This window comes from Streptomyces purpureus (assembly GCF_014648195.1).
Taxonomy (GTDB): Bacteria; Actinomycetota; Actinomycetes; order Streptomycetales; family Streptomycetaceae; genus Streptomyces; species Streptomyces purpureus.
In genome coordinates this window covers 34,084-78,728 of record NZ_BMQQ01000027.1, presented here as the reverse complement: position 1 = coordinate 78,728, position 44,645 = coordinate 34,084, and the positions used below count along the sequence as shown (strand labels likewise).

Genomic DNA, 44,645 nt, shown 5'->3' with positions numbered 1-44,645 from the left:
CGGGGACAGGATTTGAACCTGCGACCTCTGGGTTATGAGCCCAGCGAGCTACCGAGCTGCTCCACCCCGCGTCGGTAAACACAACCCTACGCCATCTCGGGGGGTGCTCTTCACCATTTACGGTTTCCCGGACACGCGGGGGTCACTCAGCAGCCGCAGTCGTCGGAGTCGACGGGGGCGGTCAGCGGGTCGGTGTCGGGGGTCCGGGTGCCCTCCCAGGTCTCGTACGCGAAGCCCTCGCGCGCCCAGTACTCGAAGCCGCCGAGCATCTCCTTGACCTGGTAGCCGAGCTGGGCGAGGGCGAGCGCGGCACGGGTGGCGCCGTTGCAGCCGGGGCCCCAGCAGTACGTCACCACGGGCACGGACCTGTCCAGGAGCTGCTCGGCCTGCTCGGGGATGAGGGCAGTCGGCAGGTGGACGGCGCCCGGGATGTGACCCTGGTCCCACGCGGCGGTGGAGCGCGAGTCCAGGACGACGAAGCCGGGGTCCCCGCCGGCGGCGAGCGCCGAGGCCACGTCCGAGACGTCGGCGTGGAAGGCGAGGCTGGCCGAGAAGTAGGCGGCGGCCGCGTCCGGGGAGGCCGGGGGCACGCGCAGGACGGGGTTCTGGGTGAGCTGCGTGGTCGTCATGGCAGAAAATCTACGGTTGTCGATCACGCCGCTGAAGTGCGGATTCCCGGTTCTTGGGGCCATCGGCCGGGGAATCCGGGGCGTTCGCGGGCCCCCGGCGGGAATCTCACGGACGCCCGTCAGATGCCCGATTCGGGGGCGTCAGACCGGTGAGGGCACGACGAGGGAGCGGGCGATTCGGGGGGGCTCGCGCTGCTCGTCGTACTGGAGTCGCCGGAGCCCACCGAGCGGCTGGCGTTCGTCCTGCACGACATGTTCGCCCCGCCGTTCGAGGAGATCGCCCCGATCGTGGGCCGCACGCCGGCCGAGGCGCGGCCGCTGGCGACCCGGGCCCGGCGCCGTGTGCGGGCGCCGAAAATATCTCCGAGGAGGACCGATGAGTTCGACGCGCGCGGACGGTCCACCTTTCGACCGTCCTCACCCCATCGACGAGACAGGGCACCGCACATGACCGACACGGTGAAAGGCCCGGCCAGCTACTTCCCCTCCATCGAGAAGAAGTACGGCCGCCCGGTCGCCGAGTGGCAGGACCTCATCCGCTCCTCGCCCCTCACCAAGCACATGGAGCTGGTCGCCTGGCTCAAGACCGAACACGGCCTGGGCCATGGCCACGCCAACGCCCTGGTCGCCCACACCCTCGCCGGGCGGAAGGACACCTGAGCATGACTCAGCCCCAGGCGGGGGAACTGCTCCCGCCTGGGGCTGAGGGGTGTAGGCCGTGTGGGACTCGAACCCACAACCAACGGATTAAAAGTCCGCTGCTCTGCCAATTGAGCTAACGGCCCTCGGCGCTTCATCCCCGAGCATAGCCCGACGGGGCCGGTGAGCCGATCGGGTATCGGATCATCGGCCCCGTCGTCGTACTCGAACGCCCCTAGAAGACGCCCTTCATGCCGCCGAAGCCGCTGCCGATCTGTACGGCCGCGCCGAAGGAGCCCTTGCCGTCGCCGCTCATCCGGTGGAGGCGGCCGGACGTGTCACGGGCCACCAGGTCCGGCTTGCCGTCGGCGGTGAGATCACCGGCGCCGACGATCGCGTTGTACGAGCCGCCCCAGCGAGAGAAGATCTTCACCGCGGTCTTCACGCCGTTCTTACGGCCGTCGTAGCGGTAGGTCACCCCGGTCGTCTTACGGCCGATCAGGTCGCCCAGACCGTCGCCGTTGAGGTCGCCCACGCCCACGATGTGGCTGAAGCCACCCCAGCCGGTGCCGATCTCCACCCCGCTCGCGACCGTGCCGTTGGTCCGCGCGGTGAAGAGGTACAGGTCACCGTTCTTACGGCCGACGAGATCGGTCATGCCGTCGCCGCTCAGGTCACCGGGCGCGGTCAGCACGTCGAAGCCGGCGAAGCCGGTGCCGGCCTTGGTGTACGGCGCGGTCGGCGTGAGCGCCTTGCCGCAGCCCGGCTTGTAGGTGCGCAGTTCCCCGCCGGGCATCCGTACGAGCACGTCGTTGCACCGGTCGCCGTTCATGTCACCGACCGGGACGGCCGTGACGCCGGCGGGCCAGCCGGCGCCGACGGTCTTGCCGGAGACACCTCCGGCGGCCGTGCCGTGCCAGAAGTCGAGCGAACCGGTGCCGCTGAGGGCGAGCAGGTCCGGGACGGCGTCCGGGAGGGAGCCCGTACCGGCGTAGTCCCGCGCCACCGGCGCGGCGCCGCGCAGCTGCATCCGTCCGGAGGCCGTCAGCTCCGCGCCCTGGCCGTCGGCGGGCCGCGCCGTCAGGGCCCAGGTGTACGCGCCGTCGGCGGCGAACCGCCCCGCCGCGTCCTTCCCGTCCCATGAGGCGCCCAGCGCGCCGCGGGTCTCGCCGCCGGTGAGCGTACGGACGGTCTTGCCGGTCACCGCGTGCTTGAGGGTGAGCTGCCAGGACGCGGCCGGCTTGGAGAGCCACCAACGCGGCGCCCAGGCGCCCGTCTTGACGTTCGCGGTGGCCGGGACCTCCGCGTCGGCCGAGGTGAGCGGTGAAGCCGGTACGCCGGAGGGGACGACGTGGACCGCGTCCTCGGCGTCCACGTACGCCACCGCACCGCCGGAGCGGTCCACGGTCCAGCCCTGGCCCTTCGCGGCCACGCGCGGTGTGCCGATCTTCCGGGTCCCGGTCGTGCCGCGTACGTCGGTGGTGGAGAGCACGCCGTCCTTCTGCCAGGCGACGTAACCGTCGCCGAGCAGGGCGCCCTCGTGCTTCGGCAGGGTCACCGACTTCTTGGTGACCGTGTCGTACACCCCGGAGCCCTCCGCGCCGCAGTCCCAGTACAGCGCCGTGCCGAGGGCCTGGATGTCGTTGAGCCCGCAGTCGGCGATCTTGACCGTGCCGCCGGACTTGCCCGTACGGACGTCGCGGCTGCTCACGCTGCCCAAGCCGTCGGCCTTGGTCCACAGCGTGCTGCCGTCGAGCGCGAAGGGGGGTCTCGGTGCCCTGGGAGAAGAGCTCCTCGCCCGTGGGGGCGTCGAAGACCTCGGGGGTGAGGTCGTACCGGTGCCAGGCGGCGACATGGCGGCCTGACACGCGCACGTCGTCCTTCGCGGCGTCCCGGAAGTACACCGGCTTCGTCCAGCGGGAGGTGCCGTCGTTCGCGAAGTGGGTCAGCTGCCCCTGCTTGTCCCGCAGGAACCAGCCCTCGCTGCTGGAGCGGACCTCGGCGTCCGGGGCGACCGCGAACCGGTCGGTGCGCTTGCCGGCCTTCAGGGGCCCCGCGGCGGTGAGGTCGACGCTGCGCAACCGGTTGGCGGTGCCGCCGTCGGTGGGGACCCGCTCGACCGTGCTCAGCCGTCCGTGGTCGAGCGCGAGCCCCGTGACCGCGGTACGGATCAAGGGCGCGTCGGCGACCTTCGTGACGTCGAGCCCGCCGCCCGTGCCGGGCCGGACCGCGTAGACGCCCTGGCCGGTGCCCTCGCCGGTGTCGGCGCGGCCGATCAGCAACGTGCCGTCGGCCTTGAAGGTCGGCATGGCGGTGGCCCGCTCGAAGAGGACCTTCTCGGCCCCGCCACCCACCGGCACGGCGACGACGCGCCAGGCGAGGGCCAAGTACTGCACGACCTCGTCGCCCGTCGAGATGCGCCGGGCGACCAGGACCTGGTCGCCGACGGTCCCGAGCAGCTGTGCGCGGTTGGTCTGGGGGATCGTGAGCTCGTGGAGGGGCTTCTGAAGGTCCGTCACGTTCCAGACCTTGACCCGGCCGTCCTCGTACCACTGCGTGACCCGGCCACCGCCCATTTCGGTGCGGTAGGCGACGTCGTCCAGCTGGGTGCCCCGCCGGGCGTTCCCGGGGGTGAGGTGCTCCACGAGCGTCAGATCGCCGTACCTGACGGTGAGGAGCAACCCGTCCTTGTCCCCGGCCAGGACGCTCACGAAGTCGGCTTCCATCCGGATCCTCTGGTCCTGGACCTGGCCGTCCTTCCAGGTCAGCAGGTGGATCGCGGCGACCTCGGCGCCGGAGCGCTCCTCCGTCACCACCACGTCACCGAAGGCGGTGTAGAAGTCCTGCTCGACGGGCAGGGCGAAGGTCCGCTCCTCGCCGGTCTTCATGTGCCGCTGGACGACCTTCCTGCCTTCGGGCAGGACGATCCAGTCCGTGTACGTTCCCCACGGGGCCTTCACGCCCTCCGGCAGGACCACGGGCCGACTGGTCCCGTCGGCGTACGAGGTCCAGCGGAAGCCGCTGTCGGCCCAGCCGGCCAGAAAGCCCGACTCGCCGGCGCCGCTCGACTGCAGCACGGTCGTGTTCGGGTCCGGCGTCTGCTCCGACGGGATGGTCAGTGTCCCCGGCGGAACCTCGGCGGCGAAGGCCTGGCCCGAGGTGAGTGGTGCGAGTCCGGCCGTGATGCCGACGACGGTGGCCGCGGCGACCGCACTCCGTACCAACGCATGGCGTCTCAAAGTCAGTTTCTCCCCAAAAACCGATCGAAGGCGCGGAAGAAGGACGCCGGCCCCCCCGGCCTGAAGCGCCCCGCGCACATGAGTTCGACCCTAACAAGGGGAAATCGATCTACGCGGCCACTTTTGACGCGTTCAAGACGCGTCAAAACACCGAAGGCCCGCGCCACACCGGTCAGGTGTGAGGCGGGCCTTCGGCCTCAGCTCAGTTCAGTTCAAGCTCAGCAGTCGAGCTCGATCAGCCGTTGCGCTTCCAGCGCGGCTTGTCGTCGCGGCGGCCGCCGCCGAACGAGCCGGAGCCGGAGCCGGAGGAGCCACGGTGGTCGTCGCGGCGGAAGCCACCGGACGGGCGGTCGTCACGACGGAAGCCACCCGAGGGGCGGTCGTCACGACGGTCACGGTTGAACGGACGGTCGCTGCCACGGTGGCCGCCGGACGGGCGGTCGTCGCGGCGGAAACCACCGGAGGGGCGGTCGTCGCGACGGAAGCCACCACGGTCGTCACGGTCGTCGCGACGGAAACCACCCGACGGACGGTCGTCACGACGGAAGCCACCCGAGGGGCGCTCGTCACGACGGTCACGGTTGAACGAAGGACGGTCGTTGTCCCGGCGGAAGCCACCCGACGGACGGTCGTCGCGACGGAAGCCACCACGGTCGTCACGGTCGTCGCGACGGAAACCACCGGACGGACGGTCGTCGCGACGGAAGCCACCCGAGGGGCGCTCGTCACGACGGTCGCGGTTGAACGAAGGACGGTCGTTGTCCCGGCGGAAGCCACCCGACGGACGGTCGTCACGACGGAAGCCACCACGGTCACCACGGTCGCCACCGCGGTCGTCACGACGGTCGTCGCGGCGGTCACGGCGCTCGAAGTTGCCCCGGTCGTCGCGGCGCTCGAACGCCGGACGCTCCTGGCGCTCCTCGACCACCGGCGCGGCAGCGGCGGCGACCTCGGCCTCGGCGGCCTCCGTCACCTCGGCGACCGCGGCCTGCGGGTCCTCGCCGCGCTCACGGGCGGCGCGGGCCACCAGACGGTCGGCCTCCTCGCGCAGCTCGGCCGCGCGGCGCTGGACGCGCTCCAGCTGGCGGGTGAGGTCCACGACCTCACGCTCGGCCTGCTTGGCGGCGTTGTTGGCGGAGTCGGCCTGGACCTCGGTCAGCGAACGGGCGCCGGTGATCTCGGCGACCTCCGGGTCGAACGCCCCGGCGCCGCCCACGATGTGGCGCGAGGCGTCGACGCCCGCGTCCTCCATCAGACGGAAGATCTGGCGGCGCTGGTGCGGCAGCGCCAGCGAGACGACCACACCGGAGCGGCCGGCGCGGGCGGTACGGCCCGAGCGGTGCAGGTAGTCCTTGTGGTCACCGGCCGGGTCCACGTTCAGGACCAGGTCGATGCCGTCGACGTGGATGCCACGGGCGGCGACGTCGGTGGCGACCAGCGCGTTGACGTAGCCCTCCTTGAAGTCGGCCAGGACGCGGGTACGGGCACCCTGCGTCATGCCGCCGTGCAGCGCGTCCGCCTTCACGCCCGCCTCGACGAGCTGCTCGGCGATGCGGTCGGCACCCAGCTGGGTACGGACGAAGATGATCGTGCGGCCCTTGCGCGCGGCGATGGCGGCGGTGACCGGGGCCTTGTCCTTCGGCTTCACGACGAGGACGTGGTGGGTCATGGTCGTGACGGCACCGGCGGACGGGTCCACCTCGTGGGTGACCGGGTTCACCAGGTAGCGCTTGACCAGGGTGTCGATCTCGTTCTCCAGCGTGGCGGAGAAGAGCAGACGCTGGCCGCCCTCGGGGACCTGGTCCAGGAGCTCGGTGACCTCGGGCAGGAAGCCCAGATCGGCCATCTGGTCGGCCTCGTCGAGGACCGCGACCTTGACCTGCTCCAGGGAGCAGGCGCCGCGGTTGATGATGTCGCGCAGCCGGCCCGGGGTGGCGACGAGGATGTCGACACCGCGCTCCAGCGCGTAGATCTGGTTGCCCATGGACGTACCGCCGCAGACGACCTTCATCTTCAGGCCGAGCACGTCGCCGTAGGGCTGGAGGGCGTCCGCGACCTGCATCGCGAGCTCACGGGTCGGGGTGAGGATGACGCCGCGGGGCTTCTTCTTCTCGGTGTGGCCGCCGGCCAGCGTGGCCAGCAGCGGCAGACCGAAGGAGAGGGTCTTTCCGGAGCCGGTACGGCCACGGCCCAGGATGTCCTTGCCGGCCAGGGCGTCCGGGATGGTCGCCGCCTGGATCGGGAAGGGGGTGGTCACACCGTTCTGCGCGAGCTTGCGCACGATGCCCTCGGGCAGACCCAGGTCGCCGAAGGTGATCGTCGGCTCGGCGGCCTCGGTCTCGGCGGCCTCGGCCTCGACAGCCGCCTCGATGACGGTCTCGACGGCGTCGGAGACGAGCTCGTCGTTCTCGGGCAGGACGGTGTGGTCAGAACTGAAAATGGACATGCGAAATGCGAAACCTTCCGGAGTCTCGGCACGCGCCCGTCAACTCCGTGTTTCGCACTACGACCGCCTCAATGCGGTCAGCCACGGCAAGGGAGAGAACGCGCCACGCGGCGCTCTTCTGTGGCTTTTCCACCAAGAGGGCCGGGCAAATGGGATCAAACGATCTACCACCATACGCACCCTCCCCCACCCAAGGCAAACCGAGCTCCGTCACACCGGTCCGACCTGCGGCGATGCCTCCGGCTCCATACGCGTCTCCTCCCCGTCCGCCGCCTTCATCGCCCCCATGTGGGTCTCCGCCGCCGGGGACGCGGAGGGCGGGTCGGACGGCTTCGGAGGCTCCGGCGTCGGGCTCGGCGGCGGCTCCTCCACCGGCGGGGTGGGCTCGGGCGGAGTCGGCTCCTCCTCCGGCGGCACCGGGTCGCCGTCACCGCTCGGCTCCGGCGGCCGGGGCTGCGGCGAGGGATCGCCGCCCGGCCGGCCGGGGGCGGCGGGCTTCCCCGACGGCGCCACCGAGGCCCCGGGGGCCGCCGAGGGCTTGCCGCTCTCGCCCGGCTCGGCGGCCTCGTCCTCGGGCGCGCCGGACTCGCCCGACGTACCCACCGGCTCGTGTCCCGTACGGCCATGAGCCCCGCCGGACCGCTCGGAGCCGGCCTCCGGGTCGACCGCTTCCCCCCGCCGGTCGGCAGACGTGGACGGCGAGGGCTTGCCGGCGTCGTCGCTCACGCTCATGCAGCCGCTCAGGCTGCCGGCGGAGGCCGCGACCGCGAGCGCGGTGACGGCCCATCTGACGGGTGCGGGCAGGGCGGACAACTGGCGCACGAGGGGCACCTCCGGGGGCGCGGAAAGGCGGGCAAGGGACGGGCTCCCCCTGCCCAACTCCCGGCGCACCGCAAGGGACACGCCCACGCGCCCCACCGACCGCGCCACCACGCGCCCCACCGACCGCGCCACCGCGCGCCCCGCCGCGCGCCGTCCCTGAAGCCCGCCCCAGGTCAGCCCCCGGCGTCAGCCCACGGCCGCGCCGCTCACCCGTACCCGAGGGCGTGCAAACGCTCGTCGTCGATACCGAAGTGATGGGCGATCTCGTGGACCACCGTGATCTCCGTCTCGGCCACGACGTCCTCGCGGGACTCGCACATCCGCAGCGTCGGCCCCCGGTAGATCGTGATCCGGTCCGGCAGCACCCCCGCGTACCACTCACCGCGATCCGTCAGCGGAGTCCCCTCGTAGAGCCCGAGCAGCTCAGGATCCTCCGCGGTGGGTTCGTCCTCCACGAACACCGCGACGTTGTCCATCAGCCGTGTCAGCTCCGGCGGGATCCGGTCCAACGCCTCGGCGACCAGCTCCTCGAACTCCTCGCGTGTCATCTCCAGCACCCCACCATTGTCACGCAGTTCACACCGGCCCACAGAGAGACGCGGAGGGACACGGAGGGGCATGTCCGTCGCCGTGACCGGGCATACGGGACCAATGGTCCGAGATCTCTCCCTCGCCGCCCGTGAACGACCCCTGCGCCGCGCGCTCGCCCTCGCCGCCGTCGCCGTCCTCGGCGCCTGGCTCGGCCTGCTCGTCGTCGGCAGCATCACCGGCCTCGGGGGCATCCGTACCCCCGTCGGCCCCGTGGACACCCGGATGGCCCTGGAGCCCTCCCTCAACGGCGGCACCCGAATCGACGTTCCTCCGCTGGGCGCCCTCGACCTCGCCTCGCATACCGCGCCCCTGCGCCTGGACGTGGCCGTCGACCGCCTCGACCCGGTCCGCTCCCGCGCCCTGGTCGAGCGCCCCGAACGCATCTCGGGCCTCCAGGAGGAGATCGCCGAAGACGTCACCACCGGCGCCCGCGACCTGGCCGTGCGCTCAGGCGTCGCCGTCCTCACCGGCGCGACCGCCCTCGGCCTCGTCGTCTTCCGCACCCCCCGCCGCGCCCTCGCCTGCGGCGGCCTCGCCCTCGCCCTGCTGGCCACCTGCGGCATCAGCGCGTACGCCACCTGGAACCCGAAGTCCGTCCTGGAGCCGAAGTTCTCCGGCCTGCTCAGCAGCGCCCCCTCAGTGGTCGGCAACGCCCGCTCGATCGTCACCGAATTCGACGTCTACCAGAAGGAGTTGGCACGCCTGGTCACCAACGTCACCCGGCTCTACGACGCCACCTCCACGCTCCCCACCTACCAGCCGGACCCCGGCACGATGCGCGTCCTGCACGTCTCCGACATCCACCTGAACCCCGCGGCCTGGCACATCATCAGCTCCCTCGTGGAGCAGTACGACATCGACGTGATCATCGACTCCGGCGACACCATGGACCACGGCAGCGCCGCCGAGAACGCCTTCCTGGACGCCATCCCCGACCTGGGCGCGCCCTACGTCTGGGTGCGGGGCAACCACGACTCGCGCACCACCCAGAGCTACCTGTCCCGGCTGAAGAACACCCACGTCCTCGACGACGGCCGGGCCGTCACCGTCGGCGGGCTGCGGATCGCGGGCATCGGCGATCCGCAGTTCACCCCGGACCGCTCGGTCCTCGCCCCGGGCGACGACGCCGAGCGCCGCGCCGGCAGCCGGCTCGCCGCCGCCCTGCGCGCCCAGCAGCGGGCCGGCACCCCCGTCGACATCGCCGTCGCCCACAACCCCGTCGCCGCCCGCCAGACCGACGGCGCGGTGCCCCTGGCCCTGGCCGGACATGTGCACCGGCGGGAGTTCTCCGTCCTGCCCGGCGGCACCAGCCTCAAGATCGAGGGCTCGACCGGCGGCGGCGGGCTGCGCGCCGTGCAGAACGAGACCCCGGAGAAGGTGCACGCCTCGGTCCTCTACCTCGACCGGACCAACCGCCGCCTCCAGGCCTGGGACGAGATCACACTCGGCGGTCTGGGCCTGACGACGGCCGAGGTCAGCCGCCATCTGCCAGGTCCGTGAACCCGCCCGGGGGCCGGTCCGGGACGGGTCCGCGGCCCCCGCCCGGAAACCGTTTTGGCGATAGCCCCCGGCATCCCATATGCTTCTCACGTCCCCGACGCGCTGCAAAGCGCCCAGGTGGGCCCTTAGCCCTCATCGTCTAGTGGCCCAGGACGCCGCCCTTTCAAGGCGGTAGCACGGGTTCGAATCCCGTTGGGGGCACGCTTTACCGTGTGCGAGACTCGTCTCGCACTACGCTTGGTCCTGTGGAGCAGTTTGGAGTGCTCGCCACCCTGTCAAGGTGGAGGCCGCGGGTTCAAATCCCGTCAGGACCGCTGTGGTCACGCGAGTGATCGCGTGGCTGGGTAGCTCAGTTGGTACGAGCGATCGCCTGAAAAGCGATAGGTCGCCGGTTCGACCCCGGCCCCAGCCACCACCCGAAGGCCCCGTCCGATGGACGGGGCCTTCGTCGTTCCCCTACGCCCGCTCCCGGCGGCGCCACCCGCGCACGCCCAGTACGAGCGAGACGACCGCGACCACGGCCATCAGCAGCGCCCAGTCCGGTACGGCCCGGCCGAGGCCGGAGACCCGCTGCTCGACGGCGAACGAGTCGTCCACGGAGAGCAGCCCCGGCAGGGCCGTCGTCCCGTCGAAGACCAGGAAGAGCGTGCCGAGCGCGAGGAAGAACAGCCCGGACATCAGCGAGGTGGTGTGCAGCTCGAAGCGGCCCAGCCGCACGGCCCGCCCGCGCAGCCACCGCCGGCGCCCCAGGTCGTACCGCTCCCACAGCAGCGCGAGCAGGAAGAGCGGCACGGCCATGCCCAGGGCGTAGACCGCGAGGAGCAGCCCGCCGTACGCAGGGGAGCCGCCGAGCGCGGCCACGGTGAGGACACTGCCGAGGATCGGGCCCGCGCAGAACCCGGCCAGGCCGTAGACCAGCCCCAGGGCGTAGACGGACAGGGCACTCGTCGGGCGGATGCGGCCGCTCGCCTCGGCGATTCGGCGGGAGGCGAAGCCGATGCCAAGGATCTGGAGCACCCCGAGAACGATGATCATCCAGCCGCCGAGGGCGACCAGCAGTTCCCGGTGCCCGTAGAAGAGCCGCCCCGCGAAGGATCCGGCGGCGCCGAGCGGGACGAGGGTGGTGGCGAGACCGGCGTAGAAGATGCCGGTACGGGCCACCAGCCGGCTCGTCGAGTCGATCGAGTACGCGAAGAAGGCGGGCAGCAGCAGGGCGCTGCACGGGCTGAGCAGGGCGAGGAGGCCGCCGAGGAAGGCGGCCAGATAGCCCATGTCGGGGGTCACCGGCCGGCCGCCTCGGGGGAGGCGGAGGCGCCGGAGGACGGGGCCGCCGAGCCGCCCGTCTTCCCGCCCGGCTTCTTCGCCGCGTCCGCCTTGGCCGCCTCGATGGCCTGCGTGAAGGCCTCCATGGGCTGGGCGCCGGCGATCGGGCGGCCGTTGACCAGGAAGGACGGGGTCGAGGTCGCGCCCAGCGAGTACGCCTGCTCCCGGTCCTTGCTCACCGCCGCCCGCGCCGCTGCGCCGTCGGTGTCCCGCAGGAAGCGCTCCACGTCCGGCACCCCGGCCTCCTGGGCCAGCGCCTTGAGCCGGTCCTTGCCGAAGCCCTTCTCCTTGGCGCCCTCGGCGTAGGCGGCCTTGTGGAACTGCCAGAACCGCCCCTGCTGCCCGGCCGCCCACGAGGCCCGCGCGGCCGCCTCCGACTCCTCGCCGAAGATCGGGAAGTTCCGCCACTCGATGCGCAGGGTGCCGTCGCCGACGTACTTCTCGATCAGCGCGGGCTCGGTGTCGCGGGCGAACTTCCCGCAGTACCCGCACTTGAAGTCGGCGTACTCGATCAGCACGACCGGCGCGTCCGCGCGGCCCACGGCGAGCGGGTCCTTGGCGTCACGGCGGGCGTACTTCTCCAGCTCCGGGTAGACCCCCGCGCGCGGCCCGGCCGAGCTCACGGCGGCCGGACCCGAGCCGGACCCGGCCTCGCCGCCCTGGTCGGGCCGAGTCGCGGTGTACGAGACGACGCCGAGCAGGACGGCGGCCACGGCGACCCCGGCACCGAGCGCGAGCGGCTTGAACGTGGACCTGGACGTGGACATGAGGGAACTCCTGAGCGCATGCGGGTACGAAAAGAGACAAAAGGGATGACGGAGGCGGGACGGGTCCCGTCGTGGCCGGGCTATACGCGCAGGATCGAGAGGTCCACGGGAGAGGGCGGGACGAGCTCCGGCGACTCATGGCCGGGGAGCAGGCTCCGTATGGGCGCGTCGGCGCCCCAGGCACCGGCCGCTCCGCGCGTGTCGTGGAGCGCGGGCAGCAACTCGGCCGAGGAACCGGCGCGCGGCGGAGTGGCGGGCCTCGCGCCGCCGCCGTCGGGAGCGCTCTTGCCGCAGCCGGGCGCCTGGTGGTGGTCGACGACGGTCACGGGAGGGGCGGGCCTGGTCTCGGCCGCCGACACCCCCGAGCAGACCATCAGCCCCAGAAGCGCCCCGAGCACCACCAGCGCCATGGCCGCGAAGCGGCGCGGGGAGCTGGAGGGGCGAGTCATGCCCGAAATGGTACGGGCCCCCGTCCAGGGGCCCACGTCGGCCGGACACCAAGCCCAGGGGGTTCACGCCCCCGAACGCGCGACCGCCCGGTCATCGACGGGGGTCGCGCGTTCGGGGGCGCGCAAAGCGGTGCCGCGCCCAGCACAGCCGCCGTCGGGCCGCCACAGGCCCGCGGCTCCTGCCGGGCACCGGCCAACCCCCGGCGCGCGGCGGCGCGGCGCGCCCCGCACGGCCGCCCCGGCCCACGGCTGCCCGGCGACCGGCCCGCCCCCGCAAGCCCCCCGGCCGAGTGACGGAAATGGGTTCGCCACCCTCGTGGCGCGGGTGAGACCCTGGTCTCCGTATGTCTACTTCCTTCGCCGCTCTCCAGACGCTGCTGGCCGAGGTCTCGCTGCGGGACGCACACCGGCTCGGCCGCCGTCTCGAAGGCGCCCGCCGCATCCGTAAGCCCGAGGCCCGGGACGCCGTCCTGGACGAGATCGCCGCCGAGGCCGGCAAGGCCAAGGAGCGGGTCGCGCTGCGCGCCGGACGGGTGCCGCCGGTGTCGTACCCCGAGCAGCTCCCGGTCAGCCAGAAGAAGGACACGATCCTGGAGGCGATACGGGACCATCAGGTCGTGATCGTCGCCGGTGAGACCGGCTCCGGAAAGACGACCCAGATCCCCAAGATCTGTATGGAGCTCGGGCGCGGCGTCCGGGGCATGATCGGGCACACCCAGCCCCGCCGGATCGCCGCCCGCACGGTCGCCGAGCGCGTAGCGGACGAGCTGAAGACCCCCCTCGGCGAGGCGGTCGGCTGGAAGGTCCGCTTCACCGACCAGGTCGACCCGGACGCGACCTTCGTCAAGCTGATGACCGACGGCATCCTGCTCGCCGAGATCCAGACGGACCGCGAGCTGCGCGCCTACGACACGATCATCATCGACGAGGCCCACGAGCGGTCCCTCAACATCGACTTCCTGCTCGGCTATCTCGCCCAGCTGCTCCCCAAGCGCCCCGACCTCAAGGTCGTGATCACCTCCGCGACGATCGACCCGGAGCGCTTCTCCCGCCACTTCGGTGACGCCCCGATCGTCGAGGTCAGCGGCCGTACGTACCCCGTCGAGGTGCGCTACCGCCCCCTCCTCGAAGAGGACTCCGAGGAATCCGACCGCGACCAGATCACCGCGATCTGCGACGCCGTCGACGAGCTCCAGGGCGAGGGCGCCGGCGACATCCTGGTCTTCCTCTCCGGCGAGCGCGAGATCCGCGACACCGCCGACGCGCTGCTCAAGAAGAAGCTCCGCAACACCGAGGTCCTCCCGCTCTACGCCCGCCTCTCGCACGCCGAGCAGCACCGCGTCTTCCAGGCCCACACCGGCCGCCGGATCGTCCTCGCCACGAACGTCGCCGAGACCTCGCTGACGGTCCCGGGCATCAAGTACGTGATCGACCCCGGCACCGCCCGTATCTCCCGCTACAGCCACCGCACCAAGGTCCAGCGCCTCCCGATCGAGCGGATCAGCCAGGCCAGCGCCAACCAGCGCAAGGGCCGCTGCGGCCGTACGTCGGACGGCATCTGCATCCGGCTGTACGACGAGGACGACTTCAACGCCCGCCCGGAGTTCACCGACGCCGAGATCCTGCGGACGAACCTGGCCTCCGTCATCCTCCAGATGACCGCCGCCGGCCTCGGCGACATCGAGAAGTTCCCCTTCATCGACCCGCCGGACCACCGCAACATCCGCGACGGCGTGCAGCTGCTCCAGGAGCTCGGCGCGCTCGACCCCATGCAGAAGGATCCGAAGAAGCGGCTCACCCAGACCGGCCGCAAGCTGGCCCAGCTGCCGGTCGACCCGCGGCTGGCCCGGATGGTCCTGGAAGCCGACAAGAACGGCTGTGTACGGGAAGTGATGGTGATCGCGGCCGCGCTCTCCATCCAGGACCCGCGCGAGCGGCCCGCCGACAAGCAGACCCAGGCCGACCAGCAGCACGCCCGCTTCAAGGACGAGACCTCCGACTTCCTCGCGTACCTGAACCTGTGGCGGTACGTGCGCGAGCAGCAGAAGGAGCGCGGCTCGTCGTCCTTCCGCCGCATGTGCAAGCAGGAGTACCTGAACTTCCTGCGGATCCGTGAGTGGCAGGACATCTATTCGCAGCTGCGTACGGTCGCGAAGTCGATGGGGATACACCTCAACGAAGAGGACGCGCCCGAGCAGCACGTCCATGTGTCGCTGCTCGCCGGTCTCCTCTCGCACATCGGCCTCAAGGACACCGACAAGAACGAGTACCTCGGTGCCCGCAGCGCCAAGTTCGCGATCTTCCCGGGCTCCGCGCTCTTCAAGAAGCAGCCGAAGTTCCTGATGTCGGCCGAGCTGGTGGAGACCTCCCGCCTGTGGGCCCGGGTCAACGCCAAGATCGAGCCCGAGTGGGTCGAGCCGCTCGCGCAGCACCTGCTCAAGCGCACGTACAGCGAGCCGCACTGGGAGAAGGACCAGGCGGCCGTGATGGCCTACGAGCGGGTCACGCTCTACGGCGTCCCGATCGTCGCCCAGCGGAAGATCAACTACGGCCGGATCGACCCCGAGGTCTCCCGCGAGCTGTTCATCCGCAACGCCCTGGTCGAGGGCGACTGGCGCACCCACCACAAGTTCTACGCCGACAACCGCAAGCTGCTGACCGAGGTCGAGGAGCTCGAGCACCGGGCCCGGCGGCGGGACATCGTCGTCGACGACGAGACCCTCTTCGACTTCTACGACCAGCGCATCCCCGACCACGTCGTCTCCGGGGCGCACTTCGACTCCTGGTGGAAGCACAAGAAGCGCGAGGAGCCCGAACTCCTCGACTTCGAGCGGGAGATGCTGCTCACCGAGAAGGCGGCCGGGGTCACCAAGGACGACTACCCCGACTCCTGGCGGCAGGGGCAGCTCAAGTTCAAGGTGACGTACCAGTTCGAGCCGGGCGCGGACGCGGACGGCGTCACCGTCCACGTCCCGCTCCAGGTCCTCAACCAGGTCACGGACGAAGGCTTCGACTGGCAGATCCCGGGCCTGCGGGAGGAGGTCGTCACCGAGCTCATCCGGTCGCTGCCCAAGCCGATCCGCCGGCACTACGTCCCCGCGCCGAACTACGCGACCCGCTTCCTGGAGCGGGCGGTCCCCCTCCAGGAGCCGCTGACGGTCACGCTGGCGCGCGAGCTGAAGCGGATGGTCGGCGTGCCCGTCGAGGCGGACGACTTCGACCTGAGCCGCGTCCCCGACCACCTGAAGATCACCTTCCGGATCGTCGACGAGCGGCGCCGCAAGCTCGCCGAGAACAAGGACCTGGAGGCGCTCAAGCTCCAGCTGCGCCCCAAGGCCCGCCAGGCCCTCTCCAAGGCCGCCGCGGCGACCGCGGGGCCCTCGGGCGAGTCCATCGAGCGCACAGGCCTCACGGACTGGACGATCGGCACGCTGACGAAGGTCTTCGAGACCCGGCGGGCCGGCCAGCCCGTGAAGGCCTACCCCGCCCTCGTGGACGCCGGCGAGACCGTGGCCGTACGCCTCTTCGACACCGAGGCCGAGCAGGCCCAGGCGATGTGGCAGGGCACCCGGAAGCTGATCATGCTGAACATCCCGGTGAACCCCGCGAAGTTCGCCGCGGACAAGCTCGGCAACCAGCAGAAGCTCGCCCTCTCCCGCAACCCGCACGGCTCGGTGCAGGCCCTCTTCGACGACTGCGCGACCGCCGCGGCGGACAAGCTGATCGCCGACCACGGCGGGCCCGCGTGGGACGAGGAATCGTTCCGCAAGCTCTTCGACAAGGTCCGCGCCGACCTCGTCGACACGACCGTACGGACCGTGGGGCAGGTCCAGCAGATCCTGGCGGCCTGGCAGGCCTGTGAGCGCCGCCTGAAGGCCACCAACAGCCTGGTGCTCCTCAACAACGTCCAGGACGTCCGCGACCAGCTGGCGTGGCTCATGCCGGCGGGCTTCGTCACCAAGACCGGCCTGCGCCGGCTGCCGGACCTGATGCGCTACCTCGTGGCCGTGGACCGCCGCCTGCAGCAGATGCCGACGGGGGCCCAGCGCGACACCACGCGCATGGAGAAGGTCCACGAGATGCAGGACGAGTACGCCTGGCTCCTGGAGCAGCTGCCCCAGGGACGGCCGGTGCCGCGCGAGGTCCTCGACATCCGCTGGATGATCGAGGAGCTGAGGGTCAGCTACTTCGCCCACGCGCTGGGCACGGCCTATCCGGTCTCGGACAAGCGGATCGTGAAGGCCATCGACGCGGTCGTCGGCTCCTGACCACGATCGGGTTCGACCACACCCCCTGACCTGCTGTACAGTCTCTCTCGCAGCCAAGCACGAATCCGGCTGCGAAACCTGGTCCTGTGGAGCAGTTTGGAGTGCTCGCCACCCTGTCAAGGTGGAGGCCGCGGGTTCAAATCCCGTCAGGACCGCAGATACGAGAGCCCGTACCGATTGGTGCGGGCTCTCGGCGTGTGACAGCACCGCCCGGAGGCCGCGCCCCGCGGCGGAGCCGCGAATCGACACAGCAAATCCCGTCAGGACCGCAAGTGCGAGAGTCCGCACCGCATGTGCGGGCCTTCTTCTTGTTCCGTCCCTTGACGGGGTCATCTGCCGCCGGTACCCCAGACATCAGGGAAGCGGGGTCCCACACCGGAGGTGCGCGCATGGCGGCGGCATCCACTGCGAGGCACGAGACGCGCGCGCTGCTGCGCGCCCATCTGGCGGCCGCGTCCCGCTACGGCCATGCCACCCGGCTCTGCCCCATCTGCCACCGCCTCCTGAGGCTCGCCATGGAGTTACCCGCCGACGAGACCGACGACGCCGTGGCGCCGCCGCCGGACGCCGGGGACGAAAGTCCAACCGGCCCATGACCAACGGCCGGTTGCGCCAACTTCCTTAAGTGGCAGGCTCCAGCCAAGGCAAGAGTTTGACGGTGTGACGGGAGTCACCGCACGAGTTTCGGAAAGGTGTCCGCTTACACCCTCCCTACATGAGCCCCATTTAATATGTGCAATTGCACGTCTCTGGGGCGGCCTCCTGGCGGGCACAAAAAAGATCGCGCTGGACCCGGCGGAGTCCAGCGCGATCGATGACGAAGACCTGTTGGGGCAGGCAACCGTCGATGGAGCTATAGGGCGGGCGGTCGGGTTGGGGGACCCGTTACGCCCGGTCTAACGGGGTGTTCAGGCCTCGCTGCGCTGCTGCGGGATACCCGCCAGCAGTGCGCGGACCTCAGCCTCGCGGTACCGACGGTGTCCACCCAGCGTGCGGATGGACGTGAGCTTGCCCGCCTTCGCCCAGCGGGTCACCGTCTTCGGGTCCACGCGGAACATCGTGGCAACCTCAGCGGGCGTCAGCAGCGGCTCGGCATCAGGGGTGCGAGCGGTCATGAGCGGCCTCCTCGGGAGAACCGAACCTTCTCGGTTCTTTCCTCTAAATTCTGCACCTTGACCCGCGTTGCCCGAAATGGCGGACGCGAGCCGAGTCGGTTATAGGACGAACGGCTTGTCCTCGGCACTACAACTACACCATCTGTCCAGCCACGTCGGCCAAACCGATGGAATTGCCCTCTCAGGTGTTCATCAGCGGCGGAAGCCGATGGACCATGCCATAGCGGACAGTCACGTCACAGTGACGATCAGTCACAGAGCGATCAGGAGTCCTCAGACCCCCCATTGAGTGCAATGCTGAGCATTCCGTCCCAATGCAGGACGGAAGGAACCCTCCCCGGACTCCTTGTCCTATTTTGGCACGAGGGTGGGCGATGGGCGCAAGGGCACAGTTAGTGCAGTCCGTCACGCTTGAGCCAAAGGCCCGGATCGGGACCTACGTCCCGAACGAAGCCCCGAGCCGAAAGGCGACGAGGCGTCAGTTCGCGAACTGACGGTGCCGGATCGCCCGCCACCGCTCCGTGAGGCGCTCGTACGCCGCCTGCGCGCCGGGCCCGTCACCGTCCCGCAGCGCCGCGATCCCCTCGGCCACGTCCGCCGCCGACCGGTCCTTCGCCAGCTGCTCATCCGTGAGGGTATGCACAAGCCCGCCGTAGTCCAGCTCGACCAGCGAGCGCGGATGGAACTCTTCCAGCCACCGGCCCACCTCCACCAGCCCCTCGGTCAACGGACCTTCCACCGACGCCTCCCGCAGGGTCCGCAGCGCCCGCGCCAGCCGGCGCCGCGCCTCGACCATCGGTGTCCGGTAGCGCAGCCGCGGCGGCGCCCCCGCCCCGGCCGCCGGCACGTACTCCCGCTCCTCGTCCGCGAAGACCGTGAACCACCGGACCGGCACCTGCCACACCGCCGTCCTGATCCACGGCCGGGCGTCCGGGTTGCCCTCGCGCCAGCGCTCGAAGTCGGCCGCCGCCTGGCCCCGCACCACCGGCGGCAGCACCGCGTCCAGCAGCGGCGGCGGCAGCTGGCCCGCCAGCTCCTCCAGCGCCAGCCACCCCCGCAGCCTGGTCCGCCAGGGGCAGACGCACACCACCCCGTCCACATACGCCACGAAGGCGTCACCGCTCTCGTGGACCGGCACGGCCACCGGCGGCGTGGGCAGCAAATCGGCGAGCGACCGGCGAAGTTCGTCCTGGGCCGTGGGGATCGTCCGGCGCCGGGCGTAGCGGGCCCAGTGACCGCGCTCCGGCTCCGGAAAGGCCGCGAGCGGCTCGTACACCCGCAGGTAGGCGGCGTACGGCACGAGCACCGACGAGACGACCGACATGTCGCAAATCCTTCCACGCGGGTACTCCGGCAGGGGGTGATCCTCGGCACTGGGTCGGATCTACGCACCCGTAGGACTTACCCTCTTGCCAAACCGGTCCCTCCCCACCCGCAGGGGGGACTTCAATCGCCGCTTCGTACTTGGGAGTCACCACAGTGACCGATGTGACCGACGGCGTCCTGCACACCCTGTTCCAGTCGGAGCAGGGGGGCCACGAACAAGTCGTGCTCTGCCAGGACCGCGCCTCCGGCCTGAAGGCCGTCATCGCCATCCACTCCACCGCCCTGGGCCCGGCCCTCGGCGGTACCCGTTTCTACCCGTACGCCACCGAGGAAGAGGCCGTCGCCGACGCGCTCAACCTCTCCCGCGGCATGTCGTACAAGAACGCCATGGCCGGTCTCGACCACGGTGGCGGCAAGGCCGTGATCATCGGCGACCCGGAGCAGATCAAGACGGAGGAGCTGCTGCTGGCCTACGGCCGGTTCGTGGCCTCGCTCGGCGGCCGGTACGTCACCGCCTGCGACGTCGGCACGTACGTCGCCGACATGGACGTCGTCGCCCGGGAGAACCGCTGGACCACCGGCCGCTCCCCCGAGAACGGCGGCGCCGGCGACTCCTCGGTCCTCACCGCCTTCGGTGTCTTCCAGGGCATGCGGGCCTCGGCCCAGTTCGCCTGGGGCGACCCCTCGCTGCGCGGCCGCAAGGTCGGTGTCGCGGGTGTCGGCAAGGTCGGTCACTACCTGGTCGAGCACCTCGTCGAGGACGGCGCCGAGGTCCTGGTCACCGATGTCCGCGAGGAGTCGGTACGCCGGATCACCGAGAAGTTCCCGCAGGTCACCGTGGTCGCGGACACCGACACGCTGATCCGCACGGAGGGCCTGGACGTCTACGCCCCCTGTGCGCTCGGCGGCGCTCTCAACGACGACACCGTCCCCGTCCTCACCGCGAAGATCGTCTGCGGCGCGGCCAACAACCAGCTCGCGCACCCCGGTGTCGAGAAGGATGTCGCGGACCGCGGGATCGTCTACGCCCCGGACTACGTCGTCAACGCGGGCGGGGTCATCCAGGTCGCCGACGAGCTGCACGGCTTCGACTTCGAGCGGTGCAAGGCGAAGGCCTCGAAGATCTTCGACACCACTCTGGCGATATTCGCACGTGCGAAGACTGATGGGATTCCGCCGGCCGCCGCGGCCGACCGGATCGCCGAGCAGCGGATGGCGGAGGCGCGCCGGGCCTGATCTGGCAGGCCTCCCGCTTGACAGGGCCGGCCCCCCGCACGTTCGCCGAAAGCGAGACATGGCTCACGCCAGTCGGCGGGTCGGCCCCCAAGAAGGAGTTAAAATCGCGGTTGACCAGCGAGGACGGGGCTCCTCGAGGGTTCTGCAGCCGGGCACGTGATGCGGGCGGCGTACCGTATGACCGCGGAAGCAGGTACCGTTGAAGCCCTACGGACCGGTCTCTCTGCGGAGAGCCCGTTCCGAATCATGAACGCGTGTCAAGACTCTGGGGCCGTCGAGCCCCGTCACCGAGGGGGTCGAGCCATGGGGCGCGGCCGGGCAAAGGCCAAGCAGACGAAGGTCGCCCGCCAGCTGAAGTACAGCAGCGGCGGGACGGACCTGACGCGTCTGGCCAATGAGCTGGGCGCTTCGACTTCGAGCCAGCCGCCGAATGGCGAGCCGTTCGAGGACGACGACGAGGAAGACGACCCGTACGCGCAGTACGCGGATCTGTACAACACCGACGACGAGGACGAGGACGACGAGTCCGGTCCTGCGGCGTCACCGCGTCGCGCTTGACCTCGCGCTGATCCACATTGACCCGGTCCGGGCCCACCCGGACCGGGTTTCTGTGCTGTCCGGCCCCGAGGGGCCGGACCGCGTCAGCTCGCGTAGTCGCCGACCATGGTCGCACCCGTCGAGTGCACGCCACGCTCGGTGATCTCGCCGGCGACCCAGGCGTCCACGCCACGGTCCGCGAGGGTGGTCAGGGCCACGTCGACCGAGTCGGCCGGGACGACGGCCATCATGCCGACGCCCATGTTCAGCGTCTTCTCCAGCTCCAGGCGCTCGACCTGACCGGCCTTGCCGACCAGGTCGAAGATCGCACCGGGGGCCCAGGTCGAGCGGTCGACCGTGGCGTGCAGCTCGTCCGGGACGACCCGGGCCAGGTTCGCGGCCAGACCGCCACCGGTGATGTGGCTGAACGCGTGCACGTCGGTCGTACGGGTGAGCGCCAGGCAGTCCAGCGAGTAGATCTTGGTGGGCTCCAGGAGCTCCTCGCCGAGGGTCCGGCCGAGCTCGTCCACCTGCTGGTCGAGCGTCATGCCGGCACGGTCGAAGACCACGTGGCGGACCAGGGAGTACCCGTTGGAGTGAAGGCCGGACGACGCCATCGCGATCACCGCGTCACCCGTACGGATACGATCCGCGCCGAGCAGCCGGTCGTACTCCACCACGCCCGTGCCGGCACCGGCGACGTCGAAGTCGTCCGGACCCAGCAGGCCGGGGTGCTCGGCGGTCTCGCCGCCGACCAGGGCGCAGCCCGCGAGGACACAGCCCTCGGCGATGCCCTTGACGATGGCCGCGACCCGCTCGGGGTGGACCTTGCCGACGCAGATGTAGTCGGTCATGAAGAGCGGCTCGGCGCCACAGACGACGATGTCGTCCATGACCATCGCCACCAGGTCGTGGCCGATGGTGTCGTACACGCCCATCTGGCGGGCGATGTCGACCTTCGTGCCGACACCGTCGGTGGCGGAGGCGAGCAGCGGACGCTCGTAGCGCTTGAGGGCGGAGGCGTCGAAGAGGCCGGCGAAACCGCCGAGGCCGCCGAGAACCTCGGGGCGCTGCGTCTTCTTCACCCACTCCTTCATCAGCTCGACGGCGCGGTCGCCCGCTTCGATGTCGACGCCCGCGCTTGCGTAGCTGGCACCAGTGGTCTGAGACATGGGTTCAGAGCTTTCGTGTCGTACTGCGGGGGTCTTACGGGCGGCGCAGCGCGTCGGCGGCGGCCGTCGCGGCCGGGCCCGCGGCCAGCTCGGACTCCAGAAGCTGCTTGCCCAGCAGCTCGGGGTCGGGAAGCTCCATCGGGTACTCGCCGTCGAAGCAGGCGCGGCAGAGGTTCGGCTTGTCGATCGTGGTCGCCTCGATCATCCCGTCGAGCGAGATGTACGAGAGCGAGTCGGCGCCGAGGGACTTGCCGATCTCGTCGACGGTCATGCCGTTGGCGATGAGCTCCGCGCGGGTGGCGAAGTCGATGCCGAAGAAGCAGGGCCACTTCACCGGCGGGGAGGAGATCCGGATGTGGACCTCCGCCGCGCCCGCCTCACGGAGCATCCGGACCAGGGCGCGCTGGGTGTTGCCGCGGACGATCGAGTCGTCCACCACGACCAGGCGCTTGCCCTTGATGACTTCCTTGAGCGGGTTCAGCTTCAGCCGGATGCCCAGCTGGCGGATGGTCTGGGACGGCTGGATGAAGGTCCGGCCGACGTAGGCGTTCTTCACCAGACCGGCGCCGAAGGGGATGCCGGAGGCCTCCGCGTAGCCGATGGCGGCCGGGGTGCCGGACTCCGGCGTCGCTATGACGAGGTCGGCCTCGACCGGCGCCTCCTTGGCGAGGCGGCGGCCCATTTCCACGCGGGAGAGGTAGACGTTCCGGCCGGCGATGTCCGTGTCGGGACGCGCCAGGTAGACGTACTCGAAGACACAGCCCTTGGGCTTCGCTTCCGCGAATCGAGACGTACGGATGCCGTTCTCGTCGATCGCGATCAGCTCGCCCGGCTCCACCTCACGGACGAAGCTGGCGCCGCAGATGTCCAGTGCGGCGGACTCGGAGGCGACAACCCAGCCGCGCTCGAGACGGCCGAGGACCAGCGGGCGGATGCCCTGCGGGTCACGGGCGGCGTAGAGGGTGTGCTCGTCCATGAAGACGAGCGAGAAGGCGCCCCGGACCTCGGGGAGGACCTTGGCGGCCGACTCCTCGATGGTCAGCGGCTTGCCGTCCTCGTCGTGCTGGCCCGCGAGGAGCGCGGTGACGAGGTCGGTGTCGTTGGTGGCGGCGACCTGGGTGGCGCGGCCGTTCTCCTTGGGGAGGTCGGCGACCATCTCGGCGAGCTGCGCCGTGTTCACGAGGTTGCCGTTGTGGCCGAGCGCGATCGAGCCGTGGGCCGTGGCCCGGAACGTCGGCTGCGCGTTCTCCCACACGGATGCGCCCGTGGTCGAGTAGCGGGCGTGACCGACCGCGATGTGACCCTGGAGGGAACCGAGAGAGGTCTCGTCGAAGACCTGGGACACGAGGCCCATGTCCTTGAAGACGAGGATCTGGGAGCCGTTGCTGACCGCGATTCCCGCGGATTCCTGGCCCCGATGCTGGAGGGCGTAGAGCCCGAAGTACGTGAGCTTTGCGACCTCTTCACCCGGAGCCCAGACACCGAAGACGCCGCAAGCGTCCTGGGGGCCCTTCTCGCCGGGAAGCAGATCGTGATTGAGTCGACCGTCACCACGTGGCACGCAACCGAGTGTAGGCGAGATCGACCACTGGTCCGAATTGGGGATGGGGCCGGGGCGCGCGGGGAGCGCGTGGAGCGATCCGCCGGGCGCGCGGCGCGCTCACGGGTGACCCGGCCCGCCCGGGAAGCGTATGCCCAGGTCAGTACGGTGCACAGGGCTGGTGGTGGGGGTTCTGGGAGCCGGTCCGGCGGGTGTGACGCAGTTCGCAGCACCTACTTCGGGGCGGACGGTGTCCGGTGGGCGAAACTCCTTTGACAGCGGCCGGGCCGGTCGGCTCACGCAGCTCTCGGTGATCTGGCGGTCACACTGAAGGACCGGCGGGCGCCCGGGAAAGAGGCTGACGCGGCGCTGCTTCCGTGCCCCCGCCCGATCGCTCCCGTACGCCCCCCGTTCACCGCCTGCCGGTCCCCCGCTTCAGTCACTTATCGGGGTTGAAGGTCACTTGGCGGCGGGGGCCGCCGTCGCCGTCAGGCCCTTGCCGTTCGCGGCGGTGAGGGTGAGCGTCCTGCCCTCCACCTTGTACGTGATCTTGCCCTGGAGCACCTGCCCCACCGCGCTCTCCAGCTCACCCCGGGGGCCCTGGCACAGCATCCGGGTGGTGGCGAGCCTTCCGACGGTCAGGGTCGTGGCGTCTTTCTTGGTGGTGGCGGTGAAGCTGTTGCAGCCGAGGTTGCCGCGGATCGAGCCGTCCGTACCGAGGGTGAAGTGGGCCTTGCCCTCCGTGCCGGCGGGGACGGAGGAGACGGTGTCGCCGGAGGTGAGGGAGTCCACCTTCCAGCTCGTGCCCTCCAGCGGGGCCGGCGGCTGGGGCGGGCGGGCGGACAGAGCGATGGTGGTGCCCTCCTTGCCGGTGAGAGTGAGCTTCCCGTCGGTGAGCTTGGCCTTGAGCGTGCCGGTGAAGGCCTTGCCGAGGGCCGCTTCGAAGGCCTGGAGGTCCTCCGGACAGCCGATCTCGGTGGTCTCGCCGGGTGTGACGGTGAGGCTGTCGCCACCGATGGCGACGTCGGCCCGGAACTGGTTGCAGCCGCTGGAGCCCTTGGCCTCGCCCTTCGTCCCGTCCTTGGCCCCCTTGGCCGCGATCTCGACATGGGCGCCGCTCGGCGCGGCGGTCTTCCGGCCGTCGACGGTGACGCTGTCGACGGTCCAGTCGGTACCGGTGACGGGCAGCGGGGTGGTGACCGTTCCGCTCCCGGAACCGGTCTGCGTGCCACAGGCGGTGAGGAGCCCGAGGAGGGCCACGGCGGCGAGGGCGGTGCTGTGCGGCTTCTGCATACCGGTGGGACGGGGCATCGCGGAGGACGGTTCCGCTCTCTTCCGGTGCCGTCATGCAGGCCCCCGGTCCCGACCTTCCGGACCGGCCCGTCCTTGGGCTCAGCCCAGGATCGGCAGCAGGCCCGCCAGGTCCGCCCGTTCACCGCTCGCCGAGACCTGCGCCGCGTCGAGCGCCTCCGCCCAGGTCGTACGGCCGGTCGCCAGTCGGATCCAGGTCAGCGGGTCGGTCTCGACGACGTTCGGCGGGGTGCCCCGGGTGTGCCGCGGACCCTCGACGCACTGCACGACCGCGTACGGCGGGATCCGCACCTCGACCGCGCCGCCCGGCGCCTTCACCGCGAGCGCGTCCGCGAGCAGCCGCGCACATGCCGCGAGCGCCTGCTTGTCGTACGGGACGCCGATCCCGGTCGCATCGTTCAAGTCGTCCGTGTGGACGGTGAGTTCGACGGTCCGCGTGACCAGGAAGTCGGCGAACCTCATCCCGCCGAAACGCATGGTGACGAGCCGGTCGTCGGACGCCTGGGGGACCCGTGCGGTGTAGAGCGCCTCGGCGCGTGCGTACAGCTCCGCCAACTCGGCGCTCTGGGCGAAGGACTTGGTCTGGTCGTCAACCGTGTCCGCCGCGGTGACCGTGGCGAATGGCCAGTCCAGCAGGGCCACTTCCTGCTTCGCCGCCTCCGGCTCACCGAGGTAGCGGCCGACCAGACCGGTCACCATCGCGATGTGCGCGGCGAGCTCCCGTACGGTCCAGTCGCCGAGCCGCGTCGGCCCGGCGAGCTGCTCGGGCGTGAGCGTGAGCACTGCGTCCCGTACGTGCCCGAACTGGGCGAGAACGGCGTCCCGGATCTTCGCGGAGTCGTAGCTGCGGGTGCGCTTCTTGGCCGGTGGCATAGGGGCGAGGGTAGTCGGAGACTGGAGGGAGGGGTCAGCATTTCCACACGCACGAGAGGGGTCGAGCGGTCATGACCCACCACCCTGACGCCGCCCTGGTCCGCAAGGGCTACGAAGCGTTCTCGCAAGGGGACATGGAGACCATACGGTCGCTGATGACCTCGGACTGCACCCACCACTCACCCGGGTCCAGCCAGATGTCCGGGCACTTCAAAGGCGCCGACAACGTCCTCGCCCACTACGGGCAGCTCATGGAGCTCACCGGCGGCACCTTCCGGGTCGAGCTGGAAGGCGCGTACCCGGACGGCCGCGGCCACGTCATGGCGGTGCACAAGTGGCACGGCGACCGCGGGGACCGGGGCATCGAGATGCGCGGCGGCCTCTTCTTCACCCTCGTGGGCGGGAAGATCTCCGACATCGACGAATGCGTCGAGGACATCGACGAGTCCGACGCCTTCTGGGGCCAGGGCTAGGAGCCCTCAGACCCGCACGGGCTCCGGCACCGTGAACGGCTCCCCACCCGCCGGCACGCCGACGCCGCGCCAGCGGAAGGGGACGCCGCGTGCCGTGTTCAGGTCGGGCCCGTCCATCAGCTGGAAGTGCAGATGCGGCTCGGTCGAGTTGCCGGAATTGCCGCAGCGGGCCAGCACCTGCCCGGCCGTGACCCGGTCGCCGGCGCGGACGGTGAGCGAGCCGCGCCGAAGATGCGCGTACATGGCGTACGTACCGCCGCCGAGGTCCAGGACGAGGTGGTTGCCGGTGATCCGGCGGGCCGCGGTGAGGCCGCGTACATCACTCTCGATCAGCATCAGATAGAGGAGCCCGAGCAGGGAGTTACGGCTGAGATGGTCGCGCTGCCGGTCCTCGGCATGGACGACGGTGGCGTCGGCGACCGCGTAGAGCGGGGCGTCGAAGGCGGGGAAGGCGCTGTTGCGCCGGGCGATGGGCCAGAGCCAGCGGAAGCCCGGGCGTTCGGTGCCTTCCGGCTCGGCCACGGCGTCGATCGCGTACGTCTGCCCGAGCTGATGGGTGCCGTGGCTGGGCACCTTGTCGGCCGGGCTGTTCAGCGCCAGCCAGCGGCCCGCCATCGGCGGGTCGACCTCGACCGGCTCCGGCGTGTCCCCCGCCGCGTGGCGCGGCGCGGTGCGGGCCAGGGCGACCTGGATGCCGACGGCGCCCACCAGGGCCCCGAGCGCGAGCCAGTGCCGGTAGGGCAGCTCCACGAAGAACGACAGGACGAACTGGCCCACGAAGGCCGCCAGCAGCAGCCGGACGAGCACGAAGGCGCATATCCGTACGGTCATGTCTCTTTCCCCCTGAACAATCCTGAGTGACGAATGTGGATGAGCGTGTGGGCTATGGCTGGGCGGCGGTCAGCACCACGAGCAGCGGCACGACCCGGGTCCCCGGCACCTCGTAGCGGCCCCGACCGGTCGTGTGCAGCCAGCCGGCGGCGGTGAGCTGGCGCAGGTGGTGGTAGATCTGGCCGGTCGTGCCGATCTCCGCCAGCTCGGCCAGCTCGGCCGCCGTCCGCAGCCCGCCGAGGATCTCCCGCAGCAGCCGCAGCCGTACGGGATGGCCGAGCGCGGCGAGGGAGTCGGTCACCTCGGACCAGTCCCCCGCCAGCAGGCCCTCGGTGAGGGCGCCGTACTGCCAGTCGTACCGCTCGCCGGTGGGCAGCCGTACGGCTCCGGTGAACAGGACGCCGCCGTCGGCCGCCCCGACCTCGGCGAGCTGCGCCTTCAGCCCTTCGAGGGCCCAGAAGTCGCCTTCGCCGACCTCCGGCGCGGCGCTCCGGGCCTGCTCCAGCGCGGCGATGCGCCGCTCCAGTTCCGCGAGGCGTTCCTCAAGCTCCATGGCTCAGCTCCATGACTAGAGATTACGTACTTACGTAATTACGTGCAAGCTAAGAACGAAGAAGCCCCCGCCCGGAACGAATCCGGACAGGGGCTCCTGTCATACAGCGGGGATCAGGCGAGCAGACCCGGGATCGTCGCCTCGTGCGCCGCCCGCAGCTCCTCCAGGGGGACGCTGAACGAGCCCTGCACCTCGACCTCGGTACCGTCCACGACACCGATCCGGGTCGCGGGCAGACCCCGCGCGCCGCACATGTCGGTGAAGCGGAGCTCCTCGCTGCGCGGCACGGCCACGACCGCACGGCCCGCCGACTCGCTGAACAGGAAGGTGAACGCGTCCAGGCCGTCCGGGACCACGAGCCGCGCGCCCTTGCCGCCCCGCAGGCACGACTCCACGACCGCCTGCACGAGACCGCCGTCGGACAGGTCGTGCGCCGCGTCGATCATGCCGTCGCGGGAGGCCGAGATCAGGATCTCGCCGAGCAGCTTCTCCCGGTCCAGGTCCACGGCCGGCGGCAGACCGCCCAGGTGCTGGTGGACCACCTCGGACCAGGCCGAGCCACCGAACTCCTCACGCGTGTCGCCGAGCAGGTAGAGGAGCTGGCCCTCTTCCGCGAAGGCGATCGGCGTACGGCGGTTCACGTCGTCGATCACACCGAGCACCGCCACCACGGGGGTGGGGTGGATGGCGACCTCGCCCGTCTGGTTGTAGAGCGAGACGTTGCCACCGGTCACCGGCGTGCCGAGCTGGAAGCAGCCGTCCGCCAGACCACGGGTGGCCTCGGCGAACTGCCACATCACCGCCGGGTCCTCGGGCGAGCCGAAGTTCAGGCAGTCCGAGATGGCGAGCGGCCGGGCACCGGAGGCGGCGACATTGCGGTACGCCTCCGCCAGCGCGAGCTGCGCGCCCGTGTACGGGTCGAGCTTCGCGTACCGGCCGTTGCCGTCGGTCGCCATGGCCACGCCCAGGTTCGACTCCTCGTCGATCCGGACCATGCCCGCGTCCTCGGGCTGCGCGAGGACGGTGTTGCCCTGCACGAACCGGTCGTACTGGTCGGTGATCCACGCCTTGGAGGCCTGGTTCGGGTGCGCGACCAGCTGGAGGACCTGCGCCCGCAGCTCCTCGGCGGAGGCCGGCCGGGGCAGCTTGCCCGCGTCGTCCGCCTGCAGCGCGTCCTGCCACTCGGGGCGCGCGTACGGCCGGTTGTAGACCGGGCCCTCGTGCGCGACCGTGCGCGGGGGCACGTCCACGATCTGCTCGCCGTGCCAGAAGATCTCAAGGCGCTCGCCGTCGGTCACCTCACCGATGACGGTGGCGATGACGTCCCACTTCTCGCAGATCTCCATGAACCGGTCGACGTACTCCGGCGCCACGATCGCGCACATGCGCTCCTGCGACTCGCTCATGAGGATCTCCTCGGGCGAGAGCGTCGCGTCACGCAGCGGCACGGTGTCCAGCTCGACCCGCATACCGCCCGAGCCGGCCGAGGCCAGCTCGCTGGTCGCGCAGGACAGGCCGGCGCCACCGAGGTCCTGGATGCCCGCCACGAGCTTCTCCTTGAAGATCTCAAGGGTGCACTCGATGAGGAGCTTCTCCTGGAAGGGGTCACCGACCTGGACGGCGGGCCGCTTGGTGGGCTTCGTGTCGTCGAAGGTCTCCGACGCGAGGACCGAGACACCGCCGATGCCGTCGCCACCCGTACGGGCGCCGTACAGGATGACCTTGTTGCCGGGGCCGGACGCCTTCGCGAGGTGGATGTCCTCGTGCTTCATCACACCGATGCAGCCGGCGTTGACCAGCGGGTTGCCCTGGTAGCAGGAGTCGAAGACGACCTCGCCGCCGATGTTGGGCAGACCCAGGCAGTTGCCGTAGCCGCCGATGCCGGCGACGACGCCCGGCAGGACGCGCCGGGTGTCGGGGTGGTCGGCCGCGCCGAAACGCAGCGGGTCGACGACCGCGACCGGGCGGGCACCCATGGCGAGGATGTCGCGGACGATGCCGCCGACGCCGGTCGCCGCGCCCTGGTAGGGCTCGATGTACGAGGGGTGGTTGTGCGACTCGACCTTGAAGGTGACCGCGTACCCCTGGCCGACGTCCACGACGCCGGCGTTCTCACCGATACCGACGAGCATGGCGTCGTTCTCGGGGGTCTTCTCGCCGAACTGCTTCAGATGGACCTTGCTGCTCTTGTAGGAGCAGTGCTCGGACCACATCACGGAGTACATGGCGAGCTCGGCGCCGGTGGGACGGCGGCCGAGGATCTCGCGGATCCGCGCGTACTCGTCCTCCTTGAGGCCGAGCTCGGCCCACGGCTGCTCGACGTCCGGAGTCTCAGTCGCGTGCTTGACGGTATCGAGGGTCACGCTCGGTCGCTCCTTCGCGCGATCGTGGTGCTGCCGTCGCGGGCGGGGCGCTCGGTCGCTCCCTCTGCTGTTCCGATATCCAGAGTCATCAGGCGGTGACCAGCTTCTTGAGGATCGAGGTGAAGAAACCGAGGCCGTCGGTGCCGCCCGTGCCGATCAGCGGCTCCACGGCGTGCTCCGGGTGCGGCATGAGCCCCACGACGTTCCCGGCGGCGTTGGTGATGCCCGCGATGTCCCGCAGCGAGCCGTTCGGGTTTCCGTCCAGGTAGCGGAAGGCGACACGGCCCTCCGCCTCCAGCTCGTCGAGCGTGCGCTCGTCGGCGACGTACCGACCGTCCATGTTCTTCAGCGGTACGGAGATCTCCTGGCCGGCCGAGTAGTCGGCGGTCCAGGAGGTCTGCGCGTTCTCCACCCGCAGCTTCTGGTCACGGCAGATGAAGTGCAGGTGGTTGTTGCGCAGCATCGCGCCCGGCAGCAGATGGGCCTCGGTGAGGATCTGGAAGCCGTTGCAGATGCCGAGGACGGGCATGCCCGCCTTCGCCTGCTCGATGATCGTCTCCATCACCGGCGAGAAGCGGGAGATGGCTCCGGCCCGCAGATAGTCGCCGTAGGAGAAGCCGCCGGCCAGGACCACCGCGTCGACCTGGTGGAGGTCCTTGTCGCGGTGCCACAGCGGCACGGGCTCGGCGCCCGCGACCCGTACGGCGCGCAGGGCGTCCCGGTCGTCGAGCGTGCCGGGGAAGGTGACGACTCCGATACGAGTGGTCACGACTCCACCTTCACGACGAAGTCCTCGATGACGGTGTTGGCGAGGAACGTTTCGGCCATCTCATGGATGCGGGCGAGGGCGGCGTCATCGACCGGTCCCTCCACCTCAAGCTCGAAGCGCTTTCCCTGACGGACGTCGGCGATCCCCTTGAAACCCAGGCGGGGCAGTGCGCGCTGCACCGCCTGGCCCTGCGGGTCGAGGATCTCCGGCTTGAGCATGACGTCGACTACGACGCGTGCCACTGGCACTCCCGGTGGTGTGTTGCGTGGGCGGTTCCCTCAGCGTACCTGTCTCCAAAATCTACGCGAGTAGATATCTGGAGGACCCTACAAAGGCAGGCAGGAAAAATCCCGGTGAAATATCGCGCCGACCATTGCAGTGAGCGGGACACGCTGATGCAATTGACGGAGCTTCGCAATGCGCCGCCAACCGCTGTACAAATGAATGCAGAGGAATGCGGAGGAACACCGCATTGCCCCTCAACAGCCGGAAACCCGGTATCGCCGCACGTCAGACGCGCACCTCGGCGAGTCTGACCCGGCGAGCCGCAGGAAAGGACCGATATCCGTGGCGCAGCGCGTAGTGGTCACACTCTTCGACGACATCGACGGCGGAGAAGCGGCGGAAACGGTCACGTTCGGCCTTGACGGGAAGGCGTACGAGATCGACCTGAATCCCGCCAATGCAAAGAAACTCCGCAAGGCGCTGGCCCCTTACATGGCGGCCGGGCGAAAGCGGAGCACCGGTGGCGGGGCCGGCCGGACGGCCAAGGAGATCAAGGCCCCCAAGGAGCGCACCTTCACCTCCCTCGAACCGGATCCGGCCGCCGTCCGCGCCTGGGCGCAGTCGCACAAGATGGACGTCCCGGCCCGCGGCCGCATCCCCAAGCGGGTCTACGAGGCGTTCCGCGAGGCCAGTTGAGCCCGGCCCCTGACCCTCCGTCGGTCCCCGATTTGCCATGCACCCCCGCTGATCCGCTAGAGTCTGGATCACGCCGAAGGGCACGGCCGAAAGGCCAGGTCCGACGCAGCGTGCGGGTGTAGTTCAGTAGTAGAACATCCCCCTTCCAGGGGGAAGGCGCAGTGTGCAATTCCTGTCACCCGCTCTGCATCGCTTACCGACCTCGTCGAGGGATCAGGTACAGTGGTGTTCGCACCGCCCAACCGCGGCGCACATGCGGACGTGGCTCAGTTGGTAGAGCATCACCTTGCCAAGGTGAGGGTCGCGAGTTCGAATCTCGTCGTCCGCTCAGAGAACGAAGGCCCCGGTCATCACGACCGGGGCCTTCGTCGTGTTCCCGCCTGGTGGAAGCCGATGGGGGCCAACGGGGCCGATGGGGGCCGATGACATTTGTCATCGGGGGCGATGACAGCACGCACTGACCCGCCCCGCTCCCGCGCGGAACGCTTGACGCATGACAGATCTGATCGAGGCGGACGGGCTGCGCCGGACCTACACCGGCGGGTTCGAGGCCGTGAACGGCCTCTCCTTCACCGTGCCGCAGGGGGAGATCTTCGCCCTGCTCGGCACCAACGGCGCCGGCAAGACGTCCACGGTCGAGCTCCTCGAAGGCCTCGCCCCGCCGAGCGGCGGCGCTGTACGGGTGCTGGGCCGTGATCCGTACCGGGAGCGGGCCGCCGTACGGCCCCGGATCGGGATCATGCTCCAGGAGGGCGGCTTCCCGGCCGATCTGACCGTGGCCGAAACCGTACGCATGTGGGCCGGCTGCACCACCGGAGCGCGGCCCACCGGCGAGGCCCTGGAGCTGGTGGGTCTCACCGCCCGGCAGGGCGTGCGCGTCAGCCAGCTCTCCGGAGGTGAACGGCGGCGCCTCGACCTCGCCCTCGCCCTGCTCGGCCGCCCCGAGGTGCTCTTCCTCGACGAACCGACCACCGGCCTGGACGCCGAGGGCCGCCGCGACACCTGGGAGCTGGTCCGCGCGCTGCGCGACGGCGGCACGACCGTCCTGCTGACCACGCACCATCTGGAGGAGGCCGAGGCCCTCGCCGACCGGCTGGCGATCATGCACCAGGGCCGGATCGTCACCCTCGGCACCCCGGCCGAGGTCACCGCCTCCCGGCCCGCCCGGATCCGGTTCGCCCTCCCCGAGACGGTCCCCCCGGCCCGGCTGCCGCGCGGCCTGCGGGCCGCCGCCGACGGCCGCCAGGTGGAGATCCGTACCCATGAACTCCAGGACACGCTCGGCGCGCTGCTCGCCTGGGCGCGGGAGGCGGACGTACGGCTCGAAGGGCTCGACGCCCGCTCGGCCTCCCTCGAAGAGGCCTTCCTCGACATCGCAAGGGCGCAGCGGCACGAAACGGTGGTTGTGTGACATGGCGGCGAACACGACCGCACGCCTCGGCGCCCTGGGGCGGGCCGAGCTGACCCTGCTCGTACGGAACCGGACCGCGCTCTTCGTCGCGCTGCTGATGCCGCTCTCCCTGGTCCTGGTCATCAGGTCCTCCCTGGACCAGGTCGACCTGGGCGCGGCGGGCATGAGCGTCATCGAGGCGGCGCTGACCGGCGGCATCGGCATGGTGCTGCTGATGGTCGTCCACACCAACCTCGTCTCGGCGTACGTGGCCCGGCGCGAGGGTCTCGTCCTCAAGCGGCTGCGCACCGGCGAGCCGTCGGACCGGGAGATCCTCACCGGGATCGCGCTGCCGTCCCTGGCCCTCGCCCTCGCCCAGTGCGCGCTGCTGGTGACCGGCGGCGCGGCCCTGCTCGACGTACGGGCCCCGCAGCGGCCCGTCCTGCTCGCCGCAGGGGTGCTGCTCGGCCTGGTCCTGATGACGGCGCTCGCCGCGGCGACCTCCGCCGTCACCCGCAGCGTCGACAGCGCACAGCTCACCACCCTGCCGATGTTCCTGGTCTCGGCGATGGGCTCGGGACTCTTCGCGCCGCTTCAGGTGTTCCCCGAGCGGATCGCGTCGCTGTGCGAACTGCTGCCGCTGACCGGCGTGATGACGCTCGTACGGGCCGGCTGGCTCGGCGGCGGGGACACCAAGGAGCTCCTGGGCGCCGCGCTCACCGCGCTGGCCTGGACCGTGATCTCGGTGTTTGCTGTCCAGCGGTGGTTCCGCTGGGAGCCGCGACGCTGACCGGGGGAGCGTACGTGCGGGTGAAGGGCTGGAGCCGTCGCAGCGGCCTGGCGAAGGTGGACATCTACACGCGGGGCACCGTCTATTTCCTGCTGTGGTCCTCGGTCTTCGTCCTCTTCATGACCGAGCTGGTCCGGGACGTCCGCGGCGGACCGCTGGTCCTGGCGGTGGCCGCGCCGCTGCTCACGGCCGTCAACGGAGTGCTCTGCCACCGCTTCACGCGGCAGGCGATGAACACCTATCTGGGTCTCGGCGCCATCGACCGGCGCACGGTCGTCCTCGCCGGGGCGGCCACCGCGGCGAGCACCGCCTGCCTGCTCGTCCTGGCCGGGAGCGTCGATCTGACCGGCATGGTGCCGATGATGCTCAGCTCCGCAGTGATGCCGTTCGTCTGCGGCCACTGCCTGCTCGTACGGGGCCGGATCAGCGTCCTGCACCAGGCGGTCACCCTGGCCGTCCTCGGGGCGCTGCTGGCGCTGACCGGCCGGGGCAGCCTGGAAGTGGTCGTCGGTGCCCTGACCACCGGCATGCTCACCGGCTGGCTCGCCCTCACCGTCCGGATCTCGCTGTGGGTGCTCAACGTGATGCTGGAGCTGCGCACCGCCCGCGACACCCAGGCCCGGCTCGCCGTCGCCGAGGAACGGCTGCGGTTCGGCCGGGACATGCACGACGTCCTCGGCCGGAACCTCGCGGTGATCGCCCTCAAGAGCGAGCTGGCCGTCCAGCTCGCCCGGCGCGGCCGTCCCGAGGCCGTCGACCAGATGACCGAGGTCCAGCGGATCGCCCAGGAGTCCCAGCGGGAGGTCCGCGACGTCGTCCGCGGCTACCGCGAGGCCGATCTGCGGGTGGAGCTGGAAGGCGCGCGAGGCGTGCTCGACGCGGCCGGCATCGACTGCGCCGTCGACGCCCAGAACCCCGAACTGCCGCCCGGGATCCTCTCGACGCTGGGCTGGGTGGTCCGGGAGACCACCACGAACGTGCTGCGGCACGGAGACGCGAAGCGCTGCACGATCTCCCTTGCCGAGGAGGCCGGGGGCGTACGGCTCACTGTCGAGAACGACGGCGTCCGGGGCAGCCGGATGGGGCGCGGCTCGGGCCTCGCCGGGCTGCGGGAACGCCTGGCGGCCGTCGGCGGCACGCTGGAGGCGGCCCCCGGCCCCGACGGGACCTTCCGCGTGACGGCCCGGATTCCGCACCCCACCGCCCGGGACGTACCGGCCCGGATTCCGCACCCAACCGACCCGGACGTACCGGCCCGGATTCCGCACCCAACCGACCCGGACGTACCAGCCCGGATTCCGCACCCAACCGACCCGGACGTACCAGCCCGGATTCCGCACCCCACCGACTCCGCCCGGATCCCGCGCCCCGACCGCCCCGCCGACCTGGAGGAGACCGAGTGACGGCCGTACGTGTCCTGCTCGCCGACGACGAGCATCTGATCCGGGGCGCGCTCGCCGCGCTCCTCGCCCTGGAGGACGATCTCGTCGTGGTCGCCGAGGCGGCCTCGGGCGCGGAGGCGCTCGCGATGGCCCGCGCCCACCGGCCGGACGTCGCCGTCCTCGATCTGCAGATGCCCGGCGGCCCCGACGGTGTGAAGGTCGCCACATCCCTGCGGGACGAACTGCCCTCCTGCCGGACCATGATCGTGACGAGTCACGGCCGCCCCGGACACCTCAAGCGGGCCCTGTCGGCAGGGGTGCGGGGCTTCGTGCCGAAGACGGTCAGCGCCCAGCGGCTCGCCGAGATCATCCGGGCCGTGCACGCCGGCAACCGTTACGTGGACCCGGAGTTGGCGGCCGACGCGATCTCCGCCGGGGACTCCCCGCTGACCGCCCGGGAGGCCGAGGTGCTGGAGTTCGCGGCCGACGGCGCCCCCATCGCGGAGATCGCCGAACGGGCCTCGCTCTCCCAGGGAACGGTCCGGAACTACCTCTCCGCGGCGGCCGCGAAGCTCGGTGCGGAGAACCGGCACACGGCAGTGCGTCTCGCCCGCGAGCGAGGTTGGGTATAGTGGTCTCCGCGCTACGGCGCATGCGGACGTGGCTCAGTTGGTAGAGCATCACCTTGCCAAGGTGAGGGTCGCGAGTTCGAATCTCGTCGTCCGCTCCATGCAAGAAGCCCCCGGTCGATCCGACCGGGGGCTTCTTCGTGTCCTAGTGCCAGCGGCTGCCGGTGAGCAGCTCGTACGCCTCCAGGTACTTGCCGCGGGTGGCGTCCACCACGTCCTGCGGGAGGGCTGGCGGCGGCTGCTCGCTCTTGCGGTCCCAGCCGGACGCCGGCGAGGTCAGCCAGTCCCGGACGAACTGCTTGTCGTACGACGGCTGGGCGTGGCCCGGCTCCCAGGTGGCGGCCGGCCAGAAGCGGGAGGAGTCCGGGGTCAGCACCTCGTCCGCGATGATCAGCCGCTCACCGGACTCGGTCGCCTCGAAGCCGAACTCGAACTTGGTGTCGGCGAGGATGATGCCGCGGTCACGGGCGATGTCCCGGGCCCGGCTGTAGACGGCGAGGGTGCTCTGGCGCAGGTGGGCGGCGGTCTCCGCGCCGACCTGGCGGGCCACCTCCTCGTACGGAACGTTCTCGTCGTGGTCGCCGACGGCGGCCTTGGTGGCCGGGGTGAAGATCGGCGCGGGGAGCTCGGAGCCGTCGGTGAGCCCCTCGGGGAGGGCGAGCCCGCAGACCGTGCGGGTCTGCTGGTACTCGACGAGGCCGGAGCCGGTGAGGTAGCCGCGGGCGACGCACTCGACCGGGACCATCCGCAGCGACTTGCAGATGAGGGTGCGGCCCTCCCAGTCGGCGGGGGCACCGGGCGGCAGCTCGGTGGAGAGCACGTGGTTGGGCACGAGATCGGCGAGCTGGTCGAACCACCACAGCGACAGCTGGGTGAGGACCCGGCCCTTGTCGGGGATCTCGGTCGGCAGCACCCAGTCGTACGCGGAGATCCGGTCGCTGGCGACCATCACGAGGTCGCCGGCCTCGTTCCGATAGAGGTCACGCACCTTGCCCGTGTGGAGGTGGGTCAGGCCCGGGACCTGAAGCGGCTCGGGCTTTTCTACGAATCCGGACACGGTTCCTCCGCGTAGGTTGATCCAGGAACGTCTCCGATTCTCTCGCACGCGGGCCGAGCCGGCCGGACCGGGGGCCAGGGGTGTCCCGAGAGGGACGCGTGAGGTGTCCGGGGCTGTTCCGGGGCTATCCCGCGGGCGCTGTCCCGGGGGGGCCTTCAGTCGCGCTTGCAGATGCGGTCGAGGAGGTTGGCCGTGGCGCGCTGGATCCGGGTGTCGACATGGCCCGGGCGGTCCAGGGCCGGGGACCAGGCGAACGTGCCGGAGGCGAAGACCAGCGCCCCGGACGGGGCCCGGTAGACGGACGTCTCCTGGTGGCGCACAGCGCCCTCGCCGTCGCGGTAGGGCGAGTGGGCCAGCAGGATGCGGCCCTGGTGCTCGGGGAGCGCGGTGCGCGGGAAGTACCGGTCCGCCTCGCCCGCGACCAGGCCGGCGATCTCGTCGCCCTCCCCGGCGCCGGTGGCCTCCCAGAGCCAGTGCTGAGCGTTCCGTACGACCATGGGGTGCGGCTCGGGGACCCGGCCCGCGTACTGGATCCCGAGCAGCTGCTGCTCGGCCCGGTCGACCTCGCGCCACAGCGCGGGACGGCCGGGGCCGCGGCGTTTTCGGCAGGTCAGCAGGCGGTCGGGGACGCCCGAGGGGGACGGCCCCAGCTCGACCTGCCAGTACAGGGTGTTGGCGGAGAGGAAGACCAGGGACGTGCCGTTGTCCCGGGCGGCCTCGACGGTCCGGCGCATCGGAACCGACCAGTACTCGTCATGGCCGGGGAAGACCAGGCCGCGGTAGCGGGTCGGATCGATCCGGCCCGCGTGCAGATCGCGGGCGTCGGCGTAGGCGAGGTCGTATCCGTACCGCTCGGCCCAGCGGATGAAGTCGTAGGCGTGCCCGACATGGAGCGGGAGCCCCGCGCCCGCGTACGGGCGGTCGAAGGAGACCGTGGTGGCCGCGTCCCGCTCACCGAGGAGCCGGCCCTCCTCGTCCCAGGCGTGGTAGAGGCTCGCGCCGGTCCGGCCGTCCTCCGGGTAGAGGTTGTACGCCTGCCAGGTGATGTCGGGCAGGAGGAGCAGCAGATCGGCGGGGTGCTCGTCGCGGACGGTGAAGGGGATGTGGGAGCGGTAGCCGTCCACGGTGGTGAGGACGGCGACGTACGCGCCGATCGACCAGTACGACGGGATCTGCAGCCGCCAGGAGAGCCACCAGTGGTGGCAGGAGACCGTGCGGTCGGCGGTGAGCGGCGGCGGCTGGACGATGCCGGAGAGCCGCGGACTCGTGATGATCTTGCAGGCGCCGTCGCCGCCGTAGTGCCCGATCCGGTAGATGTCGACGGAGAACTGCTGCGGCGGGTCCACGGTGATGTGGAAGTCGATCGACTCGCCGGGGGCGACCGCGCCGTCCGAGACGAACCCTTTGATCTGCCGGCGGACGTCGTCGGCGGCGCGCGGGCCGCCGCTGCCGCCGCGGGCGAGCTTCTGGTCGGCGTACCAGGGCACGACCTGCCCGGTGTCGTCGAAGTACTGCTCGCTGCCGCGCAGCCAGGGCAGCGGGCCCTGACCGAAGGGGTCCGTGACGGCGTGGGCCAGGGCCCCTGACTCCCATCGCCGGATCTGCTCCGCCCCCATTGGCGCCCCTCCCTCGACTCCCCCGTGGTTCTGGCGGGTCCTCGCACTTTCCGTAGCGCTCCCCAGCACATCACATAACGCACGCACTCCGTCACCGTTCGTCGTTAATTGACGAGAACGGAACTTTTGATTCCATTTGGCGGGTGGGCGCGCGGGGACGGCTGTGGTGCCTGTCCCTGCCGGTCGTCAGACGAGCCGGACGGGCTTCTCGGCACGGACGCCGATCTCCGAGAGCCAGCTGCGCAGCGGCTCCGGGTCGGCGTCCTCGATCAGGGTCAGCACACGGCCGGTCAGATCCGTCCGCCGCGCTCCGCCGACCAGCAGGGCGGGCCCGTCGAGCCAGTCCAGACCGGGCGCGGCGCCCGCGGTGTCGACGGCCGCGCAGCACACCATCGCGGTCACGTGGTCGGCAAGCAGCTCACGGCCGCTGCGGGGCGGCTGGAGGGGGAACAGCGGCAGCGGGTCGGTACCGAAGATGTACGGGCCGTCCGGGTCGCCCTGGACCATGGCCGGGCCGTGCCCCTGGCGCTCCACCGGCGGCCGCGTGGACTCCTCGCGGGCCACCTCGGCGCTGATCCGGGCGGCGAGGGCCTCCCCGGCCTCGCCGCCGTGCGCGGCCGCCAAGTGGTCCACCACCCGGGCGAGCGTGGGGCCGCCGGCCGCGCGGACCGGGCCGGCGGCGGGGGTCTCACCGAGCCGGTCGAGGACCCGGTGGAGCCGGGCGGCGTCCGTACGCCACTTACGGTCCACGACCTCTTCCGGATAGCGCTGCCAGTCGACCGGCGACCAGTCGGGGCCCGCCTCGGCCGGGCCGCCGTGGAAGAGGCGGGCCGCGAGCAGGGACGTGGCCTCGTCGACCGCGCCGGGCTCTTCGAGCAGATCGCAGGCGGGCCGCTCACCCAGCCGGGACGTGAAGCCCTCGGCCAGCCGGTCCCGCCGCGACAGCTCGGTCAGCGCGGAGACCACGCCCGCGTCCAGCCGCGAGGGCCAGCGGCCCATCCGCCAGGCGGGCAGCGCGACCCGGGTCAGCAGCCGGTCCCAGCCCGCGTAGGCGAGGCCGACCTGCTCCTGGGCGACGATCCGCAGGCCGTAGTCCACAGCCTGTGCACGCTCGGACCCGGCGACGGCGACCCCCCGCTCCATCTCGGCGGCGTGCCCGCGGCAGCCCCGCAGCAGGATCGCGGCGACCCAGCCGGTGAACCGGGCGCCCAGCCGCCGTACGGGATCGAGGTCCGGTCGGTCGGGCACGGCGACCGCGGCGTCGAGCCCCCGTACGAAACGGCGGGCCGCGGCTATGTCGGGGTGCGCGGACGGACCCGTACCGGCGACGACCGGCGCCAGCACCGCCCGTAGCTCGCCGACCCTCATCCACCACAGGAAGGGCGAGCCGATGACCAGCACGGGAGCCTCGGCGCCGCCGCCCGGCGCCGGGCCGGAGCGGGTCGCCGGGTGCGTACGGTCCTCGAGCCAGCTGTCGCAGTCGGGCGTCAGGGCTATCGCGGAGGGCGCGGGCACGTCGAGCCGGTCCGCCAGGTCCCGCACCATCCGGTACAGATCCGGGGCCGACCTCTCGGTGATCTCTACCGTCGGAGTGACGGCCGGCCGGGACCGGGCGATCACCGCGGCGACGGCCGCGGCGGCCAGCAGCACCACGACGGCCAGCACGGTCACCACCCAGCGGACGGTGTCCCAGCCCTCGCCGCCGAAACGCCCCGTGAGACCGCCGACCAGGAGCACGACGGCGACGGCGGCGGGCAGCAACGCGACGGCGGTCGCCCTGCTGCGGACGCGCAGCACGGCCAGAGCCCGGGCGCGCGCGGCACGCGCGCCCAGCTCCTCCCCCATACCGGGGTCCGAACCTGAACCGGACACGGCCTGACGTCACCCCCTCTTGCCCTGCGGCGGACAGCCTGCGGCGGGATTGCTCACTCCCCCACTGTGGCACCCGCCACTGACATCGCAATGCCGGTGGGCCAAGTGCCGGAATGCCTGCGCCGCACCCTAGTTGGGGCGTCGGCGGCCGTCATCCGGATGGCCGAGCCGTCACTCGATGGAATGGCTCTGGGTAAAGGTGGTGACGCCGTGCGAACTCTGTGCCCCCTGCGGCTCCTGGGACATCAGGGCTGCTCGGGGGCGGGGGCCGAGGGCAGTGCGCGGGACCGAGGCCGAGGGCAGGTAGCCCGGGTCGCGGACCAGGGGCCGCGTGCGAGCCGGGGCCGCCAGGCCTGCGGACCCCCGGGCTCGGCTGCGTCAGCCCCCGGCTGATCCGGGCGGCGGGCGTGAGCGCGCCGCGCGCCCGGCGGATCGCTCCACGCGCTCCCCGCGCGCCTCCCGGGGGCTCCGTCCCGACGGGGATCAGGCCCCGGCGGCCTTGAGTGCGATGTCCGTGCGGTGCTGGGAGCCGTCGAGACGGATCCGGGACACCGCCGTGTACGCCCGCTCGCGGGCCTGCGCCAGGTCCTCGCCGGTCGCGGTGACCGACAGGACACGGCCGCCGGCGCTCACGACCGCGTCGCCGTCCTTCTTCGTACCGGCGTGCAGGACGTACGCGTGCGGCGCGTCCTCGGCCGCGACCTCGTCCAGGCCCTCGATCGGGTCGCCGGTGCGGGGCGTGCCGGGGTAGTTGTGCGAGGCGACGACGACCGTGACGGCCGCCTCATCGCGCCAGTTGAGCGGCGGCTCGTTGTCGAGCGTGCCGTTCGCGGCGTGGAGCAGGACGCTCGCCAGCGGCGTCTTCAGCCGGGCCAGCACGACCTGCGTCTCGGGGTCGCCGAAGCGGGCGTTGAACTCGATGACCCGCACGCCCCGGTTGGTGATCGCCAGGCCCGCGTACAGCAGACCGGAGAACGGCGTGCCACGGCGGCGCAGTTCGTCGACGGTGGGCTGGAGGACCGTCGCCATGACCTCGTCGACCAGCTTCGGGTCCGCCCACGGCAGGGGCGAATAGGCACCCATGCCACCGGTGTTGGGGCCCTCGTCGCCGTCGAGGGCGCGCTTGAAGTCCTGGGCGGGGGTGAGCGGCAGCACGGTGGAGCCGTCGGTGATCGCGAAGAGGGAGACCTCGGGGCCGTCCAGGAACTCCTCGATGACCACGCGGCCACAGGCGAGCGCGTGCTCGCGGGCGACGTCCAGATCGTCGGTGACGACGACGCCCTTGCCGGCGGCGAGACCGTCGTCCTTGACGACGTACGGCGCGCCGAACGCGTCGAGGGCCTCGTCGATCTCGGCGGGGGTGGTGCAGACGTAGGCGCGGGCGGTCGGGACGTTGGCCGCGGCCATCACGTCCTTGGCGAAGGCCTTGGAGCCCTCCAGCTGCGCCGCCTCCCGCGACGGGCCGAAGCAGGGAATGCCGGCGGCGCGCACGGCGTCGGCGACGCCGGCGACGAGCGGCGCCTCCGGGCCGACGACGACCAGGTCGGCCTGGAGCTCGGTCGCGAGGCGGGCCACGGCACCACCGTCGAGCGCATCCACCGGATGCAACTCGGCGACCTCCGCGATTCCGGCGTTGCCGGGCGCGCAGTGCAGAGCGGTGACGTCGGGATCGAGGGAGAGAGAGCGGCACAGGGCGTGTTCGCGGGCGCCGCCGCCGATGACGAGGACCTTCACGCCAGCCAGGGTAGCCCGCGCGGGACCGTTATCTTTGTGCGGGCCACCGAACGGACGGGCCTACTCGTTTGTGTATTCCTCCACCACCGTGGCCCCGAGCTCGCGCACGATCAGGTCGTGACCGGAGAGGGCGGAGTCGACGAGGTCCGGGTCGTCCTCCTCCGGAGTGTCGTCCTCCGGCGCGACCGGCGGCGGCACGTGGTGCTGGGCGGGCGGCTGCTGGGACGGCTGCCCCTGGGGCGGGGCGGCCGGCCGGGACGGCTGCTGCGCGGGCTGCTGCGGCGCGGGCGCGGGGGGTTGTACGGGCTGCTGCGGGCCGGGAGCCGGGGCGGCGGGGGCGGCCGGGGGCCGGGAGCCGTATCCGGGGGTGGCCGGCGGGGGCGCGGAGCCGCCCGACGGGTCGATGATCGCCTCGATCTTCCAGTTCACGTTGAACTGCTCGGCCAGCGCCTGCTTGAGGACCTCCTCGCTGCCGCTGCTCGCGAAGTTGTCGCGGGCGCCGGCGTTGAGGAAGCCGAGCTGGAGCGTGGTCCCGTCGAACCCCGCCACCTGCGCGTTCTGGCTGAGCAGGATCCAGGTGAAGCGGCGCCGGTTCTTGACCGCCTCCAGGATCTGCGGCCACATGTTCCGCACCTGGGCGGCGCCCTGGGCCATGCCCTGGCCGGTCGCGGCGGCCGGCTGCTGGGCGGGGGCCGGGGCGGCCGGGGGCTGCTGCCGCGGGGCGGCGGCGGGCTGCGGTGCCCCCTGCCCGGGGGTCCGCGCGCCGGGCCAGGCCCCCGGGGTGGCGGTCCCGGGCCAGGCCCCGGGGGCAGGGGCGGCGGGCTGGGCGGGTTCCTGCGCGGCGGGGGCGGGCTGCGGTACGGCGGGTGCCGGGGCCTGGGGCTGTACGGGCGCCGGGGCGGGCGCGGCCTGGACAGGCTGGGCCTGCACGGGCGGAGCCTGGACCGGCGGGGCCTGGACGTGGGCCTCGGGGCCGGGCACGTACCCCATGGCGGGCCCGGGACCGGAGGGCTGGAAGGCGGCGGCCACACCGGCACCGGCGCCCCGCTCCAGCCGGTCGAGCCGGGCCTGCACGGACCGCTCGTCGTCGAACGCGGCCGGCAGCAGCACGCGGGCGCAGATCAGCTCCAGCTGCAGCCGGGGCGAGGTCGCGCCGCGCATCTCCGTCAGCCCGGTGTTGACCAGGTCGGCGGCGCGGCTGAGCTCGGCCGCCCCGAAGACGGACGCCTGGGCCTGCATCCGCTCGATCACATCGACGGGGGCGTCGATGAGCCCCTTCTCCGCCGCGTCCGGCACGGCGGCGAGGATCACCAGGTCCCGCAGGCGCTCCAGCAGGTCGGCCACGAACCGCCGGGGGTCGTTGCCCCCCTCGACGACCCGGTCCACGACCTCGAACGCCGCGGCGCCGTCACCGGCCGCGAACGCGTCCACGACCGAGTCGAGCAGCGACCCGTCGGTGTACCCGAGCAGCGCCGTCGCCATGGCGTATGTCACACCGTCCGAGGCGGCCCCGGCGAGCAGCTGGTCCATCACCGACATCGAGTCACGCACGGACCCGGCACCGGCGCGCACGACCAGCGGCAGGACCCCGTCCTCGACGGGGATGCCCTCGCGGCCGCAGACCTCGGCCAGATACTCCCGGAGCGTGCCGGGCGGGACGAGCCGGAACGGATAGTGGTGCGTACGCGACCGGATCGTCCCGATGACCTTCTCGGGCTCGGTGGTGGCGAAGATGAACTTGAGGTGCTCCGGCGGCTCCTCGACCACCTTCAGCAGGGCGTTGAAGCCCGCCGAGGTGACCATGTGGGCCTCGTCGATGATGTAGATCTTGTACCGGCTGGAGGCGGGCCCGAAGAACGCCTTCTCCCGCAGGTCACGGGCGTCGTCCACGCCACCGTGCGAGGCGGCGTCGATCTCGATGACGTCGATCGACCCCGGCCCGTTGCGCGCGAGGTCCCGGCAGGACTGGCACTCCCCGCACGGGGTGGGGGTGGGCCCCTGCTCGCAGTTCAGACAGCGGGCGAGGATCCGGGCACTGGTCGTCTTGCCGCAGCCACGGGGCCCGCTGAACAGGTACGCGTGATTGACCCGGTTGTTCCGCAGCGCCTGCTGCAGCGGGTCGGTGACATGCTCCTGCCCGATGACCTCGGAGAACGACTCGGGGCGGTAGCGGCGGTAGAGCGCGAGAGACGACACGCTTACGAGGTTATAGGCGCCCACCGACAACCGGGACGCCCCCGGAAACGCAAGCGCCCCCCACGCACCCGCCAGAGCCGACCTACCCTTGCTGCCTTCCGGCCCTGGGGGAGTTCAGTCAGATAGCGCCACGTGAGGGGCTCCGCCCAGAGTACCCGATCCGAACCGCCCTCCGACCACCCCTGGGGCCCTCGGAGGAGACCCCCGGGGAACGGGTTCGCGAGCACTCCTCAACGTCTTGTATTGTTTGCGGCGGAGGATTCGCCTAGAGGCCTAGGGCGCACGC

37 protein-coding genes, 10 tRNA genes and 1 other RNA gene (1 of these 48 running past the window's edge) are annotated in these 44,645 nt (G+C 71.3%); 21 read left to right on the top strand and 27 right to left on the bottom strand.

The window, feature by feature from the left end:
* Window positions 1–71 (bottom strand) — tRNA-Met (locus IEZ01_RS27465).
* A 75-nt stretch (window positions 72–146) separates the two neighbouring features.
* Window positions 147–629 carry a rhodanese-like domain-containing protein gene (locus tag IEZ01_RS27460; protein ID WP_189204311.1) on the bottom strand — a complete coding sequence of 161 codons (483 nt, stop codon included), beginning with the start codon at window positions 627–629 and terminating at the stop codon, window positions 147–149.
* 447 nt (window positions 630–1,076) lie between these two features.
* Between IEZ01_RS27460 and IEZ01_RS27455 the strand changes: the two genes are divergently transcribed.
* Complete coding sequence (locus IEZ01_RS27455) at window positions 1,077–1,289, top strand: DUF4287 domain-containing protein (RefSeq protein WP_019887594.1); 213 nt, start codon at window positions 1,077–1,079, stop codon at window positions 1,287–1,289.
* Window positions 1,290–1,341: 52 nt separating this feature from the next.
* On the opposite strand, the gene IEZ01_RS27450 is transcribed toward IEZ01_RS27455, so the two are convergent.
* Together IEZ01_RS27450 and IEZ01_RS27445 are read right to left on the bottom strand one after the other, a co-directional pair.
* Window positions 1,342–1,414 (bottom strand) — tRNA-Lys (locus IEZ01_RS27450).
* Window positions 1,415–1,503: 89 nt separating this feature from the next.
* A complete protein-coding gene (locus IEZ01_RS27445; protein ID WP_189204309.1) occupies window positions 1,504–2,979 on the bottom strand; it encodes an FG-GAP-like repeat-containing protein in 1,476 nt (491 codons plus the stop codon).
* A gap of 977 nt (window positions 2,980–3,956) precedes the next feature.
* On the opposite strand from IEZ01_RS27445, the gene IEZ01_RS27440 reads away from it, so the two are divergent.
* The gene (locus IEZ01_RS27440; RefSeq protein WP_189204307.1) at window positions 3,957–4,106 is read left to right on the top strand and encodes a hypothetical protein; all 150 of its coding nucleotides are present in this window, start codon (window positions 3,957–3,959) and stop codon (window positions 4,104–4,106) included.
* A gap of 636 nt (window positions 4,107–4,742) precedes the next feature.
* On the opposite strand, the gene IEZ01_RS27435 is transcribed toward IEZ01_RS27440, so the two are convergent.
* The 3 genes from IEZ01_RS27435 to IEZ01_RS27425 form a co-directional block, all read right to left on the bottom strand.
* On the bottom strand, window positions 4,743–6,953 hold the full coding sequence (locus IEZ01_RS27435; protein ID WP_189204305.1) for a DEAD/DEAH box helicase: 2,211 nt from the start codon (window positions 6,951–6,953) through the stop codon (window positions 4,743–4,745).
* A gap of 210 nt (window positions 6,954–7,163) precedes the next feature.
* Entirely contained in the window at window positions 7,164–7,775 is a 612-nt protein-coding gene (locus tag IEZ01_RS27430) for a hypothetical protein (protein WP_019887597.1), read from the bottom strand.
* A 206-nt stretch (window positions 7,776–7,981) separates the two neighbouring features.
* Window positions 7,982–8,332, bottom strand: coding sequence for a metallopeptidase family protein (locus IEZ01_RS27425; RefSeq protein WP_019887598.1), 351 nt, complete (start codon window positions 8,330–8,332; stop codon window positions 7,982–7,984).
* A gap of 94 nt (window positions 8,333–8,426) precedes the next feature.
* On the opposite strand from IEZ01_RS27425, the gene IEZ01_RS27420 reads away from it, so the two are divergent.
* The 4 genes from IEZ01_RS27420 to IEZ01_RS27405 all read left to right on the top strand — a co-directional run bounded on the left by IEZ01_RS27420 (window position 8,427) and on the right by IEZ01_RS27405 (window position 10,281).
* Window positions 8,427–9,866 (top strand): metallophosphoesterase family protein, encoded by a 1,440-nt coding sequence (locus IEZ01_RS27420; RefSeq protein ID WP_019887601.1) that lies wholly within the window; start codon window positions 8,427–8,429, stop codon window positions 9,864–9,866.
* A gap of 128 nt (window positions 9,867–9,994) precedes the next feature.
* Window positions 9,995–10,067 (top strand) — tRNA-Glu (locus IEZ01_RS27415).
* A gap of 38 nt (window positions 10,068–10,105) precedes the next feature.
* A tRNA-Asp gene (locus IEZ01_RS27410) sits at window positions 10,106–10,180 on the top strand.
* Between the two features lie 24 nt (window positions 10,181–10,204).
* Window positions 10,205–10,281, top strand: a tRNA-Phe gene (locus tag IEZ01_RS27405).
* A 41-nt stretch (window positions 10,282–10,322) separates the two neighbouring features.
* Here IEZ01_RS27405 and IEZ01_RS27400 read toward each other — a convergent pair.
* From IEZ01_RS27400 to IEZ01_RS27390, 3 genes are all read right to left on the bottom strand, one after another.
* Complete coding sequence (locus IEZ01_RS27400) at window positions 10,323–11,150, bottom strand: cytochrome c biogenesis CcdA family protein (protein WP_189204303.1); 828 nt, start codon at window positions 11,148–11,150, stop codon at window positions 10,323–10,325.
* Window positions 11,147–11,956 (bottom strand): DsbA family protein, encoded by an 810-nt coding sequence (locus IEZ01_RS27395; RefSeq protein ID WP_189204301.1) that lies wholly within the window; start codon window positions 11,954–11,956, stop codon window positions 11,147–11,149. Before IEZ01_RS27395 ends, IEZ01_RS27400 begins: the two co-directional genes overlap by 4 nt.
* Window positions 11,957–12,036: 80 nt before the next feature.
* Window positions 12,037–12,405: a hypothetical protein gene (locus tag IEZ01_RS27390; RefSeq protein WP_189204299.1), complete on the bottom strand. Its 369-nt coding sequence runs from the start codon at window positions 12,403–12,405 to the stop codon at window positions 12,037–12,039.
* A gap of 344 nt (window positions 12,406–12,749) precedes the next feature.
* On the opposite strand from IEZ01_RS27390, the gene hrpA reads away from it, so the two are divergent.
* From hrpA to IEZ01_RS27375, 3 genes are all read left to right on the top strand, one after another.
* Entirely contained in the window at window positions 12,750–16,673 is a 3,924-nt protein-coding gene (gene hrpA, locus IEZ01_RS27385; protein WP_189204297.1) for an ATP-dependent RNA helicase HrpA, read from the top strand.
* An 80-nt stretch (window positions 16,674–16,753) separates the two neighbouring features.
* A tRNA-Asp gene (locus tag IEZ01_RS27380) sits at window positions 16,754–16,828 on the top strand.
* A gap of 234 nt (window positions 16,829–17,062) precedes the next feature.
* Entirely contained in the window at window positions 17,063–17,269 is a 207-nt protein-coding gene (locus IEZ01_RS27375) for a DUF6274 family protein (RefSeq protein ID WP_019887611.1), read from the top strand.
* 312 nt (window positions 17,270–17,581) lie between these two features.
* Here IEZ01_RS27375 and bldC read toward each other — a convergent pair whose 3' ends face one another.
* Together bldC and IEZ01_RS27365 are read right to left on the bottom strand one after the other, a co-directional pair.
* Window positions 17,582–17,788 carry a developmental transcriptional regulator BldC gene (gene bldC, locus IEZ01_RS27370; RefSeq protein ID WP_003949541.1) on the bottom strand — a complete coding sequence of 69 codons (207 nt, stop codon included), beginning with the start codon at window positions 17,786–17,788 and terminating at the stop codon, window positions 17,582–17,584.
* Between the two features lie 478 nt (window positions 17,789–18,266).
* Window positions 18,267–19,112, bottom strand: a complete 846-nt coding sequence (locus IEZ01_RS27365; RefSeq protein ID WP_019887612.1) for a DUF8083 family protein — start codon at window positions 19,110–19,112, stop codon at window positions 18,267–18,269.
* 155 nt (window positions 19,113–19,267) lie between these two features.
* On the opposite strand from IEZ01_RS27365, the gene IEZ01_RS27360 reads away from it, so the two are divergent.
* Window positions 19,268–20,350, top strand: coding sequence for a Leu/Phe/Val dehydrogenase (locus IEZ01_RS27360; RefSeq protein ID WP_189204295.1), 1,083 nt, complete (start codon window positions 19,268–19,270; stop codon window positions 20,348–20,350).
* A 303-nt stretch (window positions 20,351–20,653) separates the two neighbouring features.
* On the top strand, window positions 20,654–20,908 hold the full coding sequence (locus IEZ01_RS27355; protein WP_019887615.1) for a DUF3073 domain-containing protein: 255 nt from the start codon (window positions 20,654–20,656) through the stop codon (window positions 20,906–20,908).
* A gap of 83 nt (window positions 20,909–20,991) precedes the next feature.
* On the opposite strand, the gene purM is transcribed toward IEZ01_RS27355, so the two are convergent.
* The 4 genes from purM to IEZ01_RS27335 form a co-directional block, all read right to left on the bottom strand.
* Window positions 20,992–22,059 carry a phosphoribosylformylglycinamidine cyclo-ligase gene (gene purM, locus IEZ01_RS27350; protein ID WP_189204293.1) on the bottom strand — a complete coding sequence of 356 codons (1,068 nt, stop codon included), beginning with the start codon at window positions 22,057–22,059 and terminating at the stop codon, window positions 20,992–20,994.
* A 34-nt stretch (window positions 22,060–22,093) separates the two neighbouring features.
* Entirely contained in the window at window positions 22,094–23,620 is a 1,527-nt protein-coding gene (purF, locus tag IEZ01_RS27345) for an amidophosphoribosyltransferase (RefSeq protein WP_019887617.1), read from the bottom strand.
* A gap of 438 nt (window positions 23,621–24,058) precedes the next feature.
* A complete protein-coding gene (locus IEZ01_RS27340) occupies window positions 24,059–24,910 on the bottom strand; it encodes an META domain-containing protein (RefSeq protein WP_052185660.1) in 852 nt (283 codons plus the stop codon).
* 81 nt (window positions 24,911–24,991) lie between these two features.
* The gene (locus tag IEZ01_RS27335) at window positions 24,992–25,783 is read right to left on the bottom strand and encodes a maleylpyruvate isomerase family mycothiol-dependent enzyme (protein ID WP_189204290.1); all 792 of its coding nucleotides are present in this window, start codon (window positions 25,781–25,783) and stop codon (window positions 24,992–24,994) included.
* A gap of 71 nt (window positions 25,784–25,854) precedes the next feature.
* Here IEZ01_RS27335 and IEZ01_RS27330 point away from each other — a divergent pair, with 71 nt between their 5' ends.
* On the top strand, window positions 25,855–26,256 hold the full coding sequence (locus tag IEZ01_RS27330) for a nuclear transport factor 2 family protein (RefSeq protein WP_019887620.1): 402 nt from the start codon (window positions 25,855–25,857) through the stop codon (window positions 26,254–26,256).
* Between the two features lie 6 nt (window positions 26,257–26,262).
* Here IEZ01_RS27330 and IEZ01_RS27325 read toward each other — a convergent pair whose 3' ends face one another.
* The 5 genes from IEZ01_RS27325 to purS all read right to left on the bottom strand — a co-directional run bounded on the left by IEZ01_RS27325 (window position 26,263) and on the right by purS (window position 31,014).
* Window positions 26,263–27,087 carry a M23 family metallopeptidase gene (locus tag IEZ01_RS27325; protein WP_189204288.1) on the bottom strand — a complete coding sequence of 275 codons (825 nt, stop codon included), beginning with the start codon at window positions 27,085–27,087 and terminating at the stop codon, window positions 26,263–26,265.
* A gap of 52 nt (window positions 27,088–27,139) precedes the next feature.
* The gene (locus IEZ01_RS27320) at window positions 27,140–27,640 is read right to left on the bottom strand and encodes an ArsR/SmtB family transcription factor (protein ID WP_189204286.1); all 501 of its coding nucleotides are present in this window, start codon (window positions 27,638–27,640) and stop codon (window positions 27,140–27,142) included.
* Between the two features lie 113 nt (window positions 27,641–27,753).
* Window positions 27,754–30,003, bottom strand: coding sequence for a phosphoribosylformylglycinamidine synthase subunit PurL (gene purL / locus IEZ01_RS27315; RefSeq protein ID WP_019887623.1), 2,250 nt, complete (start codon window positions 30,001–30,003; stop codon window positions 27,754–27,756).
* Between the two features lie 88 nt (window positions 30,004–30,091).
* Window positions 30,092–30,772 (bottom strand): phosphoribosylformylglycinamidine synthase subunit PurQ, encoded by a 681-nt coding sequence (gene purQ / locus IEZ01_RS27310; RefSeq protein ID WP_019887624.1) that lies wholly within the window; start codon window positions 30,770–30,772, stop codon window positions 30,092–30,094.
* On the bottom strand, window positions 30,769–31,014 hold the full coding sequence (gene purS, locus IEZ01_RS27305; RefSeq protein ID WP_019887625.1) for a phosphoribosylformylglycinamidine synthase subunit PurS: 246 nt from the start codon (window positions 31,012–31,014) through the stop codon (window positions 30,769–30,771). The genes purQ and purS overlap by 4 nt, the downstream gene beginning before the upstream one ends.
* 325 nt (window positions 31,015–31,339) lie before the next feature.
* Between purS and IEZ01_RS27300 the strand changes: the two genes are divergently transcribed.
* The 8 genes from IEZ01_RS27300 to IEZ01_RS27265 all read left to right on the top strand — a co-directional run bounded on the left by IEZ01_RS27300 (window position 31,340) and on the right by IEZ01_RS27265 (window position 35,985).
* Window positions 31,340–31,693, top strand: coding sequence for a histone-like nucleoid-structuring protein Lsr2 (locus IEZ01_RS27300; protein WP_028797712.1), 354 nt, complete (start codon window positions 31,340–31,342; stop codon window positions 31,691–31,693).
* A 112-nt stretch (window positions 31,694–31,805) separates the two neighbouring features.
* Window positions 31,806–31,877: transfer RNA gene (locus IEZ01_RS27295), tRNA-Gly, on the top strand.
* A gap of 71 nt (window positions 31,878–31,948) precedes the next feature.
* A tRNA-Gly gene (locus IEZ01_RS27290) sits at window positions 31,949–32,021 on the top strand.
* A gap of 165 nt (window positions 32,022–32,186) precedes the next feature.
* Complete coding sequence (locus tag IEZ01_RS27285; protein WP_189204284.1) at window positions 32,187–33,104, top strand: ABC transporter ATP-binding protein; 918 nt, start codon at window positions 32,187–32,189, stop codon at window positions 33,102–33,104.
* A gap of 1 nt (window position 33,105) precedes the next feature.
* Window positions 33,106–33,873, top strand: coding sequence for an ABC transporter permease (locus IEZ01_RS27280; RefSeq protein WP_189204282.1), 768 nt, complete (start codon window positions 33,106–33,108; stop codon window positions 33,871–33,873).
* Between the two features lie 20 nt (window positions 33,874–33,893).
* The gene (locus IEZ01_RS27275) at window positions 33,894–35,276 is read left to right on the top strand and encodes a sensor histidine kinase (RefSeq protein WP_229833251.1); all 1,383 of its coding nucleotides are present in this window, start codon (window positions 33,894–33,896) and stop codon (window positions 35,274–35,276) included.
* The gene (locus IEZ01_RS27270) at window positions 35,273–35,887 is read left to right on the top strand and encodes a response regulator transcription factor (protein ID WP_019887630.1); all 615 of its coding nucleotides are present in this window, start codon (window positions 35,273–35,275) and stop codon (window positions 35,885–35,887) included. Before IEZ01_RS27275 ends, IEZ01_RS27270 begins: the two co-directional genes overlap by 4 nt.
* A 22-nt stretch (window positions 35,888–35,909) precedes the next feature.
* Window positions 35,910–35,985 (top strand) — tRNA-Gly (locus IEZ01_RS27265).
* Between the two features lie 44 nt (window positions 35,986–36,029).
* On the opposite strand, the gene IEZ01_RS27260 is transcribed toward IEZ01_RS27265, so the two are convergent.
* The 6 genes from IEZ01_RS27260 to ffs all read right to left on the bottom strand — a co-directional run bounded on the left by IEZ01_RS27260 (window position 36,030) and on the right by ffs (window position 44,504).
* Window positions 36,030–36,941 (bottom strand): phosphoribosylaminoimidazolesuccinocarboxamide synthase, encoded by a 912-nt coding sequence (locus IEZ01_RS27260; RefSeq protein ID WP_019887632.1) that lies wholly within the window; start codon window positions 36,939–36,941, stop codon window positions 36,030–36,032.
* A 155-nt stretch (window positions 36,942–37,096) separates the two neighbouring features.
* Complete coding sequence (locus tag IEZ01_RS27255; protein WP_189204278.1) at window positions 37,097–38,557, bottom strand: N,N-dimethylformamidase beta subunit family domain-containing protein; 1,461 nt, start codon at window positions 38,555–38,557, stop codon at window positions 37,097–37,099.
* A gap of 186 nt (window positions 38,558–38,743) precedes the next feature.
* Window positions 38,744–40,402 (bottom strand): M48 family metalloprotease, encoded by a 1,659-nt coding sequence (locus IEZ01_RS27250; RefSeq protein WP_189204276.1) that lies wholly within the window; start codon window positions 40,400–40,402, stop codon window positions 38,744–38,746.
* A gap of 510 nt (window positions 40,403–40,912) precedes the next feature.
* Window positions 40,913–42,163 (bottom strand): phosphoribosylamine--glycine ligase, encoded by a 1,251-nt coding sequence (purD, locus tag IEZ01_RS27245; RefSeq protein WP_189204274.1) that lies wholly within the window; start codon window positions 42,161–42,163, stop codon window positions 40,913–40,915.
* 60 nt (window positions 42,164–42,223) lie between these two features.
* On the bottom strand, window positions 42,224–44,359 hold the full coding sequence (locus IEZ01_RS27240; RefSeq protein WP_189204271.1) for a DNA polymerase III subunit gamma and tau: 2,136 nt from the start codon (window positions 44,357–44,359) through the stop codon (window positions 42,224–42,226).
* 46 nt (window positions 44,360–44,405) lie between these two features.
* An RNA gene (gene ffs, locus IEZ01_RS27235) (signal recognition particle sRNA small type) lies at window positions 44,406–44,504 on the bottom strand.
* A gap of 109 nt (window positions 44,505–44,613) precedes the next feature.
* On the opposite strand from ffs, the gene IEZ01_RS27230 reads away from it, so the two are divergent.
* Window positions 44,614–44,645: transfer RNA gene (locus IEZ01_RS27230), tRNA-OTHER, on the top strand; it runs 80 nt beyond the window's last position.

Excerpts from the sequence above, each read along its gene's own strand:
- IEZ01_RS27460 (WP_189204311.1), bottom strand. The coding sequence starts at position 629 with ATGACGACCACGCAGCTCACCCAGAACCCCGTCCTGCGCGTGCCCCCG.
- IEZ01_RS27455 (WP_019887594.1), top strand. The coding sequence starts at position 1,077 with ATGACCGACACGGTGAAAGGCCCGGCCAGCTACTTCCCCTCCATCGAG.
- IEZ01_RS27435 (WP_189204305.1), bottom strand. The coding sequence starts at position 6,953 with ATGTCCATTTTCAGTTCTGACCACACCGTCCTGCCCGAGAACGACGAG.
- IEZ01_RS27420 (WP_019887601.1), top strand. The coding sequence starts at position 8,427 with ATGGTCCGAGATCTCTCCCTCGCCGCCCGTGAACGACCCCTGCGCCGC.
- IEZ01_RS27395 (WP_189204301.1), bottom strand. The coding sequence starts at position 11,956 with ATGTCCACGTCCAGGTCCACGTTCAAGCCGCTCGCGCTCGGTGCCGGG.
- IEZ01_RS27390 (WP_189204299.1), bottom strand. The coding sequence starts at position 12,405 with ATGACTCGCCCCTCCAGCTCCCCGCGCCGCTTCGCGGCCATGGCGCTG.
- hrpA (WP_189204297.1), top strand. The coding sequence starts at position 12,750 with ATGTCTACTTCCTTCGCCGCTCTCCAGACGCTGCTGGCCGAGGTCTCG.
- IEZ01_RS27375 (WP_019887611.1), top strand. The coding sequence starts at position 17,063 with ATGGCGGCGGCATCCACTGCGAGGCACGAGACGCGCGCGCTGCTGCGC.
- bldC (WP_003949541.1), bottom strand. The coding sequence starts at position 17,788 with ATGACCGCTCGCACCCCTGATGCCGAGCCGCTGCTGACGCCCGCTGAG.
- IEZ01_RS27365 (WP_019887612.1), bottom strand. The coding sequence starts at position 19,112 with ATGTCGGTCGTCTCGTCGGTGCTCGTGCCGTACGCCGCCTACCTGCGG.
- IEZ01_RS27355 (WP_019887615.1), top strand. The coding sequence starts at position 20,654 with ATGGGGCGCGGCCGGGCAAAGGCCAAGCAGACGAAGGTCGCCCGCCAG.
- purM (WP_189204293.1), bottom strand. The coding sequence starts at position 22,059 with ATGTCTCAGACCACTGGTGCCAGCTACGCAAGCGCGGGCGTCGACATC.
- IEZ01_RS27340 (WP_052185660.1), bottom strand. The coding sequence starts at position 24,910 with ATGCCCCGTCCCACCGGTATGCAGAAGCCGCACAGCACCGCCCTCGCC.
- IEZ01_RS27335 (WP_189204290.1), bottom strand. The coding sequence starts at position 25,783 with ATGCCACCGGCCAAGAAGCGCACCCGCAGCTACGACTCCGCGAAGATC.
- IEZ01_RS27330 (WP_019887620.1), top strand. The coding sequence starts at position 25,855 with ATGACCCACCACCCTGACGCCGCCCTGGTCCGCAAGGGCTACGAAGCG.
- IEZ01_RS27325 (WP_189204288.1), bottom strand. The coding sequence starts at position 27,087 with ATGACCGTACGGATATGCGCCTTCGTGCTCGTCCGGCTGCTGCTGGCG.
- IEZ01_RS27320 (WP_189204286.1), bottom strand. The coding sequence starts at position 27,640 with ATGGAGCTTGAGGAACGCCTCGCGGAACTGGAGCGGCGCATCGCCGCG.
- IEZ01_RS27285 (WP_189204284.1), top strand. The coding sequence starts at position 32,187 with ATGACAGATCTGATCGAGGCGGACGGGCTGCGCCGGACCTACACCGGC.
- IEZ01_RS27280 (WP_189204282.1), top strand. The coding sequence starts at position 33,106 with ATGGCGGCGAACACGACCGCACGCCTCGGCGCCCTGGGGCGGGCCGAG.
- IEZ01_RS27255 (WP_189204278.1), bottom strand. The coding sequence starts at position 38,557 with ATGGGGGCGGAGCAGATCCGGCGATGGGAGTCAGGGGCCCTGGCCCAC.
- IEZ01_RS27250 (WP_189204276.1), bottom strand. The coding sequence starts at position 40,402 with ATGGGGGAGGAGCTGGGCGCGCGTGCCGCGCGCGCCCGGGCTCTGGCC.